A 56343-nucleotide genomic window follows, 5' to 3' on the forward strand; every position below is an offset into this window, starting at 1 on the left:
TGAGCACGATCAGCCAGCCGCAGATCCGGTAGATCCGGTTCGATGCGGCCTTTTCGGCGCTGTCCACCTCGCCCCGCGGGAACAGCACGAGGCAACAGACGGCAAGCGCCGCGAAGTAGATCGCGGCGGCGACCAGATGCAGCTTGTCGGCCGTGCCCACACCCAGAACGCATTGCAGCAGCGTGCAATCCCGGGCGGGATCGAAGGGGCCTTCGGCAGGCAGGATCCCCTGCGGACTGGTCGGCGAGAAGGCGATCAGCGCCGCCGCCACCGCAGCCACGCGCGCCGTGGCCCGATCGCTGATGATTTCGCCCGAATTGGGCCGGAACCCCTCATAGGCCCACAGGAACACCGCCTGCGCGCACAGCGTGCCGACAAAGACCTCGCGCATCGGGCCGTAATAGGCCGCCGACATGCTGCGCAGGATGCCCTGGGGCGCGACCATGCCAAAGGCGATCAGCGCCAGCGGCAGGAAGAAGCCAAGCGCCCCGATCGACCGCCGCACCGCCAGGAACGACAGCACCAGATCGTTTTCGGCCTTTTGCCGTGCGCCGCGCGGATCGCCCATGAGTTGCCCCCTCTGTCACCGGACGGAAAGGTCGCGCGGCCGGCGATGCGGGTCAACCTGTTGCGCAAGACGTCACTGGTGCGGGCGTTGCGCCTGCAGCGACGACATCTCGGCCAGAATCGCCTCCGCGGCGGCGCGTGGATCGGCGGCCTGCCACACCGGCCGGCCGACGACGATGTGATCGGCGCCGGCGGAAATGGCGCTGGCCGGCGTCTCGACCCGTTTCTGATCGCCCAGATCGGCACCCGCGGGGCGCACGCCCGGCGTCACGATCAGCCCCGCCCCCGGCAGCGCCCGGATCGCCGCCGCCTCGCGGGGCGAACAGATGATGCCGTCCGCGCCGGCCTCGAAGGCGCGCGCGGCGCGTTCCACGGTGATCTCGTGTACATCGCCCGGACGGATCAGCCCGGCATCCAGATCGCCCCGTTCCAGCGAAGTCAGGATGGTCACGCCGAGGATCTTCAGGCCGCTGCCCGCCGCACCCTCCTTGGCGGCGCTGACGACATGCGGATCGCCATGCACGGTCAGGAAATCCAGATCGAACTGCGCGAGGCCGCGCACGGCGGCCTCGATGGTGGCGCCGATGTCGAACAGCTTCAGGTCCAGGAAGATGCGCTTGCCGTGATCCTGCTTCAGCTCGTTCGCCAGGGCCAGCCCGCCGCCGGTCAGCATCCCGAGCCCGATCTTGAAGAAACCGACCGAGTTGCCCAGCCTCTCGGCCAGTTCCAGCCCGGCCGGCGCATTCGGCACGTCCAGCGCCACGATCAGCCTGTCATCCATCCTCATCCCCATCCGCCGCAAATCGCGGCCTTATGGCACAAGGCGCGCATGCTTGAAAGCGCCGTGAAAGATCCCAAATCATACCCGAAGACCCGAACCGCGACGTGCCATCGAAGGGCGTCGCCGACCCGGGGGCTAGTGAAAAGGAGAATGGCCGATGAACATGGAGAAGTTCACGGAACGGTCGCGCGGATTCCTGCAAGCCGCACAGACCATCGCGATCCGCGAGGAGAACCAGCGCGTCGTCCCCGAGCATCTTCTGAAAGCCCTGATGGACGACGATCAGGGGCTGGCGTCGAACCTGATCAACCGCGCCGGCGGTGACGCGCGTCGTGTGCAGCAGGCGGTCGACCAGGCGGTCGCGAAGCTGCCGAAGGTCAAGGGCTCGGGTGGCGGGCAGGTCTATGTCGATCCCTCGATGGTGCGGGTGCTGGACGAGGCCGAAAAGGTCGCCAAGAAGGCCGGCGACAGCTTTGTGCCCGCCGAACGCATCCTGATGGCGCTGGCATTGGTGAACACCAATGCCAAGGATGCGCTTGAGGCTGGCGCCGTCAATGCGCAGGCGCTGAACAGCGCCATCAACGACATCCGCAAGGGCCGCACCGCCGACAGCGCCAGCGCCGAGGACAGCTATGAGGCGCTGAAGAAATACGCCCGCGACCTGACCGAGGCCGCCGAGCAGGGCAAGATCGATCCGATCATCGGCCGCGACGAGGAAATCCGCCGCGCCATGCAGGTGCTGTCGCGGCGCACCAAGAACAACCCGGTGCTGATCGGCGAGCCCGGCGTCGGCAAGACCGCCATCGCCGAGGGGCTGGCGCTGCGCATCATCGATGGCGACGTGCCCGAAAGCCTGCGCGACAAGCGGCTGATGGCGCTGGACATGGGCGCGCTGATCGCCGGATCGAAATATCGCGGCGAGTTCGAGGAACGGCTGAAGGCGATCCTGAAGGAGATCGAGGCCGCCTCGGGCGAGATCGTGCTGTTCATCGACGAGCTGCACACCCTTGTCGGCGCGGGCAAGACCGATGGCGCGATGGATGCAGCCAACCTCATCAAGCCCGCGCTGGCGCGGGGAGAGTTGCATTGCATCGGCGCGACCACGCTGGACGAATACCGCAAGTATATCGAGAAGGATGCGGCCCTTGCGCGGCGCTTCCAGCCGGTCATGGTCGAGGAGCCGACGGTCGAGGACACCATCTCGATCCTGCGCGGCATCAAGGAAAAATACGAGCTGCATCACGGCGTGCGGATCAGCGATGCGGCGCTGGTGGCGGCGGCGACGCTGTCGCATCGCTATATCACCGACCGCTTCCTGCCCGACAAGGCCATCGACCTCGTTGACGAGGCGGCCTCGCGGCTGCGCATGGAAGTGGACAGCAAGCCCGAGGAACTGGACCAGCTTGACCGCCAGATCCTGCAACTGCAGATCGAGGCCGAGGCGCTGAAGAAAGAGGACGACGCGGCCTCGCGCGACCGGCTGGAACGGCTGGAGAAGGACCTGTCCGACCTGCAGCAGCGCAGCGCCGAGATGACCGCCCGCTGGCAGGCCGAACGCGACCGGCTGGAAGGCTCGCGTCACCTGAAGGAACAGCTTGACCGCGCCCGCGCCGAACTGGATCAGGCCAAGCGCGAGGGCAACTTGGCCCGCGCCGGCGAACTGTCCTACGGCATCATCCCCGGCCTCGAGAAGCAGTTGTCCGAGGCCGAATCCGGCGACGGCCTGATGGTCGAGGAAGCCGTGCGCCCCGAACAGATCGCCGAGGTAGTGGAACGCTGGACCGGCATCCCCACCAGCAAGATGCTGGAGGGCGAGCGCGACAAGCTGCTGAAGATGGAGGACCAGATCGGCCGCCGCGTGATCGGCCAGCAAGAGGCGGTGACCGCCGTGGCGAACGCGGTGCGCCGCGCCCGCGCCGGCCTGAACGACGAGAACCGGCCGCTGGGATCGTTCCTGTTCCTTGGCCCCACCGGCGTCGGCAAGACCGAACTGACCAAGGCGCTGGCCGAATACATGTTCGACGATGACAGCGCGATGGTCCGCATCGACATGTCCGAGTTCATGGAAAAACATTCCGTGGCGCGGCTGATCGGTGCGCCTCCGGGCTATGTGGGCTATGACGAGGGCGGCGTGCTGACCGAGGCGGTTCGGCGCAGGCCCTATCAGGTCATCCTGTTCGACGAGGTGGAAAAGGCCCACCCCGATGTCTTCAACGTGCTGCTGCAGGTGCTCGACGACGGGGTGCTGACCGATGGTCAGGGCCGGACGGTGGATTTCAAGCAGACGCTCATCATCCTGACCTCGAACCTCGGTTCGCAGGCGCTGTCGCACCTGCCCGAGACCGCCGATTCGACCGATGCCCGCCATCAGGTGATGGAGGCGGTGCGGGCGCATTTCCGCCCCGAATTCCTGAACCGCCTGGACGAGATCATCATCTTCCGCCGGCTGTCGCGGGCGAACATGGATGGCATCGTCTCGGTGCAGCTCGCGCGGCTCGAGGCGCGGCTGGCGGGTCGCAAGATCGCCCTTGAACTTGACGATGCGGCGCGGACCTGGCTGGCCGATCAAGGCTATGACCCGGTCTTCGGCGCCCGCCCGCTGAAGCGCGTGATCCAGCGCGCCCTGCAGGACCCGCTGGCAGAGCTGCTGCTGTCGGGCGAGGTGCTGGATGGCGCGACCGTCCATGTCAGCGCCTCGGGCGACGGGCTGGTCGTCGGCAACCGCATCGGCAAGGCCGGCCCAAGGCTGGGCGCGGTCGGCGAGGGGCCCAAGCCCGACATCCCGGTGCACTGACACGCCGCTTCGGCGGCAGACGGGCCCCGGCCATCGCGCCGGGGCCTGCGCGCTTGCGCCTGTCGCCGCGTCACGGCTTGCCCGTGCCGGTGCAAGCCGCCATCGTGGCGCAAATTGCCCCGGAGCCGTCCATGCTGCCACCGATCCTGCAAAAGCTGCGCATCCCCGTCGTCGGCTCGCCCATGTTCATCGTCTCGGGGCCGGAACTGGTCATCGCGCAGTGCAAGGCAGGGATCGTGGGCAGCTTTCCGGCCCTGAACGCGCGCGAGCGAGACGGCGAGCCCGCGATGCTGGACATCTGGCTGACGCGCATCGCCGAGGAACTTGACCGGCACAACCAGGCCAATCCCGACCGACCCGCCGCGCCCTTTGCGGTCAACCAGATCGTGCACCGCAGCAACGCCCGGCTGGACCGAGACATCGAGATCTGCCACCGCCACAAGGTGCCCATCTGGATCACCTCGCTGGGCGCGCGGGTCGAGGTAAACGAGGCCGCCCATGACTGCGGCGGAATCGCGCTGCATGACATCATCAACAATGCCTTCGCCCGCAAGGCTGTCGAGAAGGGCGCGGACGGGCTGATCGCGGTTGCCGCCGGTGCCGGCGGTCATGCGGGGCCGCAATCGCCCTTCGCCCTGATCCAGGAAATCCGCGACTGGTTCGACGGCCCGCTGCTGCTGTCGGGCGCCATCGCCACCGGCCGCGCGGTGCTGGCCGCGCAGGTGATGGGTGCCGATCTGGCCTATATCGGCAGCCCCTTCATCGCGACGGTCGAGGCCCATGCCGACCCCGCCTACAAGCGGATGATCTGCGACAGCGGCGCGATGGACATCGTCACCTCGTCGCTGTTTACCGGCGTGTCGGGCAATTACCTTGCCCCCTCGATCCGCGCCGCCGGGATGGATCCCGACCGGCTGGACCGCGCCGATGCCGAGACGATGAACTTCTCGGACGCCAGCGCCAAGCCCAAGGCCTGGAGCCAGATCTGGGGGGCGGGCCAGGGCATCGGCGCGGTGCGCGACGTGGTGCCCGCCGGCGCCCTTGTCGACCGGCTGGCCGCCGAATACGACGCCGCGAGGGCCGCAGTGCCGCGCGACTGACCTTTGCCAAGCCGGCCGTCAGGCCCATATGATGCGGCGACCGCCTTGCATCACGGAGACTGACATGGCCTACAGCAAATCCCAGAACGCCCTTGCGCGGCTCACGCCCGAGCAATACCGCGTCACGCAGGAAAACGGCACCGAGCGCGCCTTCACCGGCGAATATGACCATCATTTCGAGCCCGGCATCTATGTGGATGTGGTCTCGGGCGAGCCGCTGTTCGCATCCGCGGCGAAATACAACTCCGGCTGCGGCTGGCCGGCCTTCACGCGGCCCATCGCCGACAATGTGACCGAACATCGCGATGCCAGCCACGGCATGCTGCGCACCGAGGTCCGCTCGCGCCACGGCGACAGCCATCTGGGCCATGTCTTCCCCGACGGCCCCGCCGAGGCGGGCGGGCTGCGTTATTGCATCAATTCGGCCGCGCTGCGCTTCATCCCCCGCGACGCGATGGAGGCCGAGGGCTATGGGGACCTGCTGGATCAGGTCGAGGATCCCGCGACCTAGGCAGGCGGCCGGTTTCCGCCAACCCGCCCTGCGGCGCGCGGCGGGTTGACGCAGGGGTGATGCCGCGCGCGGAACCCTGCGCGGATCGCTCCGTTTCCTTGCCAGACAATTCGCCGAAATGGCATTGAAGGAGCCACCATGCGCCGGATCATCCACAACACCACCGCCCTCGCGGCCTGCCTCTCGCTGATGGCGCCGCATCTCGCCCTCGCCCAGACGGCTGCCCCCGAGGACGCGCCGCAGGCCCAGGCCGAGGCTGCCCCGGACCCCGCCGCCGCCGAGACCGCGGCGCCGGCCGAGACCTGCGAGGACGGCTCGACCCCGCCCTGCGCCGCGGCTGCCGAGGCCTCGGATGCGGGGCAGTCCGAGGCCGAGGCCGGGGATGACCAGGCAGCAACGGAAGCCGAGGCGGCCCCTGCCGCGCAGGCCCCCGCCGATCAGGCGGCCCAGCCACCGGTGAGCGAAACCGTGCCGTCGGACGCCGCGACATCCCAGCCTGCCGATCAGCCGGAGGCCGAGCCCAAGGCCGCAGAGGCCGGCACGCCTGCCGTTGAGCCAGCGGAGGCCCCCGAAGAGATGACGGGCGACCAGCAGGCGTCCGACGAAACCACCACAGCCGAGCCGGAAGCTGCCGCCGGCGCGGACGCCGACGCCGGGCTGGAAGCCCAGCCCGCCCCGCCCGCCGAACCGGACATGGACACGGACGCCTTGGCCGATGCCCTGGCTGCCGAACAGGCCAAGGCGGCCGACGCGGAGGCGCCGGACGCCATGCCGCAGGCTGACGACGCGCAGCCTGCCGCCGAAGCCGGGACGACCCCTGCCGCCAAGCGTATGCGGAAGGGCGGAACCGCAAAGGGTGAGACGCAAGCCGCCGAAGCCGAAGCCCCGACGCCCTCGGCAGACCCGGCACCTGCCGCCGCCGACCCGGCCAGCGATGCGGATGCCCTGGCCGATGCGCTGGCACGCGAGGCCGAGACGCAGGACGGGCAGGCCGCCACGGACGAGGCCGCATCGCAGGAGGCAGGCGCGGCACCGGCCAAGGGTGGGCCGGACACCGCGACCCGCGCGCCGGAAGAGGGCGCGACCCAGACCGATTCGGCGCGCGAGGCCGCGCAGGCGACCGATGCCCCGGCAGCCGCCGCCCTCAGCGACGAGGCCGCGCCCGAGGGCGAGGTGAGCGAGGTGCAGATCACCGAGGACAACAGCCGTTCCTCCAGCGAGGATTTCGCCACCAGCCTGCGCGACGCCCTCGGCGCGCAAGGCGGTCAGTCGCAAGCGGCCGAGGCGCAAGCGGCCGGGGATGACGGCGACGATGATCGCCGCGACCTGACCCGCGCCCTGCTGCTGGGGCTTGGCGGCATCGCGGTCGGCGCGATGCTGACCAACAACCGCCAGGTCGCGCTCAGCGCCCCCGATCGGGTCGTGGTGACGCGCCCGGACGGCAGCCAGCAGATCATCAAGGACGAGGTTGCCCTGCTGCGCCAGCCCGGCTCTACGGTGACGACCGAGAATTTCGATGACGGATCGTCACGCACGATTGTCACGCGCGCGGATGGCAGCAAGGTGGTGACGATCCGCGATGCCGACCTGCGGGTGCTGCGCCGGACGCTGGTGGCGGCCGACGGCTCGACCGTTCCGCTGATCGACGACACCTCGGCGGCCGAACCGGTCGATATCGCAAGCCTTCCCGCCCCTGCGCCGGCGACGGTGAACGGGCAGATGGACGAGGACGCGCTGCGCGCCGCGCTTCTGCGCGAATCGGCCGCGGACCGGCGCTTCACGCTGGCGCAGATCCGCAACATCCCGCAGGTCCGCGCGCTCGTCGCGCCGGTCGAGATCGAGGCGATCACCTTTGACACCGGCTCGGCCGCGATCAATCCTGACCAGGCGCAGCAGCTGTCTACCCTCGGCAAGGTGATCCGCGAGGCGGTGCAGGCCAATCCGCGCGAGGTCTTCCTGATCGAGGGCCATACCGACACGGTCGGATCGGACGCGGCAAATCTGGCCCTGTCGGACCGGCGCGCGGAGTCGGTGGCCCTCGCGCTGACAGAATATTTCGACGTCCCGCCCGAGAACATGGTCGTCGAAGGCTATGGCGAGCAGTTCCTGAAACTGCGGCAAGAGGGGGACGTGCGCGAAAACCGCCGCGCCTCGGTCCGCCGCATCTCGGACCTGCTGCAGACCGCCGCCAGGTGACGCCAATGGGCGCGCGCGGATGGCCAGGGCCGGCCGCGCGCGTCCCGGACACAGGCGACGGGCGAGTTTGCACCGACCGCTGCACGTTGCGAAACGTATCGCAAGACGTGCGGCGGCATTTTCGCTACTATGAGGATGTTTGTCGGAAACCCGTGCGAAACCAGTGGAGTACTGACGTGACCGTCTCGAGATCTTCAAGTTCCTGCACCGCGATCTGCTGGGCGCTGGCCGCGATGGTCGGAATCGGCCTCGCCATCGGCATCGCCTCGGCCATGGCCGTCATCTTCGCCGTCCTTCTGGGCCTCGTCGCGTTCGCCGCGGCGGCACTGTTCCTGCAGACGCAGGTCTGCGGTCTGGGCCGCGACCACTGGGGACCATTCGAGGGCCTGAAGGGCGTCCCCGGATGGGACAGCCATGCGCCGGACGAGCCGCCCCTCGATCCGGGCGTCGTCGACGGACCTGCATCGCAGCCCGAAGCCGACGCGCCCGCGGCATCCGGGCACCCCACGGCCCCTGCCCTTCTGAGCGCGCCCCGCGCCTCTGGCCCGGACGACCTGCAACGGATTTCGGGCGTCGGACCCAGACTGGCGCAACTGCTGAACGACACGGGCATCTATCACTTCGACCAGATCGCCCGGCTGACCCCGGCAGAGGTCGCGTGGCTGGACGAAAGGCTGTCCTTCCGCGGCCGTATCGACCGCGACGGCTGGATCGCGCAGGCGCGCGCGCTGGCCGACGAGGAACACGCCGGCGCCTAGGGCACCCGCGCCTCGGCGCTGACCTCGGCCCTGGGCGGTGCCGCGCCGAAAAGGTCCAGATAGATGCGCAGCCAGGGCGTGAAGCGGTCTGGCTGCCGCGCCACTTCGTCGCGCAGCGCATCATAGCCGATCCAGCGGGTCTGCATCACCTCGTCGGCATCGGGGCGCGGCGCCACACCGGGCGGTGCCTCGACCGAGAACAGATCGACGACTTCATGTTCGGTCAGGCCGCCACCGACATCGGCGCGGTATTCGACGCGGCGCAGATAGGTCGGGCGCAGACCGGACAGGCCCAGTTCCTCTCGAAGCCGTCGCACGGCGCAATCCTCTGGCGTCTCGGCCCACAGCGGATGGGTGCAGCAGCTGTTCGCCCACAGCCCGGGGGTGTGATACTTGCCAAGGGCGCGGCGCTGGATCAGCGTCTGCGGCCCGCGCATGACGAACACCGACACCGCCTTGTGCCGCAGCCCCTGCTGATGGGCCAGCAACTTGTCGACCGGTTGCAGGACGCCATTCACCCAGGCCGGGATGTCGTTGCTCACAGATATTGCGGCCCCACCAGCCCGGTCAGATGCGCCAGGTTCTTCAGACCGATCCGCAGGTGCGCCATCGGCCGGGCGCGCACGAGTTTCTTGTTCATGTAGGCCTCGAAGGTCAGCCGCTGCACGTCGCGATCGTGGCACAGCGACACGAACCGCTCGCGCCGGTCGTCCGAACGATAATAGGCATTCTGCATCGAGGCCAGCACCCTGAACACCGTCTTGTGTTCGCGCATGAACAGCCGCCGTGCCCGTTGCAGGTCCCGCGCCCGCCCCGAGGCGAGGCAGGCCGCAACCGCCGTCGCGGCAACGCGCCCCCCGACCATCGCGTAATAGATCCCCTCGCCCGAACTGGGCGCGACGACGCCCGCCGCATCGCCCGCCAGAACCACGTCGCGGCCATTGTCCCACCGCTCCAGCGGCTTCAGCGGGATCGGCGCGCCCTCGCGGCGCAGGGTCGTGCAACCCGCAAGGCCGCTGGCGGCGCGAAGATCCGCGGTCGCGCGCTTCAGGTCGACCCCGCGCACCATCGAGCCCATGCCGATGCTGGCCTGCGCACCATGCGGAAACACCCAGCCATAGAAATCCGGCGAGATGCGGCCGTCATAGACCACGTCGCAGCGCGTCGCGTCGTAGTCGCCGGCCTCGGCATCGGCACGGTCGGGCGCGGCGATGATCTCGTGATAGGCGACGACATAGGGGATGCGGTCGCCGCCCGGCACCTCGGCCCGCGCCACGGCCGACCGCGCACCGTCCGCGCCGATCACCAGACGCGCGGGCAGCACGCGCTCGGCGCCGGTCCGCTTGTCGCGGAACGTCACATCGAGGCCATCCTCGCGCCTTGTCAGCCGCAGGAAGGTGCCGGAAAAGCGCGCGGCCCCGGCCGCGGCGGCGCGGTCGCGCAGGTAGGCGTCGAAATCGCCGCGATCGACCATGCCCACGAAGCCGTCCTCGATGGCGATGTCGACCTTGCGGCCCGTGGGCGAGATCATCCGCGCCGTGGTGATGCGGGCCACCAGCAGCCGGTCGGGAATGTCGAAATCCGCGATGAGGCGCGGCGGCACCGCGCCCCCGCATGGCTTGATCCGGCCCTCGCGGTCCAGCATCGCGACGCTATGGCCCGACCGCGCCAGATCCTCGGCCGCGGTGGCCCCGGCCGGACCGGCCCCGATGACGGCGACATCATACATCCGCTATTCTCCCGCCATGATGGCCACGCGCGGCGCGGCCCCCGCCCCGATCACCCGCAGCGCCAGCAGCGCGGCGGCCAGGAAGAGCGCCGCCTCGACCAGGAACACGGTCGCGAAGGCCGGCGCGTCGGCCGCCAGAACCCGGCGCATCAGATCGACCGCGGCCGCGCCCGCCAGACCGCCGAAACCCGCCGCGACGGCCTGCGCCGCGCCCCACAGGCCCATGCGCGTGCCTTCGCGACGGCTGCGCCCCTCGCCGGCCAGCGCCATCATCGAGCCGATGGCCGCGACGGCGAAGATGCCGTTGAACAAGCCCAGCAGGACCACCGCCGGCACAAGCGGCCCGGGCTGCGGCAGGTTGCCCAGCAGCGCGATCAGCAGCAGGCTGGCCGCCGATCCGGTGCAGCCAAGGACCACCCAGCTCCGCAGGCTACCGAGGCGAAGCCCGGTCGCGGCGATGCCGACGCCCAGCATGCCCAGGAACACGCCCAGATGCTGCGCGCCGCCCAGCGCGGTGGACTGGCCCGGCGTGAAGGCGAAGACCAACCCGGCATAGGGTTCCAGGATCAGTTCCTGCATGAAATAGGCGCACATCGACAGGAAGACGAAGATGGTGAAGTGGCGCGCCTGCGGCTCGGCCCAGATCTCGCGAAGTCCGGCGATCAGATGCCCCTGTCCATCGGAGCCCGGGTGTGGCGGCGGTGCGGCGCGTTCGATGCCCCACAGCGCAAGGACGCTGACCAGCACCGCCCCGGTGCAGACCGCCAGCACGATCCGCATCAGCCGCGCCGGGCTGTAGGGATCAAGGATCGCGCCAACGCCGCCCGCCGTCAGGGCGATGCCTGCGATCATCATCAGCCAGGTGATCGTCGCGGCGGCGGCGCGGCGATGCGGCGCCACCGCGCCCGCCAGCAGGGCCAGCAGCGAGGTGCGGGCAGCGCCAACCCCCATGCCGATCATCCCGTATGCGAGGACCGAGACGGCCAGCGCCAGCGTGGGATGCGTCGCGAACAGCACCACGCCAAGGCTTGCCGCGGTCGCCCCCCCGGCCAGCGCGGACATGCCGCCGATGATCCAGCGCGTGCGGCGCCCGCCGCGGTCCGACATCAGGCCCCAGCTTGGCCTGCTGATCTGGACCGCGTAGTGCCAGCCGACCAGCAGTCCCGGCAGGATCGCTGGCAGCGCCAGTTCCACCACCATCAGCCGGTTCAGCGTCGAGGTGGTGAGCACGACGACCGACCCCAGGGCCATCTGGACGAGACCGAGGCGCAGGATAGCCAGCCAGCCCAGCCCCATCTCAGCCCCCCATGCCGCCAAGACCGGACGCCGCGACCATCATGCCGACGACATACAGCGTGACGCCGGTGGCATTGTACCACGGCGCGCGGCCGCGCGGATCCGACAGCAGCACCCGCATCGCCGCAAGCTGCGCCGCCAGCAGCGCCGCGATCGCCAGCCCGTGCAGCGGCAGCCCCCAGACGGCCAGCAGGGCGATGACAGCCAGTTGTGGCAGGGCCATGACCACGCAGGCCATCCGGGCCGCGCGGGCCGGGCCCAGCGTGACCGGCAGCGACCGCACGCCGGTCAGCCGATCGCCCTTCAGGGCCTTGAAATCGTTCAGTGTCATGATGCCATGCGCGCCAAGCGCATACAGCAGCCCGACGGCGATCACCGGCCATCCGGGCAGCGCGCCGGACAGGACAGCCGCGCCGGTGAACCAGGGCAGCCCCTCATAGCACAGCCCGACAAGGCCCGGCCCCCAGATGCCCGACCGCTTCAGCCGCACCGGTTCGGCCGAATAGGCCCATGCCGCCAGGACGCCGAAGATCGTGGCGGCAAAGGCCCATCGGCCCAGCGCCGCCCCCAGAACCAGGGCCAGCCCGCTCATGGCAAGGGCGATCCACAGGCCCCACCGGCCGGGCACCCGCCCCGAGGGAATCGGCCGGTCCGGCTCGTTGATCGCGTCGACATGGCGGTCGCACCAGTCATTTGCCGCCTGGCTCATCGCGCAGACCACCGGCCCGGCCAGCACCATGCCGCCGATGACCAGCCAAACCGATCCGGCAAGGGGCACGCCCGACGCCACCGCGCCGCACAGGAAGGCCCAGACCGGTGGGAACCAGGTGATCGGCTTGAACAGCGCGAGAACGGCCCGCGGGCTGGGATGACGGCGCACCGACTGTAAGTCAAACGTGACACTCATGATGTCAATTAAACTATACATCGCGAGAGTCGGGAAGCGTTTTCTGACAGGCCGTGGCCGATCAGGGCCGCCTCGGCCGCCGGGCCGGTCAGCGATCCTCGGAATCGTCGATGAAGCCGTGCTTGCGCAGCTTGACGTAAAGGCTCTGTCGCGACAGGCCCAGCATCTCGGCCGCCGCGACCCGGTTGTTCGAGGTCAGCTGCAACGCCGTCTCGATGCACATCTTCTCGACGACGTTCGAGGTGGCCGAGGCCAGCTCCTTCAGCGAGGTGGTGCCGACAAGGTCCATGACCTGCCGCATCGCGTCATCGCCCATCAACACCATCCCGCCCTCGGTCGCCATCTGCTCGCGCCGGGTGACATCGCGCATGATCAGCCCGAAGCCCGGATCGCTGCGCGGATTGTCGAGACGGGCGGCCGAGATGTCGACGCTGGTGCGCGACCCGATGCGGCTGACGACTTGCGCGCCATAGCTGCGCAGCCGGTCCTGCTTGGTCGCGGCCTCGAGGATCAGCTTGATGTCAACGCCGCTGCGGGCCAGAAACTCGGCCAGCGACAGGCCGCGGGCCTGCCGCGCCTCGGTGGCGTCGATCATCGCCAGAAAGGCCTCGTTCGCATCGCGGATCACGCCGCGCGCATCGGTCAGCACGATCGCGTCGGCCGAACTTGCGAACAGCTGCACCAGCGCGCGGGACGAATGTTCCTGATCCTTGCGCTGCTGGTCCGCCTCCTCGATGCGGCACAGCAGGTAAAGATCGCCCGAGGCGCGAAAGAAGGACGGCATCAGGCGCAGCATCCGCCCCAGCCGCCGCACCACGACATCGACGCCGGCGGGCTGGTCGGGCGCCGCGGCCGCCTGCAACGCCTCTGTCAGCTCGTCCCGGCGGCGCCCCTCGAACAGCTGCGCGAACATGCCGCCCGACAACGCCTGAGCGGAGGTTCCGAACAGATCGGCCGCCGCGGCATTGGCATCGCGGATGCGCCCCTGCCGCGCATCGACCAGCATGATCGGCGTCGTCGACGCCTCGAGGACGGTGCGATAGAAACTCTCTTCGGCCCGCAGTTTCTGGTAGTCGCGTTCGCGGGCAAGCTGTTCCTGGAGCAGACGGCGCTGGACCTCGGCGATGGGCTGCATGTCGCGCCCCAGCAGCAGGATGCGCCCGTCGAGACCGCGGTGGATCGTGTAGCGCACCGGAAACTCCCAGGTGGCATTGTCCACATGGTTCAGCTCGATCGCCTTGGGCGCCAGATCGGGGTCGGCCATGACATCGGCGATGCGCTGGCTGAACTTGATCCGGCTTTCATCGGTCAGAAAGCTGTCGAACTGCCGCCCGACCCAGTGATCAAGGCATCCCAGGGACGGCGCGTCGCCATTGACCGAGATCCCCTCGACCAGCATCTCTTCGTTCAGGCTGACGGCGAGGTCGCAGGCGCTTTCGATCAGGGTCGCGAAATTTGCGGGCTGCGGAAGCGATCCGGCCTTGGTCCAGCTTCGTCTGTGGTCCTGCCTTGTCACCCGCTCTACTCCGCTGCGGTCGCCTCCGCTTGGTCATGCGACATGCCCGACCAGGCCGGCGACACGCTTGCCAGCCCGCATCTGTTGATGGCTTCCCGGGGCGACAACGCAGTGTAATCCGCCCCGGTCCGTCGCGCAACATTATTCAACAGGTCCGCGGCCCTCCCCCCCACCACCACCGGCGGCAGGTCGTCGATCGAGGCGCGCAGGAAATGGATCAGCAGCCGGGCGCTCTCGACGGATTGCGCGGTGGCCAGCGACATCCCGACCATCGAGAACCGGCGCGCCTTGATGACCTCGGCCAGTTCCGCCGCCTCGAGCCCAATCGCCATGTGCACCCAGATGCCGTGCTTGCGGAACTGCGAGGCTGCGGCAAAGGCGCCAAGCGAATGATCCTCGAAGGACGGCACCACCATCAGCGCCGACTGCCCCAGCGGGATGGTCCGCGACTCCCAGTCGCCGCCCGCGTCATGGTCGCGGTAAAGCCGCTGCAGCCGCCCGGCCGCCACTGTCACATCGACAAAGCTTGCACTGTCGGTCACCCACATCTCGCCGATGCGGCGCGCCACCTCGGGGATCAGCGACCGGAACACATCGTCGCGCTCGATCCCGCTGGCGATGATGGCGTTGAGGACCGCGACATGGGCGCTGTCGCAGTCGGCGCGCAAGGCCTCGCACAACGCGTCGATCCAGTCGCACCGGCTGCGCGGACGCTGGCCGGCATCGACCACCTTGCGCAGCGCAGCCAGCACTACGGCGTCGAGGGCTGTTCGTCTGCCGTCCAGGCCGGGCTGGACCGCTCGCGTCGCTTCCTTCCCCATCCGCACCTCTCCCTGGCAAATGGAATCGACCGAAGTCACGGCCACAGATCACAAGCTGGTCGGGCAAGACTGCGCCCGTTCCCGATCATATGTCAATTTCAATTTACACCTTTCGTCGGAGCGGATCGGCGGCAATCCGCAGGGCGGGAATTTCTGAACACTCAGTCAATTTCCCCGCCGCGACGCGGCAATTGCGCCCGCCCAGCCAGTCGGACGGCGGCAGGAATGACAAGTCAGCGTGACACCTGTCAGGGCCAAAAGTGTAAATTTTAATTGACACTAATTTCGCCCGCGCGCTAGCATCGAGGCCAGCCTGCAGCGATTGCGAGGGGTCCATGTTGAACCATGCGCGCAAAGTTCCGGCATCGGTTGCCCTGTATTCCGAAAGCCAGCGCGCGCGTCGGGATCGCAGCGTCTGGACGCTGGTGCAGGCCATCCTTGCCCCGCTGCAATTCGCGGCCTTCCTGGTCTCGCTGGCGCTTGTACTGCGCTACCTGGCGACCGGCCTCGGCTACGAGGCCGCAACGCTGTCGATCCTCGTCAAGACCGGGCTGCTCTATCTCATCATGCTGACCGGCGCGATCTGGGAAAAGGAAGTCTTCGGCCAGTATCTCTTCGCGCCCGCCTTCTTCTGGGAGGATGTGTTCAGCATGGCGGTGCTGGCGCTGCACACGGCCTATCTGTGGTGCCTGTTCGATGTCCGTCTCGGCCCCGATGGGCTGATGGTGCTGGCCCTTGCCGCCTATGCCACTTATGCCGTCAATGCCGGGCAGTTCCTGATGAAGCTGCGACAGGCCCGGCTGCAAGCGGCGGCCGGAACATGACCGGGACCGCCGCCCTGCCGCTTGCGGAATGTCGAGACCTTCCGGTACTGCGCCAGCGTGGCCAGCACGAGGTGTTCTGCGGCCTGACCGGAATCATCTGGCTGCACCGCAAGATGCCGGACGCTTTCTTCCTCGTGGTCGGCAGCCGGACCTGCGCCCATCTGCTGCAAAGCGCCGCCGGGGTCATGATTTTCGCCGAACCCCGTTTCGGCACGGTGATCCTCGAGGTAACCGATCTGGCCGGGCTGGCCGATGCGCATGCCTCGCTGGAACGCGAAGTGGACCGGCTGCTGGCCCGGCGCGGCGACATCCGGCGGCTGTTCCTTGTCGGCAGTTGCCCGTCCGAGGTCATCAAGCTGGACCTGTCGCGGGCCGCCGAACGCCTGTCGGCCCGCCATGCGCCCCGTGTGCGGGTGCTGAACTATTCCGGCTCGGGGATCGAGACAACCTTCACCGAGGGCGAGGATGCCTGCCTCGCCGCGATGGTCCCGGCGTTGCCCGCAACCGATGATGCCCAGCTGCTGATCGCCGGTGCCCTGCCCGATGTGGTCGAGGATCAGATGCTGGCGCTGCTGGCGGCGATCGGCATCAGCGGCGCGGTGGTCCTGCCGTCGCGGCGCTGACGCGGGCGACGCTGCGGCCGGCCATCGCGCTGCGCTTCTGGCGGCGGGTGCCGGCGATCAGCCGCAGGATCGGCGCCAATCCGGATGTGGCCTTCAAGATCGGAATCGGAGAGGTTCCCTGGATGCAGCAGGTCACCTTCTCGATCTGGCCCGACGATGGCGCGATGGCGGCCTTTGCGCGGGCCGAGGGTGCCCACGCCGCCGCGATCCGCGCCGTGCGCGAGGGCGGCTGGTTCCGAGAGGAACTTTACGCCCGCTTTCGCATCCTCGACGCGGTCGGGTCATGGGACGGCCGCCGCCCCCTTGCAGGTTACGGGATCGGAGCGGCATGAGCGGGCAGGTGTTCCCCTTTTCGGCCATCGTCGGCCAGGACCAGATGAAGCTGGCGATCATCCTTGCCGCCATCGATCCGGGCATCGGCGGGGTGCTGATCTTCGGCGATCGCGGCACCGGGAAATCGACCGCGGTGCGGGCGCTGGCCGCGCTGCTGCCGCCGATCGAGGTGGTCGAGGGCTGCCCGGTCAACTCGGCCCGCCCTGAGGACTGCCCTGACTGGGCCGGGCCGGCCGGGCCGGGCCTCGTCAGCCGGCCGACGCCGGTGGTGGACCTGCCGCTTGGCGCGACCGAGGACCGCGTGACCGGCGCGCTGGACATCGAGGCGGCGCTCGGCCGAGGCGAAAAGCGGTTCCAGCCCGGGCTTCTGGCCCGTGCCAATCGCGGCTTCCTGTATATCGACGAGGTCAACCTGCTCGAGGATCACCTCGTCGATCTGCTGCTGGACGTGGCCCAGTCGGGCATCAACAGCGTCGAGCGCGAGGGCCTGTCGATCCGCCACGCGGCACGCTTCGTGCTGATCGGATCGGGCAACCCCGAGGAAGGCGAGTTGCGCCCGCAGCTTCTGGATCGGTTCGGGCTGGCGGTCGAGGTGCGCTCGGCCAGCGAGATCGGCGAACGGATCGAGGCGGTGCGCCGCCGCGATGCCTACGAGACCGATCCTGCGGCCTTCCTCGCCGCCTGGGCCGCGGACGAGGCGCGAATCCGCGACGCGATCCTGGCGGCGCGCGCCGCGCTGGCGGAGATCGCGGCGACCGACGAGATCCTGCGCCTCTGCGCCGCCCTCAGCCTTGCGCTGGGCGTCGATGGGCTGCGGGGCGAGCTGACCCTGCTGCGGGCGGCGCGGGCGCTGGCCGGATACGAGGGTGCGGGGGCCATCACGCCCGATCATCTGCGCCGCATCGCCCCGATGGCGATGAGCCACCGGCTGCGCCGCGATCCGCTGGACGAGGCCGGATCGGCCAGCCGCGTCGAACGGGCGGCGGCCGAGGTCCTGGGATGACCGCCGCCAATCCAGAAGCAGATGCCGGTGAAGATTCCGGTGCCGGTGGCGGCGATGCGCCGCCGGATGGCTGGGCGCGTGCGATGCGGGCGCTGGCGGTCCTGGCGGTCGATCCGGGCGGGCTGGGCGGGCTGACGCTGCGCGCCCGCGCGGGTCCCGTGCGGCACGCCTTCGACGCCGCCTGCGCCATGCTGCCCCTCGATCTGCCGCGCCACCGGATCGGGCCGGCCACGCCCGAGGATCGCCTGTGCGGGGGCATCGACGTGCTGGCCTCGCTTGGCGCCGGGCGCATGGTGCGGGTCGCGGGCCTTGCGGCGCGGCCCGCGATGCTGGTGCTGGTCATGGCCGAACGCACCGATCCACGCCTTGCCGCCACGCTGGCCGGCATCCTCGATCGCCGGCACGGGCATTGCCTGATCCTTCAGGACGAGGGCGCCACGCCAGACGAAGTCCCACCCGCGGCGCTGCGCGACCGGCTGGCCTTCGCGGTGGACCTCGACGATGTGCGCCATGCCCGCACCGCCACCGACCTGCCCGATGCGGCGATGATCGGCGCGGCCCGCCAGAGGCTTGCCGCGATCACCGGCGGCCCCGAGGACGCGGCCACGCTGGTCATGGTGGCGGCCAGCCTCGGCATCGAAAGCCTGCGCGCCCCGCTGCTGGCGCTGCGGGTGGCGCGGGCGCTGGCGGCGCTGTCGGGGCGCGGCGCGGTGGCGCAGCCGGATCTGCGCGAGGCGGCCGAGCTTGTCCTTGCCCCCCGCGCAACGCGCCTGCCGCAACCCCGGCCCGACGACCATGCCCCCCCCCCGCCCGAGCCCGCCGAGGGCGACCTTCAGGACAACAGCGACAGCGCCGGCGCCACCCCGCCGCACGAGATGATCGTCGAGGCGGTCGCGGCCAGTCTGCCGCCGCACCTTCTGGCACGGCTGGCGTCGGACGCCGGGGCCACCGGCGCCGCCTGCCGGGGCAGCGGCGCAGGCGCGCGGGTCCGCGGCAACCGGCGCGGCCGCCCGCTGCCCGCCCGGCCCGGCCGCCCCGATGGCCGCGCCCGGATCGACCTGATCGCGACCCTGCGCGCGGCCGCCCCGTTTCAGCGGTTGCGCCGGGCCGATTGCCCCGGCACGGCGGCGGGCCGGGTCATCGTCACGCCGTCCGACCTGCGGCTCTGCCGCCATGAGGACCGGTCGGACCGGCTGCTGATCTTCTGCGTCGATGCCTCGGGATCGGCCGCGATGGCGCGGATGGCCGAGGCGAAGGGCGCGGTCGAACTGTTCCTGGCCGACGCCTATGCGCAGCGCGATCATGTGGCGCTGCTGGCCTTTCGCGGCACCCGTGCCGAGATGCTGCTGGCGCCGACCCGCGCGCTGGTGATGGCCAAGCGGCGGCTGGCCGCGCTGCCGGGTGGCGGCGGCACGCCGCTGGCGGCGGGGCTGGTCGCGGCGCATGGACTGGGGCTGGCCGCGCGGCGGCAGGGCTTTGCCCCGGCGCTGATCCTGCTGACCGACGGGCGCGGCAATGTCGGGCTGGACGAACGGCCGGGCCGCGAGGCCGCCGCAGACGATGCCCGCCGGGTTGCCGCGATGCTGCGCGGCGCCCGCCTGCCCTGCATCGTCCTGGACAGCGCGCCGCGCCCGGGCGCCGAGGCTTCGGTGCTGGCGGGCTGGCTGGGCGCGCGCCATCTGGCGCTGCCCCGCGCCGACGCAAGGGCCATGCGCGATGCCGCCGCGGCGGCGCTGGCGGGGTAGGCGGTGGACTGGGCGCGCGATCTGGGCGACTGGCCGCTGCACCGGCTGTCGCGTCGCATCGCCTGCGGCCCGCATCTGTGGCATGTGCAGGAAGCGGGCCGGGGGCCGCTGCTGCTGCTGCTGCACGGCGCGGGGGCCTCGACCCACAGCTGGCGGGCGCTGATCCCGGTGCTGGCCGACACCAGCCGGGTGATCGCGCTGGACCTGCCGGGTCAGGGCTTCAGCCGGGCCGGCCCGCGACGGCGTCCGGGGCTGGCCGAGATGACCGAGGACATCGCCGCGCTGTGCGCGCAGGAAGGCTGGCAGCCTGCGGCCATCATCGGCCATTCCGCCGGCGCGGTCATCGCGCTGTCGCTGGCGCTGCGGCCACCCGCGCCCGGCGCGTCCCTGCCGGCGATCATCTGCATCAACGCCGCGCTTGGCCATTTCGAGGGGGTGGCCGGCTGGCTGTTTCCGCTGCTGGCGCGGTTTCTGGCGCTGAACCCGCTGACCGCGTTGCTGTTCAGCGCCGGCCGCGATCATCGCGGCCGCGCGCGGCGGCTGATCGAGGGCACCGGATCGGTGATCGACGCCGAGGGGATCGCGCTTTACGCGCGGCTGATCGCGGATCGGGCGCATGTCGAGGGCACGCTGAAGATGATGGCCAGCTGGCGGATCGACCCGCTGCTGGCCGCGCTTGACCGGGTCGAGGCGCCCTGCCTGCTGATCGCCGGGCAGAACGACCGCGCGGTGCCGCCCGAGGTCTCGGCTCAGGCGGCGGCGCGGATTGCTGGCGCGGAATTGCGCCTGCTGCCCGGCCTGGGCCATCTGCTGCACGAAGAGGCCCCGGCGACGGCCTGTCGGCTGATCCTCGACCATCTCGGCCGCCGTCCGGCGTCGCCCGGAACATCCGGCGGCGCAGGCATTTGACGCCGGCCCGCTTCGCGCTAGTCTGCCCCCCGAAACGCGAGAGGCAGAGCATGGATTTCATGGCACAGGCGACCGCCGCCGTCGGCGGTATCATGGTGGCGCTGCGGCGCTTCGGGGCGCCCCGGACCCAGGCGGTCGGCACGGCGCCCACCATCCCCGAGGCCAGGCGGCAGGGGCTGATGACCCTGAAGATGCCAAGCGCGCATGGCTGGGCGCCCGGCCAGCTGCCGGTGGCGGCGGCCGGGCTGAAGGTCAACGCCTTCGCGTCGGGGCTGGATCATCCGCGCTGGATCGAGGTGCTGCCGAATGGCGACGTTCTGGTGGCCGAGGCCAAGGAACAGCCCGCGCCGCCGCGCACGATGATGGATCGGGCGATGCAGGCGACGATGCGCCGCGCCCATGCCATCGGCACCAGCGCCAACCGCATCAGCCTGTGGCGCGATGCCGATGGCGACGGCGTGGCCGAAACGCGCGAGGTCTTTCTGGACGGCCAGAACCAGCCCTTCGGCATGGCGCTGGCCGGGGGCACCTTCTATGTCGGCAATACCGACGGGATCGTCGCCTTTCCCTACACCGACGGCGCCACCCGGCTGGAGGGGCCGGGCCGCCGGCTGGTCGAGTTCAAGCCGGGCGGGCACTGGACCCGCAGCCTGATCCTGTCGCCGGATGGCAGCCGCCTTTACGCGGGCGTCGGCTCGCTGAGCAATATCGGCGACAAGGGCATGGCGGTCGAGGAAGGCCGCGCGGCGATCTGGGAACTGGAACTGGCCAGCGGCGCGGCGCGGATCTTCGCCTCGGGCCTGCGCAACGCCGTGGGCATGGCGTGGGAGCCGGTGACCGGCAGCCTCTGGACGGTGGTCAACGAACGCGACGGGCTGGGCGACGAGACGCCGCCCGACTACCTGACCTCGGTGCGCGAGGGCGGCTTCTATGGCTGGCCCTATTGCTACTGGGGCCAGACCGTGGACGACCGCGTGGCCCAGGATGCCGAGATGGTCGCCCGCGCAATCACGCCCGACTACGCGCTTGGCGGCCACACCGCCTCGCTTGGGCTGTGCTGGATGCCCGAAGGCACCCTGCCCGGCTTTCCCGACGGCATGGTGATCGGCCAGCACGGGTCCTGGAACCGCTCGACCCTCAGCGGCTATCGGCTGGTCTTCGTGCCGTTCGAGAATGGCCGGCCCGCAGGGGTGCCGCGCGACATCCTGTGGGGCTTTCTGTCCGAGGACGAGAAGCTGGCCCATGGCCGTCCGGTCGGTGTCACCATCGGCCCCGACAAGGCATCACTGTTGATGGCCGACGATGTGGGCAACGTGATCTGGCGAATCAGTGCAGCCTGACGGGACGGCGGCGAGGGCCGCCACCCTCCGCATCGCGTGAAAGGGGAATGATGCCATGTCCGGAACGGATCGGCAGGACAAGGGCGAGGCCGGCGGCGGGACAGGCGCCGACTGGATCGCCGCCGACTGGGGCACCACCAACCTGCGGCTCTGGGCGATGCGCGGCGGCGGGGTCGTGGCCCGCCGCGCCTCGGGTCGCGGCATGTCGGGCCTTGCCGCCGACGAGTTCGCCACGGTCCTCGCCGAGGCGACGCAGGGCTGGGGCGATCTGCCGGTCGTCGCCTGTGGCATGGTCGGCGCGCGGCAGGGCTGGATCGACGCGCCCTATGCGGCCGTGCCCGTGCGCGGCCAGCCGCGGATGATCCGGGTGCCGGGCCAGCGGGTCTGGATCGCCTGCGGCCTCAGCCAGGCCAGCCCGCCCGACGTGATGCGCGGCGAGGAGACCCAGCTTGCCGGGTTGCTGGCCGCACGGCCCGATTTTGACGGCTGCGCCTGCCTGCCCGGCACCCACAGCAAATGGGCGCGCCTGTCGGCAGGCGAGATCTGTTCCTTCCAGAGCTTCATGACCGGCGAGATCTATGCACTGCTGGCCCGCCAGTCGGTGCTGCGCCACGGCATCGGCGAGGCCCGCGACGATGCCGCCTTCGACGAGGCGGTGGCCGATGCGCTGAGCCAGCCGCACCGCGCCTATGCCCGGCTGTTCCAGCTGCGCGCCGCATCGCTGATCGCGGATCTGGCGCCCGACAGCGCCGCCTCGCGGTTGTCGGGCATGCTGATCGGCTGGGAGCTGGCGGGCGCCAAGCCCTACTGGCTGGGCCACGAGGTGGTCATCATCGGCGCGCCGGCGCTGTCGGGGCTTTACGCGCGGGCGCTGCGCCAGCAGGGCGTGACCTGCCTTCTGGCCGATGCCGAGGCCACCACCCTTGCCGGGCTTCACCTCGCCCGCCTGCAGATCGGAGAGACCGCATGACCCGCAACATCGTGGCCATCCTTCGCGGGATCACCCCGCCCGAGGCAACAGCCATCGCCGAGGCGCTGATCGCCGAGGGCGTCACCACCATCGAGGTGCCGCTGAACTCACCCGATCCGCTGGACAGCATCGCGGCGATGCAGGCGCAATGCGGGGACCGGGCGCGGATCGGCGCGGGCACGGTGCTGACCGCCGATCAGGTCCGCGCGGTCGCGGCGACCGGCGCGCGGCTGATCGTGTCGCCGAACTGCGATGTTTCGGTGATCGCGGCGACCAAGGCGGCAGGTCTGGCCAGCTTTCCCGGCATCATGACCCCGACCGAGGCCTTCGCCGCACTGGCTGCCGGGGCTGACGCGCTGAAGCTGTTTCCGGGCGAGCTGATCGGCCCGGCCGGCCTGCGGGCGATGCGCGCGGTGCTGCCCCCGTCCATGCCGGTCTATGCGGTGGGCGGCATCTCGGAAGGCAACATGGCCGACTGGCTGGCGGCGGGGGTGACAGGGTTCGGCATCGGCTCGTCGATCTTCCGGCCGGGCGACGGCGTGGCCGATGTCGCCGCCAAGGCGCGGGCACTGTGCGCGGCATGGGACAAGGCGGCCGCGCCGCGCGGCTGAGACATGACGGGGTCGCAGCGCCGCACCCGTGCACCTCCGATCATCGGGCGTGACATGGCGGCAAAACTCTGACCTGCTGTCAGCAACGCGCCGCCCCCGCCCGGATTTCAGAACCGATGCCACAGCTTACCCTGCGCCAGATCGAGGTCATCCGGGCGGTCATGCTGACCGGCACGATCACCGGCGCGGCGCGGATGCTGAACGTCTCGGCGCCCGGCATCAGCCGCCTGGTCAAGCATACCGAGGAATCGCTGTCGCTGCGCCTGTTCGAGCGGCGCGGCGGGGTCTATGTGCCGGCGGTCGAGGCCAGCGCCATCTTCGACCAGATCGGCCGGGTCTTCGGCGGCGTCGAGAACCTGACCCGGGCCGTCGAATCGCTGCAGCGGGGCGAGGCGGTGGACCTGTCCTTCGCCTCGGCCCCCTCGGTCGCGCAGTTCATCGCCGCCCGCGCCGTGCGCGCGGTGCGGCAGCGATACCCGGACCTGTTCATCGACCTCAACATCCTCAAGATCGAGGAGACGATCGACTATCTGATGCTGGAACGCGGCGAGTTCGTGATGATGAGCACGCCGGTCGACAATGCCGGGATCAGCAACGACATCGCCGCCCGGGGCCGGCTGGCCGCGATCCTGCCCGAGGGCCACGAGCTGGCCGGGCGCGACAGCGTCTCGATCCATGATCTCGTGCGCTATCCGATGATCGGCGTCGATGCGAACGATCCCTATGGCGCGGCCTGCGCGCGGCCGCTGCGCGAGGCCGGGTTGCCGGTGCGCTATTCGATGCGGGGGCGGTTCGCGCAGACCGTGGTCAGCCTGGTGCGGCACGGCCTTGGGGTCGCGGTCATCGACGAGTTTTCCGTGGCCGAGCTGTACATGCCCGGCGTGGTCCGCCTGCGGCTGCAGGAAGAGGCGCCGATCACGATCTATGTCGTCACGAAGACCGGGCGCGTGCTGTCCAGCTTTGCTGAATTCGCCATCGCCCAGCTGCGCCGCGAATTGCTGCGCGCCACCGCCTCGCGCCCCTGGGAGGCGCGGCAGGGCGGCGCGGGTGGCACGGGCGGAAGTTAACATCATGTTAACGTCAGTGACGGATTAATATTTGCCGTAAAGGCGCCTCGACGTGATGATGTGACGCATGGAGGCCGCGGGAATCGCCCGCGGCAGGGAGGACATCATGAACAAGATCATCGTGAAATTCACGACCGCCTTCGCGCTGACCACGGCCCTGACCGGCAGCCTGGCGATCGCGCAGGATTATCCCGCCAAGGAAATCCAGGGCATCATCCAGTGGGGTGCCGGCGGCTCGACCGACACCGTGATGCGCACCGTCACCCCCCATGCCGAAGAGGTTCTGGGCGGCAAGGTCGTGATGAAGAACATGACCGGCGGCGTCGGCGCCATCGCCACGAAATTCGTCTATGCCCAGAAGCCCGACGGCTACACCCTGCTGATGGGCGCCGAGAACCCGCTGCTCTACAAGGTGATGGGGCTGGGCGACATCGACTATTCGGAATTCACCCCGATCAACATCCTGGCCCGTGGCGTGCCGATCCTGGTGGCCAACAACGACGCGCCCTTCAACACCTTCGCCGAGATGGTTGCCCATATCCAGGCCAATCCCAACGCGGTGAAGTTCGGCTCGACCGGCCCGGGCGGTCTGGCATCGGTGGTGACGGCGATGCTGAAGTCCAAGACCGACCTGCAGGTGACCGAGGTTCCCTATGACGGCGACGGCCCGGCGCTGACCGCGCTTCAGGGGGGCGCCGTCGACGTGATGCCCGCCGTGCTCGGCGCGGCGATCGAGGGCATCAAGGGCGGCCGGATGAAGGCGATCGCCCTGGTCGACAACGCGGCCTCCGAGGCGCTGCCGGACGTGCCGGCGCTGGGCGAGACCAACCCCGAATATGCCGACTACCTGCCCTGGGGCCCGTTCTTCGGCGTCTTCGTGAAGAACGGCACCCCCGAGGACGTGGTGGCCAAGCTGACCGCGGCCTATGCCGAGGGCGCGAAAAGCGACGACTTCATCAAGCTGATGGCCGATCGGGGCTTCGTCATCGAAAGCCTGTCGGGACAGCCTGCGCAGGATTTCCTGGCAAACTGGCAGTCGGTCACCTCGTGGCTGATCCAGGACGCGGGCCTTGCGAAGGCCTCGCCCGAGGAATTCGGCATCCCGCGGCCCTGACCCAACGCCGCCCCGGCCCGCCAGCCGGGGCGGCATGACACCGCATCACAGGGAGGAATCGGTCATGCACGACAAGCGTATGCGCAGCGCAGGCGAGATTGCGTTCAATGGCGGAATGTTCGTCCTCAGCCTCGTGCTGCTGGTCGCGGCGTACGCCATCTCGGGCTTCGAATCGCTCAGCTCGCCCGGAGCGTTGCCGATGGCGGTGGCGCTGGCGATGGTGGTCAGTTCCGGCCTTATCCTGCTGGACAATGTCCGCAACTCTCGGCGTGACGGCACCCGCTTCATCCGCGACATCCTGCCGCCGGCGGTGATCGTGATGATGCTGTTCGTCGCCGGCTACGCGGTGCTGCTGGTGCCGCTTGGCTTCCTGCCGACCTCGCTGCTGTTCCTGGCGCTGTCGATCATCTACCTGCGGCGCGGCGGCATCGCCTATGCGCTGACCGTCTCGCTGGTGGCGCTGCTGCTGGTCTATGTGGTGTTCCGCCTGGTGTTCACCGTCCTGATGCCGGCGGGGATCGTCCCGGAAGCCGAGATCCTGGCGGCCATCGGCCGGATGTTCGGAGGAGCGGAGTGATGGAGGCGCTTGGCTATTTCCTGACCCCCTGGCTTGACATCAAGCTGCTGTTCCTTGTCGCGGCGGGCACCTTTGCCGGCGTCTATGTCGGGGCCATTCCGGGCCTGTCGGTGACGATGGCGGTGTCGATCCTGATCGGCTTCACCTTCACCTGGGATGTCTATCCGGCGCTGTGCCTGATGGTCGGCATCTTCATGGGCGGCGTGTATGGCGGCTCGCGCACCGCGATCCTGCTGAACATTCCCGGCGCGCCCTCGGCCATCGCGACGGCGATGGACGGCTATCCGCTGGCCCAGAAGGGCCTGGCCGGCGAGGCGATCGGCATTTCCACCGTCATGTCCTTCGTGGGCGGACTGATCGGCATCGCGGTGCTGGCGCTGGCCGCACCCACCGTCAGCGACTTCGCCCTGACCTTCCAGCCGCGCGACTTCATGCTGCTGGCCGTGCTGGGCATCCTTCTGGTCGGGTCGCTGTCGGGCGAAAGCCTGGTCAAGGGCATCTTCGCCGGCGCTATGGGCCTGCTGATCGGCACCGTGGGCATGGACCCGCTGACCGCAGAGGAACGGTTCACCTTCGGCTTCACCCAGCTGTGGGGCGGGATCAGCTTCATCGCGGTGATGATCGGCATGTTCGGCGTCTCCGAGGCGCTGGCCCAGCTGCACCATGTCGACAAGACCGCCGTGAAGCAGACGATCAGCCGGATCGTGCCCAGCTTTGCCTCGGTCCGCAAATACCTGCCGCTGTCGCTGCAGACATCGTCGATCGGCGTCATCATCGGCGCCCTGCCGGGCACCGGCGGCGACATCGCGGCGCTGATGGCCTATGACCACGCCAAGCGCGTGACAAAGAACCCCGAGGTGCCCTTCGGACAGGGCGCCAAGGAAGGTCTGGTCGCGCCGGAGACCGCCAACAACGCGGCCGTCGGCGGGGCCTTCATCCCGATGCTGACCCTCGGCATTCCGGGCGACGCAGTGACTGCGATCATGATCGGCGCCCTGTATATTCATGGTCTCAACCCTGGCCCGATGCTGATGATCGACCAGCCGCAGATGTTCTGGTTCATCACCGGCGCACTGGCCCTGGCCAACATCTTCATGCTGATCTTCGGCCTGACCGGCATCCGCCTGTTCACCAAGATCGTCGAGATGCCGCGCACGGTGCTGATCCCCCTGATCCTGCTGCTGTCGATTGTCGGCGCCTATGCGGTCAACAACGCGATCACCGATGTCTACTGGATGCTGGCCTTCGGGGTGCTGGGCTACTTCATGAAGTCCTATGGCTACCAGCTGGGACCTGTGATCCTGGGTGTGATCCTGTCGCGGCTTCTGGACGAGAACTGGCGCCGGGCGATCATTTCGGATCAGGGCAGCCTCGTCAGCCTGTTCAAGGGCATGCTGACCAGCCCCCTGTCGCTGGTGCTGCTGGCCATGGTGGTGATGATCTTCGTCAGCCAGACGCCGATCTGGAAACGCTGGCGCAACAAGGCCGGCCTGCCGGCCAGCGGCGGCGACCACAACGCGCCGGGTTCGGGCGCCTAGGGAAGGGGCGGGACATGAAAACCTCGATCGCGACCGTCTCGATCGCCGGCAACCTGCGCGAGAAGCTGGCGGCCATCGCCGCCGCCGGTTTCGACGGGCTGGAGATCTTCGAGCAGGATTTCCTGCAGGATGCCGCCAGCCCGCGCGAGGTCGGCCAGATGATCCGCGACCACGGGTTGCAGGTGATGCTGTTCCAGCCCTTTCGCGACTTCGAGGGGCTGCCCGGCCCGCTGCGGGCGCGCGCCTTCGACCGCGCCCGCCACAAGTTCGACCTGATGGCCGAACTTGGCGCAGACCTGATGCTGATCTGTTCGTCGGTGCATCCGCAGGCCCTGGGCGGCATCGACCGGGCCGCCGACGACCTGGCCGAACTGGCCGGGATCGCCGCGGACCGGGGTCTGCGGCTGGGTTACGAGGCGCTGGCCTGGGGGCGGCACGTCAATGACCACCGCGACGCCTGGGAGATCGTGCGCCGCGCCGACCACCCCGCGCTGGGCCTGATCCTCGACAGCTTTCACAGCCTGTCGCGCCGGATCGACCCCGACACGATCCGCCGTATCCCCGGCGACCGCATCTTCTTCGTGCAGCTGGCCGACGCGCCGCAGATCGACATGGACCTGCTGTACTGGTCGCGCCATTTCCGGAACATGCCCGGCGAGGGCGACCTGCCGGTGGTGGATTTCATGCGCGCGGTCGCGGCGACGGGCTATGCCGGGCCGCTGTCGCTGGAGATCTTCAACGACCAGTTTCGCGGCGGCAGCCCCACAGGCATCGCGCGCGACGGCCACCGCTCGCTGATCTGGCTGATGGATCAGGTGCGCCGGGCCGAGCCGTCGCTGGCCGTAGACCTGCCCGCGATCCCGGCCAACATCGCGGTGCGCGGTGTCGAGTTCATCGAATTCGCCACAGATCCCGCCGGCGCGCCCGAACTGGAAACGGCGCTGGCCCGGATGGGTTTTCACCGCGACAGCCTGCATCGCAACAAGGCGGTCAGCGTCTGGAGGCAGGGGGCTGTGCGCATCCTGGTGAACACCGAGCAGACCGGCTTTGCCCACAGCTTCTTTCTGAACCACGGCACCGGGGTCTGCGACATCGGCCTGAGGGTCGAGGACGCCGCGAACACCGTGGCCCGCGCCACCGCCCTCGATGCCACGCTGTTCAGCCAGCCGCTTGGCCCGCAGGAAATGACCATCCCGGCGATCCGCGGCGTCGGCGGCTCGATCCTGCATTTCATCGACGAGAAAAGCGGGCTGGATGCCGTGTGGAAGGTCGAGTTCCAGCCGACCGGCGCGCCCGAGCCCGATTTCGGCCTGTTCCGCGTGGATCACCTGGCCGAGACGATGGGCTATGACGAGATGCTCAGCTGGACGCTGTTCTACAGCGCCATCTTCGACATGCAGCGCAGGCCGATGCTGGACGTGGCCGATCCCGACGGGCTGGTGCGCAGCCAGGCGATCGCAAGCCCTGATGGCGGCACCCGGATCACCCTGAACGGGGCGCAGTCGCACCGGACCTTGGCCGGGGGGTTCCTGGCCGACAGCATGGGCAGCGCGGTCCAGCACATCGCGCTGGCCAGCCGCGACATCTTTGCGAGCGCCGAGGCGATGGCCGGCGCGGGGTTCGAGCCGCTGGAAATTCCCGACAACTACTATGACGACCTGCGCGCCCGCCACGGCCTCGACGAGGCGACAATCGCCCGCTTGCGGCGCTGGAACATCCTCTACGAGACCGAGGGCGAGGCCGAGTTCTTCCAGTTCTACGGCCGTCCGCTGGCCGGCGGGCTGTTCTTCGAGATCGTCGAGCGGCGCGGCGGCTATGACGGCTATGGCGCCAGCAACGCGCCGTTCCGCATCGCCGCGCTGAAACGGCTTCTGCGCGCCAAGGACATGCCGCGCGCCTAACTGTCAGGGACGAACAACCATGATTTCCGGCCATACCCGACTGATCGCCCATATCGGCGTGCCCACCGAAAGCTTCAAGGCGCCGATGATCTACAACCCCTATTTCGAGGATCGCGGCATCGACGCGGTGGTCGTGCCGATGGGCTGCGAGGTCGAGGATTTCCCGGCCTTCCTGCCGCTGGTCGCCCGGCTGCGCAATTTCGCCGGCGCGCTGATCACCATGCCCCACAAGGTCAGCGTGGTCCCGCTGCTGGACGAGGTCAGCCCGGCGGTGCGCATCTGCGGGGCCTGCAATGCGGTGCGGCGCGATGCCGAGGGGCGGCTGATCGGCGACATGTTCGACGGCGAGGGATTCTCGCGCGGGCTGATCCGCAAGGGCCGGACAGTCGCCGGCGCCTCGGCGCTGGTGGTCGGCACCGGCGGCGTCGGCTCGGCGATCGCGGCCTCGCTGGCGGGGGCCGGGGCGGCGCGGCTTGCGCTTTACGACATCAACGCGGCCTCGGCCGAGCGGCTTGCGGCCAGCCTCCGCGCGGCTTGCCCGGACCTGGCCGTCGAGACCGGCAGCAACGATCCCGCGGGCTTCGACATCGTGGTCAACGCAACGCCGATGGGCATGGCCGAGGGCGACCCGATGCCGCTGCCGGTCGAGCGGCTGTCGCCCGAGACCTTCGTCGGCGAGGTCGTGATGAAGCGTGAGGAAACCGCCTTCCTGGCCGCCGCCGCGGCGCGGGGCTGCCGGACGCAGATCGGCACAGACATGCTGTTCGAGCAGATCCCCGCCTATCTGGAGTTCTTCGGCTACCCCTCGACCACCGCGGACGAACTGCGCCGTCTGGCCAGGATCAGCTACTGAAGGGCGGCGACCGGGGACAATCGCGGCTCGCCAAGTCCACGGGCGGGGGCCGATCGAGCCTGCGATCGCGCCCCCTGCCCGGCTGATTCGGGCGTCAGGCCCCGTAGATCGGAAAGCGGTCGCACAGCGCCTTGACCTCGGCGCGGGTCGCGGCCTCGGTTTCGGCATCACCCTGGGGATTGGCGGCCAGAGCCCGCAACACGCGCAGGATCATCGTGCCGATCTGGCGGAACTCGGTCTCGCCGAAGCCGCGGGTGGTGCCTGCCGAGCTGCCCAGACGGATGCCGGATGTCACGAACGGCTTTTCGGGGTCGAAGGGGATCGCGTTCTTGTTGCAGGTCAGTCCCGCCCGCTCCAGCGCGATCTCGGCGGTCTTGCCGGTGACGCCAAGCGGGCGCAGGTCGCACAGCACCATGTGGCAGTCGGTGCCGCCCGAGACGATGCCGACGCCGCCCTCGGTCAGCGTGTCGGCCAGCGCGCGGGCATTGGCGATGACATGCCGGGCATAGTCGCCGAATTCGGGGCGCAGCGCCTCTCCGAAGGCCACCGCCTTGGCGGCGATCACATGCATGAGCGGCCCCCCCTGGTTGCCGGGGAACACCGCCGAGTTCAGCCTTTTCGCCAGCGCCTCGTCATTGGTCAGGATGATGCCGCCGCGCGGGCCGCGCAGCGTCTTGTGCGTGGTCGAGGTGGTGACATGGGCGTGCGGGATCGGGTCGGGATACTGCCCGGCGGCGATCAGCCCCGCGTAATGGGCCATGTCGACCATCAGATATGCGCCGACCTCGTCCGCGATGGCGCGGAAGGCGGCAAAGTCGATCTGGCGCGGATAGGCGCTGGCGCCGGCGACGATCAGTTTCGGGCGCTCGGCCAGGGCCTTGTCGCGGACCTTGGCCATGTCGATCAGCTGGCTGTCCTCCTCGACCTCGTAGGACACGACCTCGAACCACTTGCCCGACATGGTGACCGGCGAGCCATGCGTCAGATGGCCGCCATGGGCCAGCGACAGGCCCATGATCTTGTCGCCGGGGTTCAGCAGCGCCAGGAACACCGCCTGGTTTGCCTGCGCACCCGAATGCGGCTGGACGTTCACATGCGCCGCGCCGAACAGCTGCTTCAGACGGTCGCGGGCGATGTCCTCGACCTCGTCCATGAATTCGCAGCCGCCATAGTATCGCTTGCCCGGATAGCCTTCGGCATATTTGTTCGTCAGGACCGAGCCCTGCGCGGCCAGCACGTCGCGGCTGACGATGTTTTCCGAGGCGATCAGTTCGATCTGGTCCTGCTGGCGCCCCAGTTCGCGGCTGATGGCGGCCGCGATGGCGTCGTCGGACAGGGTGGGGGTCTTCGTGTCAAGCATCGGGGAACTCCGTGAGATGAGAGGGGGGTCAGAGGCCGGCGGCCAGTTCGGCCTCGGCCAGCGCCATCAGGTTGCGGACATGGGGCAGGAAGCTGCGCCAGACATCCATGCGGAACGCCGTCGGGCCGTCGCGCCAGATCGTCACCGTCGCGCTGTCGAAGACGGTTCGGCAGCCGCGTCCCTCGGCCAGCGCCGCGATGTCGCGCGGGCAGCCGGTGGCCAGCAGGTCCAGGACCGAGGCACCCGACAGGCGCAGCGTGATCTCGCGGTCGCTGATCTCGGTCAGGCTGTGGGGCGCGGTTGCGTATATCGCGGCGGCGGCGGCGGTCAGCGCCGAGGCTTCGGGGGCGAGGATCAGCCATTCGTCGGGGCCGAGGCACAGCGCCTCGCGCCCGTCGGCGGCGGTTCTGTCGCCGATCCGCACCGGCAGATCCAGACCCAGGGCGCGGGCCAGCTGGGCGCGATGCTGCGGCCGGACGCGCAGCGACAGGCGGGCGGACGGGGCCAGTTCCTCGATCTGCAGCGCGGCGGAAAAATCGTGTTTCTGCGTCGTCATCGCGTTCTCCTTACGCTTTCAGCCGGTCGCCGGACGGGTCATAGAACACCGTCGATGTGATCCTCGCGCGTTTCACCCCGTCGGGCATGGGGACATGCACCACCTCGCCCATCCGGTCATGGCCGCCCTCGATCACCGCCATCGCGATGGGATGGCCGAGGCTGGCCGAATCGTAGGACGAGGTGACATGGCCGACCATCTTCATCGGCAAAGGCTGGTTCGGGTCCAGGACGATCTGTGCGCCTTCCTCAAGCCGGCTGCCATCCTCGGTCAGCAAGCCGACCAGCTGCTTGCGGCCCCCGGCGACGATGTCGGGTCGCGACAGCGACCGCTTGCCCACGAAATCGGGCTTGGCCTTGCCGATCGCCCAGTCCAGCCCCGCATCCTGCGGCGTGACCGTGCCATCGGTGTCCTGGCCGACGATGATATAGCCCTTTTCGGCGCGCAGGACGTGCATCGTCTCGGTGCCATAGGGGCAGATGTCGTGGGGCTTGCCGGCATCCATCAGCGCCGTCCACAGCGCCAGCCCGTGGCGGGCGGGCACGTTCACCTCGAACCCGACCTCGCCGGTGAAGGACAGCCGGAACAGCCGCGCGGGCAACCCCGCGACGGTGCATTCGGCCACCGACATGTGCGGAAAATCGTCCCAGTCCAGCCCTTCGACAAGCGGTTTCAGGACAGCGAGGGCGTTCGGGCCGTTCAGCGCCACGGTCGCCCATTGCTCGGTGGTCGAGGTCAGCCAGACATTCAGATCGGGCCATTCGGTCTGGAGGTAGTCCTCCATCATGTTCAGCACCCGTGCGGCGCCGCCGGTGGTGGTGGTGACATGGAACAGGTCGTTCGCAAGCCGGCCGATGACGCCATCGTCGCGGATGAAGCCGTCCTCGCCCAGCAACAGCCCATAGCGACAGCGACCCGGCGCCAGCTTGGTCCAGGGGTTGGTGTACATGCGGTTCATGAACTCGACCGCGTCCGGTCCGGCGACCTCGATCTTGCCAAGCGTCGAGGCGTCGAAGATGCCGACCGAGGCACGGGTGGCCAGGCATTCGCGCGCGACGGCGGCGTGCATGTCCTCGCCGGGTTTCGGGAAATACCAGGCCCGGCGCCATTGCGCGACCGGTTCGAAGACTGCACCCTGCGCCTCGGCCCAGGGGTCGATGGGCGTCTTGCGGGTCAGCTGGAAGGTCTGCCCGCGCAGATAGCCGGCGAAAGCGCCAAAGCTGGTCGGCGTGTAGGGTGGCCGGAAGGTCGTCAGCCCGACCTGCGGCGGCGCCTTGGCCAGCGCATCGGCGGCGATCATCAGCCCGTTGATGTTGGACATCTTGCCCTGATCGGTGGCCATGCCGTTGGTGGTATAGCGCTTGACATGCTCGATCGAGCGCATGCCTTCGCGCACGGCCAGCCGCAGGTCCTTGGCGGTCACGTCGTTCTGGAAATCGACGAAGGCCTTGGCCTTGCCCGGGCTGCGGTCGGTGGGCAGTTCCGTGTGGCTGACGCCGCTGCCCGGGCGATCATTCGCGACCGCGAACTGCCGCGCCCCGGCGCTGCGCGACAGCGCGGCGACGGCGGCCAGACCGGCGGCGACGCCGTCGGCCAGGACCGGGGCATAGCCCCACAAGCCGCGCCCTGCGCCGGCGATCTGACAGGCTTCGGTCTTGCGGTCGGGCAGGAAGGTGTTGCTGTCGGCATCCCAGGCCAGCGAGCCCTTGGTGTGCGAGAACAGATGCAGCGACGGCGTCCATCCGCCCGACATCAGCAGCGCGTCGCAGGCGATCTCGCGGCCCGCGCCGACCGTGCCGCCCCGCAGCGGGTTGACGCGCACCGATGCGATGCGCAGGCGGCCCTTGGTGCCGGTCGCGGTGTGGCCTTGCAGCACCCGGATGCCGCGCTGTCTCGCCGCATCCAGCAGGTCCGCCCGGATCTCGCTGCGCGTGTCGATGATGGCGGCGATGCGGCTGCCCGCATCGGCCAGGTCGAACGCGGCGTACCAGGCGCTGTCATGGCTGGTCAGCACCGCGGGGTTGTCGCCCACCCGCACGCCATAGCGGTTCAGATAGGTCTGCGCCGCGCCCGCCAGCATGACGCCGGGGCGGTCGTTGCCATCGAAGACCAGCGGCTTTTCCAGCGCACCCTGCGCCAGCACGACCTGATCGGCCCGCACACGCCACATCCGTTCACGCGGCGCGTTGGCGGGCGGCGTGTCGAGGTGATCGGTCAGCCGTTCGCACAGGCCCACGAAGTTCTGGTGGTAATAGCCGATGGCCGTGGTGCGGGTCATCAGCCTGACGCCGTGGGCGCGCAACTCGGCCAGGCTGGCATCAAGCCATGCCCATGCCGGCTGCCCCTCGACCGTCACACCCGGGTCAGACAGCAGCGCGCCGCCCAGTTCCGGGTTCTCGTCGACCAGCACGACACGGGCACCGGATTTCGCCGCCACCAGCGCCGCCGCGATGCCCGCCGCGCCGCCGCCCACGATCAGCAGGTCGGTGTGCAGGTAGCGCGCGGCATAGCGGTCGGGATCGGCCTCGGTGGGCGATTTGCCCAGACCGGCGGCGCTGCGGATGAAGGGCTCGTAGACCTTGTCCCAGAAGGATTTCGGCCACATGAAGGTCTTGTAGTAGAACCCGGCCGAGAACAGCATGTAGGCGCGGTCGTTGATCGCGCCGATGTCGAAGGACAGGCGCGGCCATTTGTTCTGGCTTTCCGTGACCAGCCCCTTGCGCAGTTCCTGCACGGTGGCGCGCGTGTTCGGCTCGAACCGGCCGGGGCCGCGCGAGGTGCCGATCAGCGCGTTCGGTTCCTCGGAGCCTGCGGTGACGGCGCCGCGCGGGCGGTGATACTTGAACGACCGGCCCATCAGATGCACGCCGTTGGCCAGCAGCGCCGAGGCGACGGTATCGCCACGCAGGCCCGGATAGGTCTTGCCATCGAAGGTAAAGCTGATCGGCGCGCCATGATCGACGCGGCCGCGTCCGGCGATGCGATAACGGCTCATTCTGCGTCCTCCTTCGGGCTGAGGTCGGGACGGGGCGCGCCCGCCTTGTAGGTCATCAGGAACCGGTCGCTGACCGTGTCGCGCACCGCGTTGAAGAATTGCGCGCAGCCATGGATATGGCGCCAGCGTTCGAAATGCGGCCCGCGCGCATTGGTGCGGATGAACAGGAAATCGCGCCACTCCTCGTCGGACAGCGCCGAGGGATCGGCGGGCCGTGCGATATGGGCCTCGCCCGCATAGGCGAATTCCAGTTCGGGCAGGGTTTCCTCGCAGTAGGGGCAGTGGATCAGCAGCATGTGCGTGGCTCCTCAGTGCGCGACGGCGGCGGCGGCGGCTTCGTCGATCAGACGGCCGGTGGTGAAACGCTCCAACGTGAAGGGAGCGTTGATCGGATGCGGCTCGTCCTTGGCGACGGTCCAGGCGAGGGTGTGCGCCGCGCCCGGGGTCGCCTTGAAGCCGCCGGTGCCCCAGCCGCAATTGACGTAGAGACCCTTGACCGGAGTCTTGCCCAGGATCGCGCTGCGGTCGGGCGTGACATCGACGATGCCGCCCCATTTGCGCAGCATCCGCATCCGGGTGAAGATCGGGAACACCTCGCAGATGGCGGCGACGGTGTGTTCGATCAGCGGCAGGCCGCCGCGCTGGCTGTAGCTGGTATACTGGTCGGTGCCCGATCCGATCACCAATTCGCCCTTGTCGGACTGGCTGATATAGGCGTGGACGGTGTTCGACATGACCACGCAGGGGAAGATCGGCTTCACCGGCTCGCTGACCAGCGCCTGAAGGGGATAGCTCTCCAGCGGCATCCGCACGCCGGCGCTGTCCATCACCACGCTGGTATGGCCGGCGGCCGAGACCGCGACCTTCTTCGCCCGGATGAACCCCTTGGCGGTATCGACCCCGATCACCGCGCCGTCCGGTCCCCGCCGGATCGCCGTCACCGGGCAGTTCTGGATGATGTCCACGCCCCGCGCCGCCGCCGCCCGGGCATAGCCCCAGGCCACGGCGTCGTGCCGCGCCGTGCCGGCCCGCATCTGCAGTGCCGCCCCCATCACCGGATAGCGGGCATCGGGGCTGATGTTCAGCGGCGGGCAGAAGGCCTTGGCCTCTTCCTTGCTGAGCCAGCGGTTGTCGACGCCGTTCAGCCGGTTGGCGTGGATATGGCGCTGGAAGGACTGCACGTCAGGGACATTATGCGCCAGCATCATCACGCCGCGCTTGGAATACATGACGTTGTAGTTCAGCTCTTGGCTGAGGTTGTCCCACAGGTCCAGCGCGTGATCGAACAGCCGCGCGCTTTCATCATACAGATAGTTCGACCGGATGATGGTGGTGTTGCGACCGGTATTGCCGCCGCCCAGCCAACCCTTGTCGATCACCGCGACATTGGTGATGCCGTGTTCCTTGGCAAGGTAATAGGCCGCGCCCAGCCCGTGCCCGCCGGCCCCGACGATCACCACGTCATATTCCTGCTTGGGTTGGCTGTCGGGCCACTGTTCGCGCCAGCCCTTGTGGCCGGTCAGCGCGTTCTTCAGCAGCGACATGGCGGAAAAATGGGTCATGACACCTACCTCGGCGGGTTCTTTGTGATGGCGCATGAATGACAGATCCTGCCGGTCGAGGACTGGATTTCTGCGCCAGACGCATGTTACCTTTGCGCCATGCGCGACGAATCCTCCGATCCTGCCCCGCGCCTGCGCGTCGGCTTCTTGCTGGCGCGGCGCTTCACGCTGTCGGCCTTTGCCAATTTCGTCGATGTGCTGCGGCTGGCCGCCGACGAGGGCGACCGGTCGCGGCCGATCCGCTGTTCATGGCGGGTGCTGGCGACCTCGGCAGATCCGGTCCGGTCCAGTTGCGGCATCGCCGTCACGCCCGACGAGAAGCCGGGCGACCCGACGCGGTTCGACTATATCGTCGTGATCGGCGGCCTGATCGACGAGATCGAGCGGCTGTCGCCCGACTATGCCGCGTTCCTGCACCGCGCCGCACAGGCCGGGGTGCCGCTGGTGGGGGTCTGCACCGGCGCATTCATCCTGCACCGCGCCGGGCTGATGAACGGCTATCGCTGCTGCGTCAGCTGGTTTCACCACGACGATTTCCTGGAACAGTTCGACGGGCTGAACCCGGTGTCGGACCGCATCTTCGTGGTGGATCGCGACCGGCTGACCTGTTCGGGCGGCGCCAGTTCGGCGCATCTGGCGGCCTTCCTGGTGGACCGCCATATCGGCAGGGCCGCCGCGCAGAAAAGCCTGCACATCATGATCATCGACGAGGCGATGGCCGCCGACGATCCGCAGCCCGGCCTGCCGCTGGAACTGAAGACCGACGATCCGCTGGTGCGGCGCGCCCTTCTGATGCTGCAACAGAGCATGGATGCGCCGCCCTGCGTGGCCGAGATCGCGGCCCGGCTTCAGGTCAGCCGGCGCAAGCTGGAACGGCATTTCTCGACCTCGCTTGGCATGGCGCCGTCCGAGGCGTTCCTGCGGATCCGGCTGGCGCAGGTGCGGCTGCTGCTGGGCCGCCCGGATCGCACCGTCACCCAGATCGCCGCCGAGACCGGGTTCTGCGATGCCTCGCACCTGATCCGCGTCTTTGGCGAACGGGTGGGCATGACGCCCGAGGCGTGGCGCCGCGAGGCGCTGTCCGCCAGGACCGGCTGAGCCGCCCGTGCCGGGGTTTGTGGCGGCGCCCGGGAGGACAGGCGCCGCCTCGGCGCTTCAGACGGCGAGGCTGATGCCGGCCTGAAGTGCCGAATCCTCGGCGCGGTCCAGCAGATGCTGAAGCGATGCGCCGCGGGCGAAGTCGGGGTCCGGCGGCCCCTCGCCGCGGATCGCATCGATGAAACGCTGATAGATCGGCACGACCGGCGGGCAGTCGACCTCGCGCCATTCGGCCGTCTGCAGATCGGGCGCAAGGCAGGCGCGCAACATGCTTTGCTGACGCTCGAAGGTGACTTCCAGCCCACCCAGATCACCATAGATGCGCAGCCGCAGATCGTTCAGATGGCCGCTGGCAAAGCGCGTCGCGGCGACCGTGCCGATGGTGCCGTTCTCCAGCAGAAGCTGCATGGTCACGCTGTCATTGGCGTCCAGCAGATAGTCGCCGACGCGCCCCTCCGGCGCCTTTTCGAAGGTCGCCAGCCGGCACGAGACCTCGCGCGCGTTCTGCGCCGCGATGAAGGTCGCGAAATCGAGGATGTGGATGCCCACATCGCCCAGCACGCCCTTGGACCCATGCATCGTGGACAGCCGCCACAGCCACTGGCTTTCGGTCCTCCAGTCGCCCCATGCCGGCTGGGTCAGCCAGCTTTGCAGGTAGGACGCCTCGAAATGCCGCACCGTGCCGATCTGCCCCGACCGGACCATCCGTGCCGCCTGCTGCAGCGCGGGCACGTTGCGGTAGGACAGGTTCACCATGTTCACCACGCCCGCCGCCTGTGCTGCGGCGGCCATCCGGTCGGCATCGGCGGCCGAGGTCGCCAGCGGCTTTTCGCACAGGACATGCTTGCCCCGTTCCAGAAGCGGCATGGTGGTGGGGTAATGGACCGCATCCGGCGTGACGTTCGTCACCGCGTCGAACTGGCCCCACAGCAGGGCTTCGTCCAGCGAGGTGAAGCTGTTGGGGATGCCATGCGCCTCGCAGAAGGCGCTCAGTTGGGCCGGCCGGGTATCGACGCCGGCGACCACCTCGACGCCGGGGATCTCGGCAAAGCCGCGGGCGTGGTGCTGGGCCATGCCGCCGGTGCCAAGGACCACGATGCGAACCGGCGTCATCAGCGGTACCCCGCCTCGCCCGCCTCGTGCAGACGCGGGCCGCGCTCTTCGATCGGCTCCAGCGCCTCGTGGACGGGCACGTTGGGCGCGGCCGAGGGGTCGGCGATGCGCGCGGCGGGATTGGCCGCCCAATGCGCCGCATTGACCATGACGCGCCGCACATTGGCGTCGAAATAGGTCGGGTAGGTCTCGTGACCCGGGCGGAAATAGAAAATGTTTCCAGCCCCTCGCCTGTAGGTCAGCCCCGAGCGGAACACCTCGCCGCCAGCGAACCAGCTGACAAACACCGTCTCCAACGGTTCGGGCACGCCGAAGGGTTCGCCATACATTTCCTCGTGCTCCAGTTCGAAATGGCCCGAAAGTCCCGCGGTGATCGGGTGGTTGGGCGCGGTGATCCACAGCCGCTCGCGTTCGCCGGCCTCGCGCCAGGTGAGGTTGCAGGGGCTGCCCATCAGCCGCTTGAACGGCTTCGAGAAATGCGCCGAATGCAGGAACACGAGACCCATCCCGGACCACACGGCGTTGCAGACCCGATCGACCACATGGTCGGCGACCTCGCCATGCGCGCAATGGCCCCACCAGAACAGCACATCGGTCTGTGCAAGGCGGTCGTCGGTCAGGCCATGCTCGGGCTCTTGCAGCGTGGCGGTGGTGGCGCGGATCGCAGGATCCTCGTTCAGCGCCTCGGCGATCGTGCCGTGGATGCCCTCGGGATAGACCGAGGCCACCAGCCTGTTCTTCTGCTCGTGGACGTTTTCATTCCACACGGTGACGCGGATGGTCATGTCTTCTCCTTGATCGTGCCGCGGACGCGCCGCAGGTGTGACATGTCGGGTTAGAGGGCCGCCGGATCAGCGGATCGGCCGACCCTGATCGTCAAAGCGGTGCAACTGCCCGGCCTGCGGCTGCAGGCTGATGCGGCTGCCATAGGGGATCGCCAGCTTGCCCGGCTGGCGCACCACCACGGGTTCATCCGCACCGATGTCGACGAAGAGGAAGTTGTCCGATCCCAGATCCTCGGCATGGACCACCTCGCCCTGCCACTCGCCGCTGCCATCGGGTGACAGCTCGATATGTTCGGGGCGCGCGCCAAGCGTGGCGCAGCCCTTGTCGCGGGCAAAATCCCCGGTCAGGAAGTTCATCTTGGGGCTGCCGATGAAGCCTGCGACGAAGATGGAATTCGGGTTCTCGTAAAGCTCCGCCGGGGTGCCGACCTGCTCCAGCCGGCCATCGCGCAGCACCGCGATGCGGTCGGCCAGTGTCATCGCCTCGACCTGGTCGTGGGTGACGTAGATCATCGTGGTGTCATCCATCGAATGATGCAGCCTGGCGATCTCCAGCCGCGTCTGCACGCGCAGCGCGGCATCCAGGTTGGACAGGGGCTCGTCGAACAGGAACACCCGCGGGTCGCGGACGATCGCGCGGCCGATGGCCACCCGCTGCCGCTGGCCGCCCGACAGCTGCTTGGGCAGCCGGTCCAGCAGGTGGTCGATCTGCAGCAGGCGCGCCGCGTCGCGCACCCGCCGGTCGGTCTCGGCCTTGTCGGCCTTGGCCAGCTTCATGCCGAAGGCCATGTTGTCATAGACCTTCATGTGGGGGTACAGCGCATAGCTCTGGAACACCATCGCGATGCCCCGGTCCGAAGGCACGAGGCTGTTCACCCGTTCCCCGTCGAACAGCATGTCGCCGCTGGTGATGTCCTCGAGCCCCGAGACCAGCCGCAGCAGCGTGGACTTGCCGCAGCCCGAGGGGCCGACGAATACCATGAACTCGCCCTTGCGGATTTCCAGGTCGATGCCCTTGATGACGTTGACGGCGCCATAGGATTTGGTGACGTTCTTCAGTTCGATCTTCGCCATGGGTTCAGCCTTTCACACCGCCAGCGGTCAGCCCCGCCACGATCTTGCGTTGGAAGATGAGAACGAGGCCGATCAGCGGCACCGTCACGATGACCGAGGCCGCCATGATCGGACCCCACGGGATTTCCTGTTGCGAGGCGCCCGACAGCAGCGCGATGGCCACCGGCACCGTCCGCATCGTCTCGGAGCTGGTGAAGGTCAGCGCGAACAGGAATTCGTTCCACGCCCCGATGAAGGCCAGCAGCCCCGTCGTCACCAGCGCCGGCCACAGCAGCGGCAGGAAGACGCGGGTGATGATGACCCAGGGCGTCGCGCCATCCACGATCGCGGCCTCCTCGATCTCGACGGGCAGGTCGCGCATGAAGGTGGTCAGCACCCAGACCGTGAAGGGCAGCGTGAAGATCGTGTAGCTGAGGATCAGCGCCCAGGGGGTGTTGAAGATGCCCAGAAAGCGGATCAGCTCGAACAGGCCGGCCAGCACGGCGATCTGCGGAAACATCGACACGGCGAGGATGGTCAGCAGCAATAGTCCCCGGCCCCGGAACCGCAGCCGGGCCAGCGCGTAGGAGGCGGTGACGGCCAGGAACAGGGCAAAGCCCACCGTGCAGCCTGCGATCAGCACCGAATTCAGGATCGAGCGCGGAAAGTTGCGGCTGCTCAGCACGGCCTGGTAGTTGGACCAGTCGAACACCTTGGGCCAGTAGTTGACCTGGAACAGCGCCGTGCCGGTCGAGAAGCTGGTGACGATCGCGTAGTAGAACGGGAACACCGAAAAGACCACGATCACCGCCACAAGCGCGTAAAAGGCGATGGATTTCAGAAGCGCGTTGGCCTGCATCACGAACGGTCCCCCGACAGGTCGACGCGGCCCAGCCAGATGTAGAGGCTGACGAACACGGCGATGATGGCGAACAGCAGGGTCGACTGGGCGGCCCCGTAGGCGAACTTGTCGAAGTCGATCATGTTCTCGCGGCTGATGACCGACATCGTCTTGGTCGCCGCCGAGTTCGGCGTCAGCACATAGACCAGATCGAAGATCCGCAGCGCGTCGAGGATGCGGAAGATCACCGCGACCATCAGCGCCGGCTTGATCAGCGGCAGCGTCACCCTGAAGAACACCTTCACCGGATGCACCCCGTCGATGCGCGCCGCCTCGTAGATATCGCGCGGCACCATCTGCAGTCCGGCCAGGATCAGCAGCGCCATGAAGGGCGTGGTCTTCCAGATGTCCACGATCAGCACGGCGGTCATCGCCGTCTCGATGTTCGCGGTCCAGGCGATCTTCTGGCTGATGATCCCGAGGTTCAGCAGGATATCGTTGATGATCCCGAACTGGTCATTCAGCATCCAGCCCCACATCTTCGCCGAGACGATCGTGGGGATCGCCCAGGGGATCAGGATCGCGGCCCGGACCAGCGCGCGGCCCCGGAACTGCGCGTTCATGACCAGCGCGACGATCAGGCCGAAGACGGTCTCGAACGCGACCGAGACCAGCGAGAAGCGCACCGTGTTCCAGACCGCGTTCCACCAGGCCGGATCGACCAGGGTGCCGCGAAGGACCGTGCGCCCCGAGGACAGCGTGCGCACCTGAAGATAGTTGTCGAAGCCGATCCACTTCGCGTCATACAGGTTCGACAGCGTGGCATCGGTGAAGGAAAACCAGATCGTGCGCAGCAGCGGCCATGCGGCCACGCAGAACAGCGCGATCAGCATCGGCGCAAGGAACCAGAAGGCCGCCTTCTGCCTGCGCTGCTGCAGGCTGGGACCGGCGGCGCGGCCCAGGGATGGTGTCGTCATGTGGGAACTCCTCGTGCGGGCCCGACCGGGCCTGTGGCGGGGCGGGCGCGAGGAACGCCCGACCCGGCGGCAGCCGGCTGGACTACCAGCCCGACCCCTTCAGGTCGTCGAGGTCCAGTTCCAGCAGTTCGAGATTCTCGGCCGCGCTGCCATCGCCCGACAGGGTCTGGTGGACCGCCGACCAGAACCGTGCCGACACCTCGTTGTACTTGCCCTTGGTCGGCGCCGAGGGGCGCGGGACGGCCTGTTCGAACACCGGCTTCCAGCGCGGGATCAGCGGCACCTGCTGGGCGATCTCGGGGTCGTCGAAAAGCGCGGTGATCGTGGGCAGGTTGCTGTTGTTCAGGGCGGTGGCCTTCTGCCCCTCGATCCCCGCGAGATACAGCGCAAGGCTGATCGCGGCCTCCTGCTTGGTCGAGTATTTCGACACCGCGACGTTCCAGCCGCCAAGCGTGGCCGCCGATCCCTCGCCGCCCGACGGCAGCGGCGCCACGTCGAACTTGCCCTTCACCGCGCTGTCATCGCCGTTCGACAGCGAGAAGGCATAGGGCCAGTTGCGCATGAACACGGCGTTACCGGTTTGCCAGACGCCACGCGCCTCTTCCTCCATATAGGACATCACGCCCGGGGGGCTGATCGTCCCAACCCATTCCTTGGCGACCTCCAGCGCCCTGACTGCGTTCTCGTTGTTGATCGAGATGGTGCCGTCGGGCTCGACGATCTGCCCGCCGCCGGCGGATTTCACCCATTCCAGCGCATTGCAGGTCAACCCCTCATAGGCGTTGCCCTGCCACACATAGCCCCACAGGTCGGCATTGCCCTCGGCGCGTTCGGCCTCCTGGATCTCCTGGGCCACGCGGGTCAGGTCCGCCCATGTCTCGGGGACCGCCTTGCCGTGCTTTTCCAGCAGGTCGCTGCGGTAATACAGCGCGGGGGCATCGGTGAACAGCGGCAGCGCGACCAGCTTGCCATCGACGGTCTGGCTGGCGATCACCGACTCGAAATGCTGCGGAATCAGGTCCTTGGCCGCCTCGGTCAGATCGACAAAGTGATCGGCAAGCTGCGGCGCCCAGATCACGTCGGTCTGGTAGAGGTCGATATCGGCGGTGCCGGCCGCCAGCCACAGCCGGTATTGCGCGAACTGGTCCGAGGTCGAGGCGGGCATCGGCACAATGGTGACGGTATGGCCGGTCGCGTCCTCCCAGGGCTTCACGGTCTTCTTGAAGTTCTCGATGGCGTTGCCGACCGCGCCGCTGACATAGGACAGCTCTTCCGCCCAGGCGGCCGGTGCGCTTGTCGCGGCCAGTATGGCCAGCGCCGACAGCCCCGACCTTATGCCGTTGATCTTCATGTTGGCCTCTCCTCCCCCCAAGGCGCGATGCCGACACGGCCCGCGCAATCTCCCCGCCCGGACCGATGCGCGCCGCGAGGCACTATCCGAAACGTTTCGGGTGATTTAGCGCAAACATTGCCTTCCTGTCAACGATTCGGTTGGTTTCGGGGATCAGACGCGCGGAGCGGCGGTGGAATCGCGCAGGATCATGCGATGGGGTCCGACGATCTGTGCCTGCTTCAGCGGCGCGCCGTCGAGACTGGCGGCAAGGCAGCCCGCCAGCGGCTGCCAACTGTCGCGCAGCGGCGCGTCCGACACGCTGAGAGCCGGGAAAAACGCGGCACTTTTCAGGGTGGCCAGGTGATCGTCATGCGCGATCACCGAAACATCCCCCGGGATCGCCAGCCCAAGCGCATTGGCGGCATGATAGACGCCCTTTGCCACGCGGGTATTGCCGCAGATGATCGCCGTCGGCGCCGCCGCACCGGGGGCGAACAGGTCGACCACCGAAACAAGGCCCAGCGCCTCGGTCATCTCGCCATTGCGGATGATCGCGCCGTCGGGATCGAGACCCGCACCCGCCATCGCCCGCAGGAAACCGGTCCGCCGGGCGGTGACGTAGGTGCGGCCCGGAACGCCGTTGAGCAAGGCGATACGGCGATGGCCAAGGCCGATGAGGTGACCGGCCAGGTCGAAGAAAATGCATTCGTTATCAATGTCGAAATAGGCGTGCCGGGGCTCGGACCCGATCCTGCCATGGACGACGAACGGGATGCCCTCGCCGGCCAGCAGGGCGGCGCGGGGATCATCCTCCTGCGGATCGGTCAGCACGAAGCCATCCAAGGCCCCGTGACCGATGAGACGCTGATAGACCGGCAGGATCGGCTCGTCCTGACGGGCGACATGCAGGACGAACTGCATCCCACGCGCCGAAAACTGGGTCGACAGCCCGGCCACCACCTCCATGAACAGCCCGTCCGAGGCGAGGTCGGGGGCCTGCGGCACCACCAGCCCCACCATGCCCGAGCGTCCGGACACCAGCTTGCGCGCCGACAGGTTCGGCTGGTAGCGCAGCGTGCGGGCCACCGCCTTGACCCGCTCTCGCGTGTCGGGATTGACGTCGGAATGACCGTTCAGCGCACGGCTGACCTGAGTGACCGAAAGACCCGCCGCCTTCGCGACATCCTTGAGAGTTGCCATCGTTCCTTCCGCCGGGTGATCCGAAACGCTTTCGGATGCCAGAGGGGCCATATACCATCCTTCGGCGGGTGACGCGATCAGCTTCTGGGAAGGCTCGGGGCGTCTCGCCTGCGGAGCTGCGAGGCTGCAAAGGTCCGCAAGCGCGTCCCGTCAGGGCAGATCGTCCAGTCGGATCCGAGAGGCCACTGCATCCGCGCCGGACCCGCCGCCCCGATCATCCACCCAGGCGCCGGGAATGTCGTCACCGCTGCGATGGCGGCGATCTTCTGGCAAGGCGCATCGACAACGGTCGGCCGTTCCCGGATCGGCAGGCGGATCCAGGCAGGCATTGCAATGCCTGTTGCGCCGAAGCCGATCCCGGATCGGCCCGGCCTGACAAGAGCGACGCACCGCCGAAGGGTTCGGCTGGCTGAACGGCGACCCGCTGCTGTCGGATGTCGCCGGATCATGCACCCGCGTCCCCATGATCGCGACGCGCTGCCGTACCGCGCCGGGGTTGGCGGGTCTGCGCTGACAGGCCACAACCGCAGCGTGGGACATCTCGGGATCGCCCTCGGCAAGCATCGCCGCGATTTCGGCCAGCGGGTCATCTGCGGCCAGGGGCCTGTGCGCTTCTCTCGCATTCCTTCCCGGCCTCAGAGGTCGCACAAAGCTGCCCGGCCGCCATGACACGAGGCCCGCTCGCGGCAAGCAGCGCCTCCGCAAGGCCCGCAAGGATCAGCCCGCGCCCCCGCGGCCCCTCAGCCCCGCAGCGGCAGGGTGCTGCGGCGGGCGTTGCGGCCGCCGGCCTTGACCTTGCGTTGCCCATGGTCCCGGTCGCCGCGCGGGCATGCGCAGAAACGTCCCGGGCGCCAGGGCGCGCTATCGTTGAGCGTCCGGGCACCGCTTTCGCCGATGGTGGATTTCGCAGTTCCGACTGCATCCGTGGCCAGGCAGCAGTCGATCAGCTTCGCCGCGGTGATGGTGTCGCCCGGAATCGTGACGTTGGGCCATCCGATGCCCCGATGAACGGTCCCAGGCGCACGGATCGCGGATGGCCCGCCCGCAAGGATCTCACCGGGCGGCGTCACGGCACCTGGCTTCGGTTGCCGTCGGCTGAACCTGCATCCGCGGCGTGAGGAGCATGTGGTGAACCACAAGCGCCTGTTCCACATCTACCACGAGAAGCGGCTGCGTGCGGGCTTGCGCGGTTCGTCCCCTTGCGTCCGGTGCAGCGCGCCTTCGGCCTGCTCCTGTGCGGCCTCCAGGACGCCTGGGAGCCAGGTCGGCATCCGCGAGCGGCAGAGCGCAGTGGTCGGGCGACAGCGTCTCGGACCGCTTGCCGAAGCGCTCGCACCGTGCTGCAGGCAAGATGCCTTCAAGCCGGCGGTCGGCCTCCAGAACCTCCATCAGCGCCGCCTGCACCTCGGCGAGACGGGCCTTCAGGCCAGCGTTCGCGCGGCTGAGAGCGTCGGCATCCATGCCCTTGGGTGGACCACGCTGATGCTGTTCGGGCGAGCAAAGACGCGGACGTCCCGTGCATCAGACCGCTCACCGCGCTATCAGTGGACGCGATGCCCGGTCCGCTCGGCCAAGTCGCCAGTCAGGCCCCTCGAACAGCGCCGCAAGCCGCGCCGACGACAGCCGCATCGCCGCCTGCGGGACGAACTCCTGGACGAGACCGTGTTCCCGTCATGACGCTGTTGCCCGCTGCAATGACCTGCCGGCTGGTCGCCTGCCAGCCCGGACCCGGACCCCGCCAATCGAGGCACCGGGGAGAGGGTCGCCCTCGCCGCGGGATGCTGACCTCCGTGCTGGCGACGGCTGTCAGCATCGGGCTGGCCGACAAGGGTCTGAAATGACCCGGCCCGGCGTCCCGGACAAGCCTCTCGCGGCGCGTTTGCCGATTTCAGCCGTCATGCTGGACCTGTCTCCGGCCCATCTCGCGACGCGGATCTCCGCGCCGATCCTGCCGACACGAATTCCGCTGATGCGGGTCGATGAGGCACCCGCCGGCGATTTGGTCGCGCCGACGCCGGCGATCCGGGGATTTCGGAGCTGCTGCGGACGGGCCAATCACCGGCCGCGTGGCGCCGGGCCTTGAACTGGCAAATGAACAGGGCGGGCATCTGCCCATGGCGCGGCGGGCGGTGAGGCTGGTGGGCCGGATCTCGCCACTGGGCCTGGCGAGTCTGCGGGCCAACCGCGTCGCGGGCCATGACCGGCCGGCGGGAACGGTCTGACCGTCGGCGATGTCGCCGACACCCGGAACATCGCCGGATCTTGGGCGTCCGAGACTTCTCGGCGGCGGGCAGGCGGGGCGTTCGATCCGGCCGGGCAATGTGCCGGGGTTCAGCGTGCAGCTGGCGCTGCGGATCGGGCGCGACAAGTGCCGGTCCAACGTGCCGCTGGGCGATCCGCGCGTCTTGGGGCAGCATTACGTGCTGCGCCTGTTCGGCCGCCAGATCGGGGCCCGCGACGGCTCTGGCGGCGGGCCAGAGCTTCCAGCCGGGCGAGACGCGGAACGTCCTGACGGCGTGACACGCCTCCGCAGCCGCAGCGGCGGCGCACGACACCGCACGGACCATGGCGGCACGCATTACGCCCCGCCCCCTCACCGCGGGTGGCCCGGCTGGTCCGAGGCAAGCCCCAGATCGCCGGGGGCCACGGCGACCGACTTCAGGATCGCATGGCAGCCTTGCCCTTCGGCGAGACCCATCTGCGACAGCGACCGGCGGGTGATCCGGGCGGTCAGCCGATCCGGCCCGAGGGCCAGCGTGACCTGCGCGTTCGGGCCGTCCTCGGGCACGATGGCGGTGATCCGACCCGTCAGGATGTTCAACGCCGAAATCCCCTCCGGACGCGCGCCCGACAGGATGACGTTGCCCGAGCCGATGCGCAGGCGCAGTTCCGTGCCAGGCGGTGCAGCGAGGCGCGCGACGAAGACCGGCCCGCCCGGCGTGAGCAGCCGCGTGAGGCCGTCTGCGTCCTGCCCCGCCACCCGCGCCGACAGGATCGACGCCGTCTCGACCCCGACCGCTCGGGGATCGCCCAGCACCTGCGACGGCGGTCCGACCGCCGCGATCCGGCCGGCGCGCAGCGCGACGACGGTGGTGGCCAGGCGCGCGACCTCGGCGCTGGCATGGCTGACATAGAGGATCGGCACGCCGCCCTCGTCGCGCAGACGTTCGAAATAGGGAAGAATCTCGGCCTTGCGCGCCTCGTCCAGCGCCGCCAGCGGCTCGTCGGCCAGGATCAGGCGCGGTGCCGCCAGCAACGCACGCCCGATCGCCACGCGGCTTTTCTCGCCCCCCGACAGGGCACCGGGGCGGCGGTCCAGCAGGGGCCCGATGCCGAGCATCTCGACGACGCGCGCCATGTCGGGGCCGCGCGCGGCCCGTGGCGCGAACCAGCGCCCGTAACGCAGGTTCTGGCGCACCGACAGATGCGGAAACAGCCGGCCTTCCTGAAAGACATAGCCGAGGCGACGACGGTGGGGGGGCAGGCACAGCCGCGCGGCGCTGTCCAGAAGCACCCAGTCGTCGACCGCGATCCGGCCGCTGTCGGGGCGCAGCAGGCCCGCCACCGCATTGACCACGCTGGTCTTGCCGGACCCCGAGGGGCCGTAAAGGACGGTCAGGCCCGGCGGCGCCTCGAAGGCCGCATCCAGCGCAAAGTCGCCGAGACGATGCGACAGCCGAACCCGCAGCGTCATGCGCCCGCGACCCTTCGGGCGGCGCGGCGGGCCAGATGTTCCGACAACAGCAGGGCCGTCATCGCGATCGCGATGGCAATCATCACCAGGCGCGATGCCGCGGCCTCGCCACCCGGCGCCTGAAGCAGCGCGTAGATTGCCGAGGGCACCGTCTGCGTCTGGCCGGGAATGTTCGACACGAAGGTGATCGTCGCCCCGAATTCTCCGATCGCCTTGGCGAAGGCGAGGATCGCGCCGGCGATCACCCCCGGAAGGATCAGCGGCAGCGTCACCGTCAGGAACACCATCGGGGGCCGCGCGCCCAGGGTCGCGGCGGCCTGTTCAAGCCGGGGATCGACCGCCTCGATGGCCAGGCGGATCGCCCGGACCATCAGCGGGAAGGCCATGATCGCGGCCGCCAGCACGGCCCCGGTCCAGCGAAAGGACAGCACGATTCCGAACCATGCCTCGAGCCATTGCCCGACCGCGCCACGGCGGCCGAACCCGATCAGCAGCAGATAGCCGGTGACCACCGGCGGCAGGATCAGCGGCAGGTGGACCAGCCCGTTAAGAAGCTGCTTGCCGGGAAAGGTCCACCGCGCCAGCGCATAGGCGACAAGGATGCCCAGGGGCAGGCTGGCCAGCGTTGCCACGACGCCCACCCGAAGCGACAGCCGCACCGCCTGCCACTCGGCGGGCCCCAGCCAGCCGGTCAGCGCGTCGATCATTGCGGCACGACAAAGCCGAACTCGCGCCAGATCGCGCGCGCGGGCTGCGAGGACAGGTAATCCAGAAACCCCTGCGCCAGATCGCTGTCGGATTGCGCGGTGATCGCGGCGGGATAGGTGATCGGGTCATGGCTGTCGGCGGGAAAGCTGCCGATGACCGTAACATCATCCTGAACGGCGGCATCGGTCGCATAGACGATCCCCAAGGGCGCCTCGTTGCGCGCCACGAAGGCCAGGGCCGCGCGCACATTGTCGGATTGCGCGACCATCGGCGCCACCGATTCCCACAGACCAAGGCGGGACAGGGCCTGCTTGCCGTAGATGCCGGCCGGGACGCTGTCGACCATGGCCATCGACAGCCTGCCGCCGCCCAGCATCGCGACCAGATCAAGGCTGGCGTCGATGGTGACCGGCGCGGCGTTGCCATGGGCGACCAGCACCAGCCGGTTGCCCAGCAGGTCGCGCCGGGTTCCCTCGCGCAGGCTGCCCGACGCCTCCAGTTCGTCCATCCATTCGGCGCTGGCCGAGATGAAGATGTCGGCGGGCGCCAACTGCCGGATCTGCTTGGCCAGCACCGACGAGCCGGCGAAGGAGAGCACGGCGCTGTGGCCCGTCTGCTTGGTCCAGGCCACGGCCACGCTGTCCAGCGCGTCGGTCAGGCTGGCGGCGGCAAAGACCGTCACCTCGCCGGCCGCCACGCCGCTGGCGGTGAATGCAACGCCGGCAAAGGCCAGCATCAGATGGCGCATGGATGATCGTCCGGATATGTCTCATCAGATATATCGCGAGAATCCTGCGCCGACGCAAGCGATATTTCACGCCGGACATAGCGGGCCCTGCCGCCGCCCGATACCCGAACGATAGTCCGCGATCCGACTGTCGCCCCCCTTGGAGGCGGCCGCATTTCCTGCGACAGATCCGTTGCCATATCCGTCCCGCCGACAGGTGCCCGATGCCCCGCCCCATCCCCCTCGTGCTGTCCGATCATCACGTCGCCCGCGTGCCCCCGGCCGACGGGCTGCTGCACGACCCCTCCTGGCAGATGCTTCAGGATGACGATCTGGACCGGCTGGCCGCGCGGCTGACCGACGGACGGCCGCGGCCGGTTCCGATCTTCGCCTACGGCTCGCTGATCTGGAACCCCGGCTTCGAGGTTCAGGGCCGCCGCCGCGCCACCGCGATCGGCTGGCATCGCGATTTCTCGCTGTCGCTGGATCATTTCAGGGGGACGCCCGAGCGGCCGGGCCTGATGCTGGCGCTTGCCTCGGGCGGCAGCTGCGAAGGCCTGCTGCTCGAGATTGCAGTCGCCAGCGAGGCCGAGGCGCTGCGGGCGATCCTGCGCCGCGAACTGGTCGCGCATGAACTGGCCGCCAACGCCTGCTGGATCGAGGTCGAGACGGATCGCGGCCGCGAAACCGCGCTGACCTTCTATGCCGATCCGGTCGATGCCCCGGTGCTGCGCCTGACGGTCCAGGAACAGGCGCGACGGCTGGCGACGGCCGCCGGCGCGGCGGGATCGGGCGCGGAATACCTGCTGCGCACGGCCCGCGGGCTCGAGGCGCTGGGCATCCACGACGAATACATCTGGACCCTGCAACGGCTGGTCGCCGAGGAAATCGACGCGCGCCACGCCTGAGCCGCTATCCTTGCCAAGACGGAAACCCCGCGCCATCATGCTGGCCTAGTGCCCGCCCATACCGGGCGGCGCCCTGCTACGGAGTATCTTGACCCACAGCTGAATCCAGGAGATGCCGATGCGTCGCGCTGTCACGATTGCCCTTTTTCTTGCCGCCTTGCCGGCGGCCTCGCCGGCACAGGAATGGACCCAGTTCGCCTATTACCTCGCGCGGATCGGACCCGAGGACCTGCGCAGTTCCAGCGGGCAGCCGATCCGGTCGCTTGGTGGCGCCTTGCAGCAGGATCGCGCGAATTACCACCGGTTCGGCATTCGCCACGCGAATGACGAATCCGATCCGGTCTTCGCCAACCGCGACCTGCGCGCCCGCATCCCGGCGATGGTCGCGGCGGGCGGCAACGACCGCGGGCGGCTTGCCCGCATGGCCCGCGAGGGACGGCCCTTCGATGTGGGCGTCTTTGTCTGTGGTTCGGGCAACACCCCCTCGGTCATCTACATCGCCGGCAGGGGCGAGGATCATTCGGGCTGCAACTGACCCGTCCATGCCCTCGTGCCGCGCCATCCCGGCGTGGCGCGATCTGGCCGGCAGATGACACCCGGGAATTCAGGCTTGATTTTGATGTGATTTCTCAGCAGTCTGGTGCCATCAAGCGACCACGGCGACGATGTGACCTTTCTCCCGCAAGGAGCAGGCCAAGATCATGTGCATGACCTGTTGCGAGAAGGCCGCGGCTGGCGCCGCGGCGCTGGACCCCTGCCTCTGCGGGGCACCGCAGACCGCCCGGGCAATGGCGCGGATCGAGGCGGACCTGACGCGCCGGCACTTTCTGGGGGGAACCGCGGCGGTGCTGGGCCTGTTCGCGGGCTTCGGCCTCGCGCCGCGCGAGTTGCGGGCCCAGACGCCCGGCCGGCCGACGCTGCTGACCAATCTGCGCTTCTTCGACGGCACCACGCCCTCGATGCAGACCGGCCGCGACATCCTGATCGCCGAAGGCCGCATTGCCGGGCTGCTGGCGGCCGGCACCGGCCCCGAGGGTGCAGAGGTGATCGACTGCGGCGGTCGCAGCGTGACGCCCGGACTGATCGACTGCCACTGGCACGCGACCTTGGTCGGGATCAGCCAGATCGCCGCGATGACGCAGGATGTCGGCTGGGTCCACCTGATGGCCGGGCGCGAGGCGGGCGCCACGCTGATGCGCGGCTTCACCACCGTGCGCGATACCGGCGGGCCGGTCTTCGGCCTCAAGATGGCCATCGACCAGGGCGCGGTGACGGGCCCGCGGATCTTTCCCTCGGGCGCGATGCTGTCGCAAACCTCGGGGCACGGCGACTTCCGGCTTCTGAACCTGCTGCCACGCATGCCCGGCGATGGTGCCGACCATATCGAGCGCAGCGGTGTCGCCGCGATCGCGGACGGGCGCGACGAAGTGCTGCGCCGGACCCGCGAACAGCTGATGCGCGGGGCAAGCCAGATCAAGATCATGGCCGGCGGGGGCGTCGCCTCGCCCTATGATCCGCTGGACACCGCGCAGTACCTGCTGGACGAGATGCGCGCCGCGGTCGAGGCGGCGGCGGACTGGGGCACTTATGTCTGCGCCCATGTCTACACGCCCAAGGGCATCATGCGCTGCATTGAAGCCGGGGTCAGGTCGATCGAGCACGGCCAGCTTGCCGACGAGGCGACCATCCGCGCGATGGCGGAGGCCGATGTCTGGTGGAGCATCCAGCCCTTCCTGGCCGATGACGATGCCAACCAGTACAGCGACCCGAAAAGTCAGGCCAAGCAGCGCGACGTGGCCGAGGGCACGGTGCGTGCATTTCAGCAGGGCCGGGCCGAGGGCGTGAACATGGCCTTCGGCACCGATGTGCTGTTCAACCCGCGCGGGGCGGCCAGCCAGGGGCGCCAGTTGGCCAAGCTGACCCGGTTCATGCCACCCCTCGAGGCGCTGCGGCTGGCCACCGGCGCCGCGGGGCAGCTGCTTGCGCTGTCCGGCGAACGTGCGCCCTATGACGGCCGGCTGGGCGTGATCGCCGACAATGCGCTGGCCGACCTGCTGGTCTGGGACGGCGACCCCGAGCGCGACCTCGACTTCCTGTCCGACCCGGACGCCAATCTCCGCCTGGTCATGAAGGGCGGGCGCATCTTCAAGGAGCAGCTTTGATGATCCCGGCAGTCCCATGTCTTCGCCGTCGCGCCGCCGCCATGCTGATCGCCGCCGCCGGCGCCACCGCGCCCGCGCCCCTTCTGGCCGAGGACTGGTCGGGGCAGGTCACGCTTTATGGCTGGGGTGCCGGGGTCAGCGGCGACTTCACGCCCTTCGCCGGGGCGCCGACCCTGTCTTTCGACAAGTCCCTGTCGGACGTTCTGGACGATCTGGACGGCGCGTTCTTCGCCACCGCGCTGGCGCGGCGCGGCGATCTGGTGGTCTTCGGCGACCTGACATATTCGAAATCCTCGCGCGCCGGCATCGTGCCGCCGGGGATCCCCGCCTCGGGCGAGGTCAGGCTGCGCTCGGCCACGCTGGCCGCGGGGCGGCGGATGGATGCGGGCGCAGGAACCACCCTCGACATCCTCGCCGGCCTGCGCGCATGGAAGGTCGAGGGCGAGGTCGTCTCGCCGGTCCTGTCGGTCGCGCCGGGCGCCAGCTTCGTCGATCCGATCATCGCGCTGCGCGTGAACACGCAGCTGTCGGACCGCTGGTCGCTGCTGTCCTATGCCGATATCGGCGGGCTGGGGGTCGGGTCGGAGCTGACCTGGCAGGCCGCCGTGACCGCCAACTTCCAGGCCAGCGACCGGCTGTATCTGTCGATCGGCTGGCGGCATCTTTACGTCGATTACGACGAGGATGGCAGCCTGTTCGAAGGCGCGATGACCGGCCCGGTGATCGGCGCCACGCTGCGATTCTGATCGGCCCCGGCCAGGTCGCGCCAGGCATCATATTGCGACAGGAACACCCGGCCGGTCAGGTCCCGCAGGAAGTCGCTGGCCTTCAGCCGGTCCATCACCGGCCCCTTCACCTCGGACAGGTGCAGGCGCACGCCCATGGTCTGCAGCCGGTGCGCGATCGCCTCGAGACTTTCCAGCGCGCTCAGGTCGATGTCGTTGATCGCCGAACACATCAGCACCACATGCCGCACCGCGCAGTCCGGCGTCACCCGACGGGCGATGTGATCCTCGAGATAGCGGGCATTGGCGAAATACAGGCTTTCGTCGATGCGCAGGATCACCAGCGCGGGATCGGTCAGCACCTCATGGCGCAGGATGTTGCGGAAATGCTGGGTGCCGGGGACCAGTCCCACCTCGGCCACATGCGGGCGCGAGGTCTTGTAGAGATGCAGCGCGATGGACAGGACCACCCCCGCCAGCACGCCCGCCTCGACGCCGACGCCCAGTGTCAGCAGGATCGTGGCCGCAACGGCCACGAAATCGGCGCGCGAAAAGGCCCATGCCCGGCGCAGGATCGAGACATCGACCAGCGACAGCACCGCCACGATGATCGTCGCCGCCAGGGTGGCGACGGGCAGGAAATGGATCAGCGGCGTCAGCGCCAGCGCCGCCACACCCAGCCCCAGCGCGGTGAACGCACCGGCCGCCGCGGTCGCGGCGCCCGCGTCGAAATTCACCACCGAACGGGCAAAGCCGCCGGTGACCGGAAAGCCGCCGGTGAAGGCCGCACCCAGATTGGCCGCGCCAAGGCCGATCAGTTCCTGGTCGGGATCGATCCGCTGGCGGCGGCGCGCGGCCAGCGTCTGCGCGACCGACACCGACTCGACGAAGCCCACGACCGAGATCAGCAGCGCCGGCACCAGCAGCGCTCGGACCAGATCCGACGAGAGCGAGGGCAGCGTCATCGGCGGCAGGCCACGCGGCACCTCGCCGACGATCCGCACGCCCATCTCGTCCAGCCGCAGGGCGCGAACCACCAGCGTGGTGGCCACGACCGCCAGCACCGGCCCCGCCTTCGCGACGACATCGGCGGCCCGCGCGCCCATCCCCAGGCGGCGGAGCAGCGGCTTCAGCCCGCGCCGCACCCAGAACAGGAAGGCCAGCGCGGCCGCGCCGATGGCCAGCGTCACCGGATTGACCTGCGGCAGGCCGCGCAGCAGGGCGGACAGCATCTGCGGCAGGCTGTGTCCGGCCGCGCCGATGCCCAGCAGATGGCCCAGCTGACTGGTCGCGATCAGGATGCCCGAGGCAGAGATGAAGCCCGAGATGACCGGATGGGACAGGAAATTCGCCAGGAAGCCCAGCCGCAGCACCCCCATCACCATCAGCATCGCCCCCGACAGCAGGGCCAGCGTCAGGGCCGCGACCGCATAGCCCGCGGTGCCTTGCTGGGCGATGGTGCCGACCGCCGCGGCGGTCATCAGCGACACCACCGCCACCGGGCCGACCGCCAGCGCACGGCTGGTGCCGAACACGGCATACAGCAGGATCGGCGCGATCGAGGCGTAAAGCCCCGCTTCGGGCGGCAGCCCGGCCAGCAGGGCGTAGGCCAGCGATTGCGGGATCAGCATGATCGTCACGATCATCGCAGCCAGCAGATCGTCGGCCAGCGCCGCGCGACCGTAATCGCTGGCCCAGTCGAGGATCGGGAAGAATTCTCGGATCGGCTTCACCGGTCTGGTCCGTGTCTTGCGGCGGCGCGGGTCATGTGGACCGCGACCGAAGGGTGCCTTGCTGCATGGGCGGCGCGACCCCGCTGTCCGACATGCGGCGCGCGACATCCGACAGGTCGTAGCCCGCCGCCCCCGCTGCGGCCAGGATCTGCGCCGCGGGCATCCGTCCGACCTGCGACAGCGCCCAGAGCGTGGCCGAGCGCATCCCCGAACGGCAGCAGGCCATGACCGGCCCCGGCATCTCCTCCAGCGCGGTGCCGAAGGCGGTCACATCGCTGTCGCGGATCATGCCGCCGGCCACGGGAATGTGCCGCGCCTCGATCCCGGCCGCGGCCGCGGCCTCGCGAAGGGTCGCGAAGTCGGGCTGGTCGGCGGCCTCGCCGTCGGGCCGGTTCACGATCAGCGACCGGTAGCCCCTGTCCCTCAGCG

53 protein-coding genes and 1 pseudogene (2 of these 54 cut by a window edge) are annotated in these 56343 nt (G+C 69.1%); 26 read left to right on the forward strand and 28 right to left on the reverse strand.

Annotated features, from left to right (window positions below; translation table 11 throughout):
- Together Q5Y72_RS09635 and pyrF are read right to left on the reverse strand one after the other, a co-directional pair.
- Nucleotides 1-568, reverse strand: partial view of a hypothetical protein gene (locus Q5Y72_RS09635; protein ID WP_305963197.1) — the 5' portion only. Its footprint begins 173 nt before the window's first position; the window shows 568 of its 741 coding nt (coding positions 1-568); its start codon is at nucleotides 566-568; the stop codon falls past the left edge of the window.
- 72 nt (nucleotides 569-640) lie between these two features.
- Nucleotides 641-1348 carry an orotidine-5'-phosphate decarboxylase gene (pyrF, locus tag Q5Y72_RS09640; RefSeq protein WP_305963198.1) on the reverse strand — a complete coding sequence of 236 codons (708 nt, stop codon included), beginning with the start codon at nucleotides 1346-1348 and terminating at the stop codon, nucleotides 641-643.
- Between the two features lie 157 nt (nucleotides 1349-1505).
- On the opposite strand from pyrF, the gene clpB reads away from it, so the two are divergent.
- The 5 genes from clpB to Q5Y72_RS09665 all read left to right on the forward strand — a co-directional run bounded on the left by clpB (nucleotide 1506) and on the right by Q5Y72_RS09665 (nucleotide 8707).
- Nucleotides 1506-4142, forward strand: coding sequence for an ATP-dependent chaperone ClpB (gene clpB / locus Q5Y72_RS09645; protein ID WP_305963199.1), 2637 nt, complete (start codon nucleotides 1506-1508; stop codon nucleotides 4140-4142).
- Nucleotides 4143-4273: 131 nt separating this feature from the next.
- Nucleotides 4274-5242, forward strand: coding sequence for an NAD(P)H-dependent flavin oxidoreductase (locus Q5Y72_RS09650; RefSeq protein WP_305963200.1), 969 nt, complete (start codon nucleotides 4274-4276; stop codon nucleotides 5240-5242).
- Between the two features lie 64 nt (nucleotides 5243-5306).
- Entirely contained in the window at nucleotides 5307-5753 is a 447-nt protein-coding gene (gene msrB / locus Q5Y72_RS09655) for a peptide-methionine (R)-S-oxide reductase MsrB (RefSeq protein ID WP_305963201.1), read from the forward strand.
- Nucleotides 5754-5891: 138 nt separating this feature from the next.
- Nucleotides 5892-7949: an OmpA family protein gene (locus Q5Y72_RS09660; RefSeq protein ID WP_305963202.1), complete on the forward strand. Its 2058-nt coding sequence runs from the start codon at nucleotides 5892-5894 to the stop codon at nucleotides 7947-7949.
- A 176-nt stretch (nucleotides 7950-8125) separates the two neighbouring features.
- Nucleotides 8126-8707, forward strand: a complete 582-nt coding sequence (locus tag Q5Y72_RS09665) for a helix-hairpin-helix domain-containing protein (protein ID WP_305963203.1) — start codon at nucleotides 8126-8128, stop codon at nucleotides 8705-8707.
- Here the strand turns inward: Q5Y72_RS09665 and idi are convergent.
- The 6 genes from idi to Q5Y72_RS09695 all read right to left on the reverse strand — a co-directional run bounded on the left by idi (nucleotide 8704) and on the right by Q5Y72_RS09695 (nucleotide 14976).
- Nucleotides 8704-9249: an isopentenyl-diphosphate delta-isomerase gene (idi, locus tag Q5Y72_RS09670; protein ID WP_305963204.1), complete on the reverse strand. Its 546-nt coding sequence runs from the start codon at nucleotides 9247-9249 to the stop codon at nucleotides 8704-8706. The genes Q5Y72_RS09665 and idi overlap by 4 nt on opposite strands.
- Entirely contained in the window at nucleotides 9246-10436 is a 1191-nt protein-coding gene (locus Q5Y72_RS09675) for a geranylgeranyl diphosphate reductase (protein ID WP_305963205.1), read from the reverse strand. The genes idi and Q5Y72_RS09675 overlap by 4 nt, the downstream gene beginning before the upstream one ends.
- 3 nt (nucleotides 10437-10439) lie before the next feature.
- Complete coding sequence (locus Q5Y72_RS09680; RefSeq protein ID WP_305963206.1) at nucleotides 10440-11732, reverse strand: BCD family MFS transporter; 1293 nt, start codon at nucleotides 11730-11732, stop codon at nucleotides 10440-10442.
- Between the two features lies 1 nt (nucleotide 11733).
- On the reverse strand, nucleotides 11734-12639 hold the full coding sequence (gene chlG, locus Q5Y72_RS09685; RefSeq protein ID WP_305963207.1) for a chlorophyll synthase ChlG: 906 nt from the start codon (nucleotides 12637-12639) through the stop codon (nucleotides 11734-11736).
- A gap of 88 nt (nucleotides 12640-12727) precedes the next feature.
- Nucleotides 12728-14155, reverse strand: coding sequence for a transcriptional regulator PpsR (ppsR, locus tag Q5Y72_RS09690; protein ID WP_305963208.1), 1428 nt, complete (start codon nucleotides 14153-14155; stop codon nucleotides 12728-12730).
- Between the two features lie 5 nt (nucleotides 14156-14160).
- The gene (locus tag Q5Y72_RS09695; RefSeq protein ID WP_305963209.1) at nucleotides 14161-14976 is read right to left on the reverse strand and encodes a cobalamin B12-binding domain-containing protein; all 816 of its coding nucleotides are present in this window, start codon (nucleotides 14974-14976) and stop codon (nucleotides 14161-14163) included.
- A 335-nt stretch (nucleotides 14977-15311) separates the two neighbouring features.
- On the opposite strand from Q5Y72_RS09695, the gene bchF reads away from it, so the two are divergent.
- The 15 genes and pseudogenes from bchF (at nucleotide 15312) to Q5Y72_RS09770 (ending at nucleotide 30384) form a co-directional block, all read left to right on the forward strand.
- Nucleotides 15312-15800, forward strand: coding sequence for a 2-vinyl bacteriochlorophyllide hydratase (bchF, locus tag Q5Y72_RS09700; protein WP_305963210.1), 489 nt, complete (start codon nucleotides 15312-15314; stop codon nucleotides 15798-15800).
- Nucleotides 15797-16420 (forward strand): annotated as a pseudogene (locus Q5Y72_RS09705) (nitrogenase component 1); the annotation flags it as partial. The gene bchF and the pseudogene Q5Y72_RS09705, both read left to right, overlap by 4 nt.
- Nucleotides 16421-16545: 125 nt before the next feature.
- Nucleotides 16546-16755: a hypothetical protein gene (locus Q5Y72_RS19895; RefSeq protein WP_371930802.1), complete on the forward strand. Its 210-nt coding sequence runs from the start codon at nucleotides 16546-16548 to the stop codon at nucleotides 16753-16755.
- Nucleotides 16752-17759: a magnesium chelatase ATPase subunit I gene (gene bchI, locus Q5Y72_RS09715; RefSeq protein ID WP_305963211.1), complete on the forward strand. Its 1008-nt coding sequence runs from the start codon at nucleotides 16752-16754 to the stop codon at nucleotides 17757-17759. The genes Q5Y72_RS19895 and bchI overlap by 4 nt, the downstream gene beginning before the upstream one ends.
- On the forward strand, nucleotides 17756-19504 hold the full coding sequence (locus Q5Y72_RS09720; RefSeq protein ID WP_305963212.1) for a magnesium chelatase subunit D: 1749 nt from the start codon (nucleotides 17756-17758) through the stop codon (nucleotides 19502-19504). The genes bchI and Q5Y72_RS09720 overlap by 4 nt, the downstream gene beginning before the upstream one ends.
- A gap of 3 nt (nucleotides 19505-19507) precedes the next feature.
- Complete coding sequence (gene bchO / locus Q5Y72_RS09725; protein ID WP_305963213.1) at nucleotides 19508-20413, forward strand: alpha/beta fold hydrolase BchO; 906 nt, start codon at nucleotides 19508-19510, stop codon at nucleotides 20411-20413.
- 50 nt (nucleotides 20414-20463) lie between these two features.
- Nucleotides 20464-21753: a PQQ-dependent sugar dehydrogenase gene (locus Q5Y72_RS09730; RefSeq protein ID WP_305963214.1), complete on the forward strand. Its 1290-nt coding sequence runs from the start codon at nucleotides 20464-20466 to the stop codon at nucleotides 21751-21753.
- A 55-nt stretch (nucleotides 21754-21808) separates the two neighbouring features.
- Entirely contained in the window at nucleotides 21809-22723 is a 915-nt protein-coding gene (locus Q5Y72_RS09735; RefSeq protein WP_305963215.1) for a 2-dehydro-3-deoxygalactonokinase, read from the forward strand.
- Entirely contained in the window at nucleotides 22720-23334 is a 615-nt protein-coding gene (locus tag Q5Y72_RS09740; RefSeq protein ID WP_305963216.1) for a 2-dehydro-3-deoxy-6-phosphogalactonate aldolase, read from the forward strand. The genes Q5Y72_RS09735 and Q5Y72_RS09740 overlap by 4 nt, the downstream gene beginning before the upstream one ends.
- Nucleotides 23335-23450: 116 nt before the next feature.
- On the forward strand, nucleotides 23451-24401 hold the full coding sequence (locus Q5Y72_RS09745) for a LysR family transcriptional regulator (RefSeq protein ID WP_305963217.1): 951 nt from the start codon (nucleotides 23451-23453) through the stop codon (nucleotides 24399-24401).
- Between the two features lie 106 nt (nucleotides 24402-24507).
- Nucleotides 24508-25515 (forward strand): Bug family tripartite tricarboxylate transporter substrate binding protein, encoded by a 1008-nt coding sequence (locus Q5Y72_RS09750; protein ID WP_305963218.1) that lies wholly within the window; start codon nucleotides 24508-24510, stop codon nucleotides 25513-25515.
- 64 nt (nucleotides 25516-25579) lie between these two features.
- A complete protein-coding gene (locus Q5Y72_RS09755) occupies nucleotides 25580-26092 on the forward strand; it encodes a tripartite tricarboxylate transporter TctB family protein (protein WP_305963219.1) in 513 nt (170 codons plus the stop codon).
- The gene (locus tag Q5Y72_RS09760; RefSeq protein ID WP_305963220.1) at nucleotides 26092-27630 is read left to right on the forward strand and encodes a tripartite tricarboxylate transporter permease; all 1539 of its coding nucleotides are present in this window, start codon (nucleotides 26092-26094) and stop codon (nucleotides 27628-27630) included. The genes Q5Y72_RS09755 and Q5Y72_RS09760 overlap by 1 nt, the downstream gene beginning before the upstream one ends.
- A gap of 14 nt (nucleotides 27631-27644) precedes the next feature.
- Nucleotides 27645-29531 carry a bifunctional sugar phosphate isomerase/epimerase/4-hydroxyphenylpyruvate dioxygenase family protein gene (locus Q5Y72_RS09765; RefSeq protein WP_305963221.1) on the forward strand — a complete coding sequence of 629 codons (1887 nt, stop codon included), beginning with the start codon at nucleotides 27645-27647 and terminating at the stop codon, nucleotides 29529-29531.
- Between the two features lie 19 nt (nucleotides 29532-29550).
- The gene (locus Q5Y72_RS09770; RefSeq protein ID WP_305963222.1) at nucleotides 29551-30384 is read left to right on the forward strand and encodes a shikimate dehydrogenase family protein; all 834 of its coding nucleotides are present in this window, start codon (nucleotides 29551-29553) and stop codon (nucleotides 30382-30384) included.
- A 94-nt stretch (nucleotides 30385-30478) separates the two neighbouring features.
- On the opposite strand, the gene glyA is transcribed toward Q5Y72_RS09770, so the two are convergent.
- From glyA to Q5Y72_RS09795, 5 genes are read right to left on the reverse strand one after another with little or no spacing between them, the layout of a single operon-like run.
- A complete protein-coding gene (gene glyA, locus Q5Y72_RS09775; protein ID WP_305963223.1) occupies nucleotides 30479-31744 on the reverse strand; it encodes a serine hydroxymethyltransferase in 1266 nt (421 codons plus the stop codon).
- Nucleotides 31745-31772: 28 nt separating this feature from the next.
- Nucleotides 31773-32300 carry a sarcosine oxidase subunit gamma gene (locus Q5Y72_RS09780; protein WP_305963224.1) on the reverse strand — a complete coding sequence of 176 codons (528 nt, stop codon included), beginning with the start codon at nucleotides 32298-32300 and terminating at the stop codon, nucleotides 31773-31775.
- 10 nt (nucleotides 32301-32310) lie between these two features.
- Nucleotides 32311-35295, reverse strand: coding sequence for a sarcosine oxidase subunit alpha (locus tag Q5Y72_RS09785; RefSeq protein WP_305963225.1), 2985 nt, complete (start codon nucleotides 35293-35295; stop codon nucleotides 32311-32313).
- A complete protein-coding gene (locus Q5Y72_RS09790; protein ID WP_305963226.1) occupies nucleotides 35292-35591 on the reverse strand; it encodes a sarcosine oxidase subunit delta in 300 nt (99 codons plus the stop codon). The genes Q5Y72_RS09785 and Q5Y72_RS09790 overlap by 4 nt, the downstream gene beginning before the upstream one ends.
- A gap of 12 nt (nucleotides 35592-35603) precedes the next feature.
- Nucleotides 35604-36857 (reverse strand): sarcosine oxidase subunit beta family protein, encoded by a 1254-nt coding sequence (locus Q5Y72_RS09795; protein ID WP_305963227.1) that lies wholly within the window; start codon nucleotides 36855-36857, stop codon nucleotides 35604-35606.
- A gap of 99 nt (nucleotides 36858-36956) precedes the next feature.
- Here Q5Y72_RS09795 and Q5Y72_RS09800 point away from each other — a divergent pair, with 99 nt between their 5' ends.
- A complete protein-coding gene (locus Q5Y72_RS09800) occupies nucleotides 36957-37955 on the forward strand; it encodes a GlxA family transcriptional regulator (RefSeq protein WP_305963228.1) in 999 nt (332 codons plus the stop codon).
- 57 nt (nucleotides 37956-38012) lie between these two features.
- Here Q5Y72_RS09800 and Q5Y72_RS09805 read toward each other — a convergent pair whose 3' ends face one another.
- The 10 genes from Q5Y72_RS09805 to Q5Y72_RS09850 all read right to left on the reverse strand — a co-directional run bounded on the left by Q5Y72_RS09805 (nucleotide 38013) and on the right by Q5Y72_RS09850 (nucleotide 46718).
- Nucleotides 38013-39068 (reverse strand): Gfo/Idh/MocA family protein, encoded by a 1056-nt coding sequence (locus Q5Y72_RS09805; protein ID WP_305963229.1) that lies wholly within the window; start codon nucleotides 39066-39068, stop codon nucleotides 38013-38015.
- Nucleotides 39068-39853, reverse strand: coding sequence for a ThuA domain-containing protein (locus Q5Y72_RS09810; protein WP_305963230.1), 786 nt, complete (start codon nucleotides 39851-39853; stop codon nucleotides 39068-39070). Before Q5Y72_RS09810 ends, Q5Y72_RS09805 begins: the two co-directional genes overlap by 1 nt.
- A 66-nt stretch (nucleotides 39854-39919) precedes the next feature.
- On the reverse strand, nucleotides 39920-40927 hold the full coding sequence (locus Q5Y72_RS09815) for an ABC transporter ATP-binding protein (protein WP_305963231.1): 1008 nt from the start codon (nucleotides 40925-40927) through the stop codon (nucleotides 39920-39922).
- 4 nt (nucleotides 40928-40931) lie between these two features.
- Complete coding sequence (locus tag Q5Y72_RS09820; RefSeq protein ID WP_305963232.1) at nucleotides 40932-41765, reverse strand: carbohydrate ABC transporter permease; 834 nt, start codon at nucleotides 41763-41765, stop codon at nucleotides 40932-40934.
- Nucleotides 41765-42724 (reverse strand): carbohydrate ABC transporter permease, encoded by a 960-nt coding sequence (locus tag Q5Y72_RS09825; protein WP_305963233.1) that lies wholly within the window; start codon nucleotides 42722-42724, stop codon nucleotides 41765-41767. Before Q5Y72_RS09825 ends, Q5Y72_RS09820 begins: the two co-directional genes overlap by 1 nt.
- Before the next feature lie 82 nt (nucleotides 42725-42806).
- On the reverse strand, nucleotides 42807-44075 hold the full coding sequence (locus Q5Y72_RS09830) for an ABC transporter substrate-binding protein (protein WP_305963234.1): 1269 nt from the start codon (nucleotides 44073-44075) through the stop codon (nucleotides 42807-42809).
- A 153-nt stretch (nucleotides 44076-44228) separates the two neighbouring features.
- The gene (locus Q5Y72_RS09835; RefSeq protein WP_305963235.1) at nucleotides 44229-45257 is read right to left on the reverse strand and encodes a substrate-binding domain-containing protein; all 1029 of its coding nucleotides are present in this window, start codon (nucleotides 45255-45257) and stop codon (nucleotides 44229-44231) included.
- Nucleotides 45258-45407: 150 nt separating this feature from the next.
- Nucleotides 45408-45821, reverse strand: coding sequence for a hypothetical protein (locus Q5Y72_RS09840; protein ID WP_305963236.1), 414 nt, complete (start codon nucleotides 45819-45821; stop codon nucleotides 45408-45410).
- Between the two features lie 176 nt (nucleotides 45822-45997).
- Nucleotides 45998-46327, reverse strand: coding sequence for a hypothetical protein (locus Q5Y72_RS09845; RefSeq protein ID WP_305963237.1), 330 nt, complete (start codon nucleotides 46325-46327; stop codon nucleotides 45998-46000).
- Nucleotides 46311-46718: a hypothetical protein gene (locus Q5Y72_RS09850; protein WP_305963238.1), complete on the reverse strand. Its 408-nt coding sequence runs from the start codon at nucleotides 46716-46718 to the stop codon at nucleotides 46311-46313. The genes Q5Y72_RS09845 and Q5Y72_RS09850 overlap by 17 nt, the downstream gene beginning before the upstream one ends.
- Before the next feature lie 436 nt (nucleotides 46719-47154).
- Here Q5Y72_RS09850 and Q5Y72_RS09855 point away from each other — a divergent pair, with 436 nt between their 5' ends.
- A complete protein-coding gene (locus Q5Y72_RS09855; RefSeq protein ID WP_305963239.1) occupies nucleotides 47155-47340 on the forward strand; it encodes a hypothetical protein in 186 nt (61 codons plus the stop codon).
- 510 nt (nucleotides 47341-47850) lie between these two features.
- Here the strand turns inward: Q5Y72_RS09855 and modC are convergent.
- The 3 genes from modC to modA are packed head-to-tail and all read right to left on the reverse strand — an operon-like array spanning nucleotide 47851 to nucleotide 50407.
- A complete protein-coding gene (gene modC, locus Q5Y72_RS09860; protein WP_305963240.1) occupies nucleotides 47851-48951 on the reverse strand; it encodes a molybdenum ABC transporter ATP-binding protein in 1101 nt (366 codons plus the stop codon).
- Nucleotides 48948-49658, reverse strand: coding sequence for a molybdate ABC transporter permease subunit (modB, locus tag Q5Y72_RS09865; RefSeq protein WP_305963241.1), 711 nt, complete (start codon nucleotides 49656-49658; stop codon nucleotides 48948-48950). Before modB ends, modC begins: the two co-directional genes overlap by 4 nt.
- Complete coding sequence (modA, locus tag Q5Y72_RS09870) at nucleotides 49655-50407, reverse strand: molybdate ABC transporter substrate-binding protein (protein ID WP_305963242.1); 753 nt, start codon at nucleotides 50405-50407, stop codon at nucleotides 49655-49657. The genes modB and modA overlap by 4 nt, the downstream gene beginning before the upstream one ends.
- Before the next feature lie 203 nt (nucleotides 50408-50610).
- Between modA and Q5Y72_RS09875 the strand changes: the two genes are divergently transcribed.
- From Q5Y72_RS09875 to Q5Y72_RS09890, 4 genes are all read left to right on the forward strand, one after another.
- Nucleotides 50611-51294, forward strand: a complete 684-nt coding sequence (locus Q5Y72_RS09875) for a gamma-glutamylcyclotransferase (protein WP_305963243.1) — start codon at nucleotides 50611-50613, stop codon at nucleotides 51292-51294.
- 118 nt (nucleotides 51295-51412) lie between these two features.
- A complete protein-coding gene (locus Q5Y72_RS09880; RefSeq protein ID WP_305963244.1) occupies nucleotides 51413-51829 on the forward strand; it encodes a hypothetical protein in 417 nt (138 codons plus the stop codon).
- 172 nt (nucleotides 51830-52001) lie between these two features.
- Nucleotides 52002-53456 carry a metal-dependent hydrolase family protein gene (locus Q5Y72_RS09885; protein ID WP_305963245.1) on the forward strand — a complete coding sequence of 485 codons (1455 nt, stop codon included), beginning with the start codon at nucleotides 52002-52004 and terminating at the stop codon, nucleotides 53454-53456.
- 41 nt (nucleotides 53457-53497) lie between these two features.
- Entirely contained in the window at nucleotides 53498-54202 is a 705-nt protein-coding gene (locus Q5Y72_RS09890; protein ID WP_305963246.1) for a hypothetical protein, read from the forward strand.
- Here the strand turns inward: Q5Y72_RS09890 and Q5Y72_RS09895 are convergent.
- Both Q5Y72_RS09895 and Q5Y72_RS09900 read right to left on the reverse strand, forming a co-directional pair.
- Complete coding sequence (locus tag Q5Y72_RS09895) at nucleotides 54130-55905, reverse strand: SulP family inorganic anion transporter (RefSeq protein ID WP_443147230.1); 1776 nt, start codon at nucleotides 55903-55905, stop codon at nucleotides 54130-54132. The genes Q5Y72_RS09890 and Q5Y72_RS09895 overlap by 73 nt on opposite strands.
- A 40-nt stretch (nucleotides 55906-55945) precedes the next feature.
- Nucleotides 55946-56343, reverse strand: partial view of a protein tyrosine phosphatase family protein gene (locus Q5Y72_RS09900; RefSeq protein WP_305963248.1) — the 3' portion only. The gene runs 55 nt beyond the window's last position; only the last 398 of its 453 coding nucleotides appear in the window; the start codon falls outside the window, past its right edge; the stop codon is at nucleotides 55946-55948.

The sequence above is a fragment of the Paracoccus spongiarum genome (assembly GCF_030732095.1).
Lineage (GTDB): Bacteria > Pseudomonadota > Alphaproteobacteria > Rhodobacterales > Rhodobacteraceae > Paracoccus > Paracoccus spongiarum.

Bases quoted from the DNA above. Each gene is read 5' to 3' on its own strand.
- pyrF (WP_305963198.1), bottom strand. From the start codon at position 1,348: ATGGATGACAGGCTGATCGTGGCGCTGGACGTGCCGAATGCGCCGGCC.
- clpB (WP_305963199.1), top strand. From the start codon at position 1,506: ATGAACATGGAGAAGTTCACGGAACGGTCGCGCGGATTCCTGCAAGCC.
- Q5Y72_RS09650 (WP_305963200.1), top strand. From the start codon at position 4,274: ATGCTGCCACCGATCCTGCAAAAGCTGCGCATCCCCGTCGTCGGCTCG.
- msrB (WP_305963201.1), top strand. From the start codon at position 5,307: ATGGCCTACAGCAAATCCCAGAACGCCCTTGCGCGGCTCACGCCCGAG.
- Q5Y72_RS09660 (WP_305963202.1), top strand. From the start codon at position 5,892: ATGCGCCGGATCATCCACAACACCACCGCCCTCGCGGCCTGCCTCTCG.
- Q5Y72_RS09675 (WP_305963205.1), bottom strand. From the start codon at position 10,436: ATGTATGATGTCGCCGTCATCGGGGCCGGTCCGGCCGGGGCCACCGCG.
- Q5Y72_RS09680 (WP_305963206.1), bottom strand. From the start codon at position 11,732: ATGGGGCTGGGCTGGCTGGCTATCCTGCGCCTCGGTCTCGTCCAGATG.
- chlG (WP_305963207.1), bottom strand. From the start codon at position 12,639: ATGAGTGTCACGTTTGACTTACAGTCGGTGCGCCGTCATCCCAGCCCG.
- Q5Y72_RS09695 (WP_305963209.1), bottom strand. From the start codon at position 14,976: ATGGGGAAGGAAGCGACGCGAGCGGTCCAGCCCGGCCTGGACGGCAGA.
- bchF (WP_305963210.1), top strand. From the start codon at position 15,312: ATGTTGAACCATGCGCGCAAAGTTCCGGCATCGGTTGCCCTGTATTCC.
- Q5Y72_RS19895 (WP_371930802.1), top strand. From the start codon at position 16,546: ATGCAGCAGGTCACCTTCTCGATCTGGCCCGACGATGGCGCGATGGCG.
- bchI (WP_305963211.1), top strand. From the start codon at position 16,752: ATGAGCGGGCAGGTGTTCCCCTTTTCGGCCATCGTCGGCCAGGACCAG.
- Q5Y72_RS09720 (WP_305963212.1), top strand. From the start codon at position 17,756: ATGACCGCCGCCAATCCAGAAGCAGATGCCGGTGAAGATTCCGGTGCC.
- Q5Y72_RS09730 (WP_305963214.1), top strand. From the start codon at position 20,464: ATGGATTTCATGGCACAGGCGACCGCCGCCGTCGGCGGTATCATGGTG.
- Q5Y72_RS09735 (WP_305963215.1), top strand. From the start codon at position 21,809: ATGTCCGGAACGGATCGGCAGGACAAGGGCGAGGCCGGCGGCGGGACA.
- Q5Y72_RS09740 (WP_305963216.1), top strand. From the start codon at position 22,720: ATGACCCGCAACATCGTGGCCATCCTTCGCGGGATCACCCCGCCCGAG.
- Q5Y72_RS09745 (WP_305963217.1), top strand. From the start codon at position 23,451: ATGCCACAGCTTACCCTGCGCCAGATCGAGGTCATCCGGGCGGTCATG.
- Q5Y72_RS09750 (WP_305963218.1), top strand. From the start codon at position 24,508: ATGAACAAGATCATCGTGAAATTCACGACCGCCTTCGCGCTGACCACG.
- Q5Y72_RS09755 (WP_305963219.1), top strand. From the start codon at position 25,580: ATGCACGACAAGCGTATGCGCAGCGCAGGCGAGATTGCGTTCAATGGC.
- Q5Y72_RS09760 (WP_305963220.1), top strand. From the start codon at position 26,092: ATGGAGGCGCTTGGCTATTTCCTGACCCCCTGGCTTGACATCAAGCTG.
- Q5Y72_RS09765 (WP_305963221.1), top strand. From the start codon at position 27,645: ATGAAAACCTCGATCGCGACCGTCTCGATCGCCGGCAACCTGCGCGAG.
- Q5Y72_RS09770 (WP_305963222.1), top strand. From the start codon at position 29,551: ATGATTTCCGGCCATACCCGACTGATCGCCCATATCGGCGTGCCCACC.
- glyA (WP_305963223.1), bottom strand. From the start codon at position 31,744: ATGCTTGACACGAAGACCCCCACCCTGTCCGACGACGCCATCGCGGCC.
- Q5Y72_RS09780 (WP_305963224.1), bottom strand. From the start codon at position 32,300: ATGACGACGCAGAAACACGATTTTTCCGCCGCGCTGCAGATCGAGGAA.
- Q5Y72_RS09785 (WP_305963225.1), bottom strand. From the start codon at position 35,295: ATGAGCCGTTATCGCATCGCCGGACGCGGCCGCGTCGATCATGGCGCG.
- Q5Y72_RS09790 (WP_305963226.1), bottom strand. From the start codon at position 35,591: ATGCTGCTGATCCACTGCCCCTACTGCGAGGAAACCCTGCCCGAACTG.
- Q5Y72_RS09795 (WP_305963227.1), bottom strand. From the start codon at position 36,857: ATGACCCATTTTTCCGCCATGTCGCTGCTGAAGAACGCGCTGACCGGC.
- Q5Y72_RS09800 (WP_305963228.1), top strand. From the start codon at position 36,957: ATGCGCGACGAATCCTCCGATCCTGCCCCGCGCCTGCGCGTCGGCTTC.
- Q5Y72_RS09805 (WP_305963229.1), bottom strand. From the start codon at position 39,068: ATGACGCCGGTTCGCATCGTGGTCCTTGGCACCGGCGGCATGGCCCAG.
- Q5Y72_RS09810 (WP_305963230.1), bottom strand. From the start codon at position 39,853: ATGACCATCCGCGTCACCGTGTGGAATGAAAACGTCCACGAGCAGAAG.
- Q5Y72_RS09815 (WP_305963231.1), bottom strand. From the start codon at position 40,927: ATGGCGAAGATCGAACTGAAGAACGTCACCAAATCCTATGGCGCCGTC.
- Q5Y72_RS09820 (WP_305963232.1), bottom strand. From the start codon at position 41,765: ATGCAGGCCAACGCGCTTCTGAAATCCATCGCCTTTTACGCGCTTGTG.
- Q5Y72_RS09825 (WP_305963233.1), bottom strand. From the start codon at position 42,724: ATGACGACACCATCCCTGGGCCGCGCCGCCGGTCCCAGCCTGCAGCAG.
- Q5Y72_RS09830 (WP_305963234.1), bottom strand. From the start codon at position 44,075: ATGAAGATCAACGGCATAAGGTCGGGGCTGTCGGCGCTGGCCATACTG.
- Q5Y72_RS09835 (WP_305963235.1), bottom strand. From the start codon at position 45,257: ATGGCAACTCTCAAGGATGTCGCGAAGGCGGCGGGTCTTTCGGTCACT.
- Q5Y72_RS09840 (WP_305963236.1), bottom strand. From the start codon at position 45,821: ATGCTTGCCGAGGGCGATCCCGAGATGTCCCACGCTGCGGTTGTGGCC.
- Q5Y72_RS09850 (WP_305963238.1), bottom strand. From the start codon at position 46,718: ATGGATGCCGACGCTCTCAGCCGCGCGAACGCTGGCCTGAAGGCCCGT.
- Q5Y72_RS09855 (WP_305963239.1), top strand. From the start codon at position 47,155: ATGCTGGACCTGTCTCCGGCCCATCTCGCGACGCGGATCTCCGCGCCG.
- modC (WP_305963240.1), bottom strand. From the start codon at position 48,951: ATGACGCTGCGGGTTCGGCTGTCGCATCGTCTCGGCGACTTTGCGCTG.
- modB (WP_305963241.1), bottom strand. From the start codon at position 49,658: ATGATCGACGCGCTGACCGGCTGGCTGGGGCCCGCCGAGTGGCAGGCG.
- modA (WP_305963242.1), bottom strand. From the start codon at position 50,407: ATGCGCCATCTGATGCTGGCCTTTGCCGGCGTTGCATTCACCGCCAGC.
- Q5Y72_RS09875 (WP_305963243.1), top strand. From the start codon at position 50,611: ATGCCCCGCCCCATCCCCCTCGTGCTGTCCGATCATCACGTCGCCCGC.
- Q5Y72_RS09880 (WP_305963244.1), top strand. From the start codon at position 51,413: ATGCGTCGCGCTGTCACGATTGCCCTTTTTCTTGCCGCCTTGCCGGCG.
- Q5Y72_RS09885 (WP_305963245.1), top strand. From the start codon at position 52,002: ATGACCTGTTGCGAGAAGGCCGCGGCTGGCGCCGCGGCGCTGGACCCC.
- Q5Y72_RS09890 (WP_305963246.1), top strand. From the start codon at position 53,498: ATGCTGATCGCCGCCGCCGGCGCCACCGCGCCCGCGCCCCTTCTGGCC.